The sequence below is a fragment of the Hansschlegelia quercus genome, assembly GCF_004310425.1.
GTDB lineage: Bacteria > Pseudomonadota > Alphaproteobacteria > Rhizobiales > Methylopilaceae > Methylopila > Methylopila quercus.
This window is the reverse complement of the sequence record NZ_SIUB01000008.1, coordinates 55267-112455: the sequence shown is the minus strand read 5'-3', so window position 1 is coordinate 112455 and position 57189 is coordinate 55267. Positions and strand designations below refer to the sequence as shown.

Here is a 57189-nt window from a genome sequence, read left to right as displayed (position 1 = left end):
TGAGGAAGCAGACCGGAATCGTCGCGCCTTCTTCGAAGCTGATCGAATCCGGCAGCGGCGCGACCGCGATCTCGGAGGTCACGACGCGCGAGGCAAAGGCGCCGGACGCGAAGGCCACCACGCGGTCGCCTTCCTTGTAGCGGGTGACGCCAGGGCCGACCGCGCTGACCACGCCGGCGCATTCGATGCCGAGGCCGGGGCCGGCGAAGCCGTCCTCCAGCGCCTCTTCGGGCAGCAGGCCGAGCGCCCACATCACGTCGCGGAAGTTGAGGCCGACGGCGGAGACGTCGATCGCGACTTCGCCCGCGCCCGGCTCCAAAGCCGGCGCGGCGCGCCAGCCGAGGTCGTCGAGCCCGCCTTCCTTGCCAATCTCCAGCACCGCCGCCAGCGGGCCTGACTCGGCCCCGTCGTCGAGCGAGAACTCGGGCAGTCCCGGCCGCAGGCGCGGCGCGATGATCCCATCGGCGGTCACCGCGATCTCCAGATCCGGCCGCGCGGCCGCGATCTCGGCCGCGATGGCGGCGCCGGCGGCGTCTTCGCCGAGGTCGACGGAGACATCGACGAGACGGATGTCGACGCCGCGAAGCTCGTTGCGCACGACGCGCAGGAAGCCGGCGAGCGCCGCCTGCTCAGGGCGGTCGACGCCCTTGTCGAACGTGCCGGCGAGGCTGCCGGGCGCGATCACCCAAAGCCGGGCCGAGAAGTCATGCGCCGCGCGGGCGAGCGAGAGCAGGCGGCCGGAGCGCTCGGTGGTGATCGAGGACAGCGCGCCAACGCCCTGGTCGAACACGGCGACGATGTCGGCGGACGGCGCGGTCGCGTTCTTCGCGGGAGCGACAAGGCCGAGATCGACCGCGCCGCCCCATTCGATGGCGTGGCCGTTACGCGCCGGCGTCTCCTTCACAGTGACCTTGCGGCCGAGCGCTTCGATCGCATGCAGCGCCGAAAGGGCCAGGCCTTCAGACGCGCCGACCGCTTCGCTGACGAACACGACGGGGCGCGCTTCGGCGTGCGCCTCCTCCGCCGACGTGCGGCGGCGTTTGGCTGCGAGCACGAGGTTCGCGGGCGACCGGGCGCCGGCGAGCGGGGCGACGACATGGTCTGATAGGCGGGCCTCGCCCAGATCGGCGGCCCAGTCCGACGCAGACCGCGCGCCCCCGATCGGAAACTCCTCCGAGGCCGAGCGCTCGAACCAGTCGGCCTGCGCGCCGAACACGACGTCGAGGAATGGGGTCGGCGCGAGCGCGCCGAGCGCCAGGACGCCGCCGTCCGCGACGCGAGCCGCAAGCCGGCGTACCGCGTCATGCGAGGCGAGCGCGGAACCCCAGGCGAGGGAGCCGACCACGAGATCGAAGCGGCTCTCGTCCGGCGCGTCGACGCGCGGGTCGAACTGCTCGACCGAGAGGTTCGGCAGCGAGGCGAACGCGAAGCGCAGGCGCTCTGCGACCGTCGCATCCGGATCGGACACGGCGAGCGTGACGCGCGCATCCTCGGCGAGTGCGACGAGGCGGCGTGTCAGCGCGCCGGAGCCCGCCGCGATCTCAAGAATGCGGATCGGCCGATCGGTGGGAGCGGCGGCGACGATGTCCGCGGCGATCGCCGCGATGGCGTCGGCGCTGGAGGCGGTGAGCGGCGAGGCGCCCCCGGCATGCGAGAGGGTCGCCGAGCCATAAGCCTTTGGCAGCGGACCGTCCTTCAGCACGCGCGGCAGCAGCGTGATGCTTCGCGTCGCGAGCACGCATTCCGCGCCGCGATCCGGATAATCGGCGATCACCGTGCGCAGGATCTCGGCCGGCGAGGGCAGGCCGGTCTTGGCCGCCAGCGTCCAGGTCTCGCCCGCAAGCGTCGCATGCCCCTGATGTTCGAGCAGCGACAGCAGGCTGTTCGCGAGCGGAACGGCTTCGGCGTGGAGCCTGCCCTTGTTCACGAGCGCGCCGAGCACGGCCTCGCGCTTGCGGCCGAACAGGCCGGCCAGCGCTTGGTGAGCGAGCGCCACGGAAAAGGCTTCGAGCAGCAGATCGTCTTCGGGCCGCTCGCTCTCGCCGGTGAGCTCGAGTTCGGCTGCGCGGGCCGAGAGCGTCTGGGCTGTGAAGGGATCCGCGTCCTCGGCCCCGACGCCTTGGCCGACTAGCGCCGGCTCGTAATAATAGGACAGGCGCTCGAGCGGGGTGCGGCGGGTAAGCGTCACGGCGCGGAAGCGCGCGTCGGCGAGCACGGCGATGACCGCGCCGGCGTCGTCGACCAGCGTGAAGGTCGCGTCGATCGAGCGCGGCGACAGGCGGCGCACCACGATCTCGGCGCCGGCGATGGTCGCGCCGGGCTTCAGAAGCCGGAGCGAGCCGAAGCGCATCGGCAGATAGGTGACGTCAGGCCGATCGCCATGCGCGCCGAACAGCGTCAGCAGCGAGTGGAAGCACGAGTCGAAATCCGCGGGATGCAGGCCGTAGCGCGCGTCGCGGGCGCCCTTGCGGTCGGCCTCGGGACGGAGGCGCACCGACAGACGGTCCGGGCCGTAGCGCACGACGTGGTCGACGACCTGGAAGCCTGGGCCGAAGTCCAGCCCGTGGGTCAGCGCCTGGGCGTAGAGGCCGGCGGCCTCAAAGATCTCGCCTTCCTTGGCGGGCGTCGCGGGAACAGAGGTAACGATGGTCGGCGGGGCCGAGATGCGGCCGCTCGCATGAACGATCCAGCCGTCATCCCGCAGGCGCGGGCGGCTGAGAATCTCGACCGTGCGGCTCTCCGGCGAAATCCGCGTCTTGACCTCGGTGACCTGGTCCGGGTCGAGCGTCAGCGCGTGCGGGATCTCGAAGTCCGAAAGCTCGACGACTTCGGCGCCCAGCCAGGCGCGACCCGCGGCGAGCGCCATTTCGGCGAGCGCAGCGCCCGGCACGATGACGCGGCCGGAAACGCGGTGGTCGGCGATCAGCGGCGATAGTTCGGGATCGAGATGGACGGTCCACTCGTCGGAATCGGCGCGCAGGCGCGCCCCGATCAGCGGGTGGAGGTCGTGGCCGCGGTAGAAGGACTGCGCTTCGGCCGAAGCGCCGACCCGGAAGGTCGCGTTCTGCCAGGGGTAGGTCGGCAGCCGCAGCGCCGCGCCGTCGAGCTTGCCGAAGGCGAGATCGCGGTCGACCTTACCGCCCTTGGCGACAACGCGCGCAATGGCGCGGCGGACGGGATCGTGCTCGCCTGCACCGTGGTCGTCGCAGGACAGCACGCCGCCGGTGACTTCCGCCGCGGCGACGCAGTCGGACAAATAGGTCTGAAGAACCGGCCTCGGCCCGATTTCGACGAAGACGCGCGCGCCTTCCTTGATCGCGGCGGCGACGGCGTCCGAGAACGCCACCGGACGGCGCACGTTCTCCCACCAATAGTCGGCGTCGAGCCGCGTTCCGTCGATTGGCGCGCCATGCACGCTAGAGACGAAGGTCCGCGCGGCGACCCCAGGCTGAAGCGTCGCGAGGTCGGCGAGCAGCGGACCCCGCACGGCGTCGATCAGGCCGGTGTGGAACGGATAGTCGATGTCGAGCACCCGTACCGGCACGCGGCGCGTGCGGGCGAAACGGCTCATCTCCTTGATTTCGGTCTCGGAGCCCGAAATCGTCACCGAGCGCTCGCTGTTGATGGCGGCGATCTCGATGGTCTCGTGCCCGCCGTCGCGGATCAGCGCGCGCACCTCGTCAGGCGACTGCAGGACGGCGGCCATGATGCCGGCCTTCCACGCGACTTCCTGATGGATCGAGCGGGAATGAACGACCTGCACGGCCTGCTCGAGCGACAGCGCGCCCGAGGCGGCTGCGGCGGCGACTTCGCCGACGGAATGGCCGAGCACCATATCGGGCACGAGGCCTTCGGCCGCGAGCGCCGCCGTGGTGGCGACCTGCACCGCGAACATCAGCGGCTGCGCCGTCTCGGCGCGGCGCATGAGATCGGCGAGATCGTCGGCGAACAGCCGCTCGACGATCGACCAACCGGCGATCGCCTGGAAATACCTGTCGACTTCCTCGATCTTGGCGCGGAATGCGGCGTTGGTGGCGTGCAGACGCCGGCCCATGCCGGGCCATTGCGAGCCGTTGCCGGAGAAGGCGAAGGCGACCGGAACGTCGCGGCCGACCGCCTGGTCGATCGCCGCGTCCTGGGCGTCGCCGCCCTGGGCGACCGCCGCGAGCGTCGCGGCCCAGGTGGAGGGATCGTCGCTCTCGAGCACGACGCGGCGCGCGAGCAGGTCGCGGGTCGCGGCGACGCTCTTCGCGATATGCCGGGCGCCGGCGGCGTCGCGGCCCTCGAGCAGCTTTGAATAGGTCCCGGCGAGCTGGGACAGCGCCTCGCGGGAGCGCGCCGAGAGCGCGAGGATCGGCGTGCGGCGTTCCGCCTCCACGACGCGCGGGGCGGCGCGGCCGGCGCGATCCTCCGAGGTCGGGTCGCAGACGATGACGTGCGCGTTGGTGCCGCCGAAGCCGAACGAGTTCACGCCGGCGTAGCGGGGCTTGGCGCCGCGCGGCAGCTTCACGGCCTCGGTCGCAACGTGCAGCTTCAGCTCGTCGAAGGCGATGTCCGGGTTGAGCTCGGTGACGTGCAGGGTCGCCGGGAACAGATCGTGCTCGAGCGCAAGGTCCGCCTTCAGCAGGCCGACGAGGCCGGAGGCGGGCTCGAGATGGCCGACATTGGTCTTCACCGAGCCGATCGGCAGCGGGCCGACCGTGCGACGCTTGATGGCGGCGCCGATCGCGCTCGCTTCCGCCGGATCGCCGACGCGGGTGCCTGTGCCGTGCGCCTCGATGAAGGCGAGGCTGTCGGGGTCGATCCCGGCGTCGGCATAGACGCGCTCGAGCAGGCCGAGCTGCGCGTCGGAGGAGGGCAGCGACATGCCGACGGTGCGGCCGTCCGAGTTGACTCCGGAGGCGGCGATCATCAGGCGCATTGGGCGCTTCGCGGCGCGCGCGATGTCGGCGCGCTCCAGCACGATCGCGACGCCGCCCTCGGCGCGGACATAGCCGTCGCCGCTGGCGTCGAAGGCGTGGCAGCGGCCGCGCGGCGACAGCATGGTCGCCTGCGCGAACATGACGAAAGGCATCGGGCTGGCGAGGATCGAAACGCCGACCACGATAGCGCGGTCAATGCGGCCGGCCTTGAGCGCCGCGACCGCCTCGTTGAGGGCGACCAGCGAGGACGAGCAGGCGGTGTCGACCGTGTAGCTGGGCCCATGCAGATCGTAAATGTACGAAATACGATTTGATACGATCGAGAGCGTGTTTCCGGTCGCGAAGTAGGCGTCGGCGGACGCCGGATCGAAAACGATGCGGTTGCCGTAGTCGAGGGACGAGGTGCCGACATAGACGCCGGTTTCCGATCCCGCGATCGAGGAGGGCGGAATGCCGGCGTCCTCGAGAGCCTCCCAGACGAGCTGCAGCGACAGGCGCTGCTGCGGGTCCATCTGTTCGGCCTCGCGCGGGCTGATGCCGAACGCTGCGGGATCGAAGCCCCAGATGTCGTCCAGCACGCCGGCTGCGAAGGTGTAGGTCTTGCCGAGCTCGCCCTTGCGCGGATGCAAATAACGCGCGTGACCCCAACGGTCTTCAGGAACTTCGGTGACCGCGCAGCGCCCGTCGGCGAGCAATCGCCAGAATGCGTCGACGTCGTTCGCGCCGGGGAGCCGGCATGAACGACCGACGATCGCGAGAGATGCGGATTTCATCATGAGCTCGAACTGCGACGGTTAGCGCGCGCCACGGCGTCAGGAGCACGGAACGCGCTGGCTTCGTATCGGTCGGGGCGGCGGTACGCCGCCAACGCGAGACGAGTCATGAACCCGGGGCTCCGGGGCGCGGCCCGGCTGCCGGGCGGGACCAAGGTCGTGAGGGCTTTGGCCGTCTATCGTGGCTTTACTAAAATGTGTCAAGCACGTCCGGGCTCATCGCGGGGGGCTTCCGTGACGGCTGCAAGACAGATTTCAGCGGTATCCTGGAACCGCCATCGTTCAGGATCGCGGGGCGGATCGGCGGGGGCTTCGCCTCAGCTCTTGCGCGAAAGCCTGCGGGCGTTTGCGCGAACGGCCCGGCTCACCGGGCGCAAAGCCGCCTCGCCTGCGGCCACCATAACCCCGGCGGCGGCGACAGGGCTGCGCGCGCCGGCCAATCCGCCGAGCACCCGGCCGGCGGCCGCTCCGCTTTCAGACACTGCGGCGACCTTCTCCGAGACCATGCGCTCCGCCTCCAGAAGGCCGGCAGGGGATGGCCGGCCGAACTCGGTCGCGATCTGCGTCATGCGGTTCGCGAACACGAAACCGGCGAACGGCGCCATGGCGGCGACGCCGCCGGCGAGCGCAGCCTGCCGCTTCCAGAGATCGAGGATGTCGAGGAATTCGCCGGTCACGAGGAGCTTTCTGAAGCGCGGGAGGACGGGTGCGCTGCAGCAAGACATAGTGGCTTTCCGTCCGAAGTCTCGGAGCGCTTTCGTCGCAGGACTTTAGACGCGGGCGCAACGCTCCTTTGCGCGGCTCGCGATTGACCGGCGGATGCGACGCCTGCGATGACCCGCGCATGTCCGACGCGACGACCTCCGGCGGCGTCCGCCTGTTCGACCGACCCTACGTGCTGCTGACGCTGACCTCGCTGTTCTGGGCGGGCAACCTCGTCCTCGGCCGTCTTGTCGCGGGCCAGGTTCCACCGATCGCGCTGGCCTTCGGCCGCTGGACCGGCGCCTTCCTGCTGCTGATTGGCTTCGCCTGGCCGCATGTGAAGCGGGACTGGCCGCAGATCCGCGCCCATCCCTTCCTGCTGTCGCTGCTCTCGCTGACGGGGGTCGGCCTTTACAACACGCTGGCCTACTGGGGGCTGCAGTACACCGAGGCCCTGAACGTCCTGCTGATCCAGTCCACCGGGCCGCTGCTGATCGGCGTGTGGACTGCGCTGCTGTTCCGCGACGTCATGACCCGCGCGCAGCTCGGCGGCGTGGCGCTCTCGCTGCTGGGCGTGGCGGCGATCGTCACGCGCGGCGACCCCGCGGCGATCCTCCACATCCGGCTGAACGTCGGCGACGCCTGCGTCCTGGTGGCGATGGTCCTCTATGCGCTCTACTCGGCGCTGCTCAGGATGAAGCCCGCCATGCACTGGCTGTCCTTCCTGACGTCGACCGTCGCGCTGGGCGTCATCTTCCTGATCCCGGCGGTGGCCTTCGAGATGGCTTCAGGCCGCGTGATCGCCTTCAACGCGCCGACGGCGGCGGCGATCGCCTACACGGCGGCGTTTCCCGCAGCGCTCGCCTCGATCTTCTATATTCGCGGCGTCGAACTGATCGGCGCCAATCGCGCCGGGCCGTTCTTCCATCTCATGCCCGTGTTCGGCGCGGCCATGGCGATCTTGCTGCTCGGCGAGCGCCCGCAGCCTTACCACGCCGTGGGCTTCGCGCTGGTGATCGCGGGCGTGGTGGTCGCGGCGCGGAGCCGGAAGGCGCCGCGGGAAGAGCCGGACGCGCCCAAGCCGCTGTGAGCTGAAGGCGCGGGCGGCGTATCGCCCGCGTCCAAACCTTACGCGATGCCGTCGATCGTCCCGTCCGGCAGCAGCTTGATGTTCGCCGAGGCCGGCACCTTGGGCAGGCCCGGCATCGTCATCAGGTCGCCGCAGATCACCACGATGAAGCCGGCGCCTGCGGAGAGCCGCACTTCACGGATCGGCAGCACGTGGCCGGTCGGGGCGCCGATCGCGTTCGGGTCGGATGAGAACGAGTTCTGGGTCTTGGCGATGCAGACCGGGAACTTGGCGTAGCCGGCCTCTTCCCACTCCTTCAGCTGCTTCTTGATCGCGGGCGAGGCCGTCACCTTGTCGGCGCGGTAGATCTCGGTGGCGATCGTCTCGACCTTCTGCAGCAGGCCCATCTCGTCGGGGTAAAGCGGCTTGAAGTCGGCCGTCTGCTCGGTCGCGGCCATGACCACGGCGCGCGCCAGTCCTTCGGCGCCGGCCGCGCCGTCCGCCCAGTGCTTGCAGACCACGGCCTCGACGCCGAAATCGTTCCGGACGGCGTTCTGCAGCGTCTCGATCTCTGCGTCGGTGTCGGCGAAGAAGTGGTTGATCCCCACGACGACCGGCACGCCGAATTTCTTGGTGTTCTCGATGTGGCGGCCGAGATTGACGAGGCCCTTCTTCAGCGCCTCGACATTCTCGGTGCGCAGGTCGTTCTTCGCCATGCCGCCATGCATTTTCAGCGCGCGGACGGTGGCGACGATCACCACCACGTCGGGCGCGAGGCCCGACGAGCGGCACTTGATGTCCATGAACTTCTCGGCGCCGAGATCGGCGCCGAAGCCGGCCTCCGTCACGGTCCAGTCCGCGAGCTTCATCGCGGTCGTGGTGGCGATCACCGAATTGCAGCCATGGGCGATGTTCGCGAACGGGCCGCCATGGATGAACACCGGCGAGCCGTCGATCGACTGCACCATGTTCGGCCGCAGCGCGTCGCGCAGCAGCACGCCGAGCGAGCCTTGCGCGTCGACGTCCTTGGCCGTGATCGGCTTCTTGTCGGGCGTGTAGGCCACGACGATGCGGCTGATGCGGTCCTCGAGGTCGTGCAGGTCGTTGGCGAGGCAGAAGATCGCCATGATCTCGGAGGCGACGGTGATGTCGAAGCCGGCCTCGCGCGTGTAGCCGTTGGTCGGCGCGCCAACGCCCGAGATGATCGAGCGCAGCGTGCGGTCGTTCATGTCGAGCACGCGGCGGAACACGATTCTCCGAGGGTCGATGTTGAGCGGGTTGCCCCAATAGAGCGAGTTGTCGACGAGCGCCGCCAGCAGATTGTTCGCCGAGGTGATGGCGTGGAAGTCGCCGGTGAAGTGCAGGTTGATCTGCTCCATCGGGATGACCTGGGCCTTGCCGCCGCCGGCGGCCCCGCCCTTTACGCCGAACACCGGCCCGAGCGAGGGCTCACGCAGGCACATGATGGCCTTCTCGCCGATGTGGTTGAGCGCGTCGCCGAGGCCGACCGTCGTGGTGGTCTTGCCTTCGCCCGCAGGCGTCGGCGAGATCGCGGTGACGAGCACGAGCTTCGCGTTCTCCCTCTTCGGGAGGTCCGCGATGAAGCGGTCGTCGACCTTGCTGATGTATTTGCCGTGAAGATGCAGCGCATCCTCCGGAATGCCGGCCTTCGCCGCGATCTCCACGATCGGTCTCAAAGTGGCCGCGCGGGCGATCTCGATGTCGGTCGGCATTCGGGGGCGCCCCTCACAAAACACAGGAAAACGTGGCCGGATCGGGCCGGCCGCTGTTTTGCCGTGACGAGGCTGGCGCCGCAAGCCGAGGGCGGCGTTCGGACGCGGGCGCGCGACGAAGGTATGAGGAAAAGCGGCTTAAGCGCCCGTCGCGTCAGCCGAAGAAGCTGATGAGCGCGATCAGGCCGCCGGCCCCGATGATGGCGAACTGGTCGAGGGCCGCGAAGGCGATCGCGGCGACCGGAAGTGCCGCAACGCGCGCGGGACGCTTCTGACGATGGCGAGGATGCATGGCGCCGTCTCCCGCAGAGGCGCCAAGGACGCCGTCGAAGACGAGTGTGCGCCGCAGAGGTTAACGAGAGGTGACCGGCTCGGGCGTCGGGCTGCCGGCCGACATGCCGTTGCGCGTCGTGATCTGGCCGGCCGTCGCGGAGAAGCTGTCAGCACTGTCACCAAGGGACAGGACCGGCTCGCAACGCGGATTGCAGGCAAAACTTTCGCGCTTCGCTCCTCGCTGCACCACCACCGTGTTGTCGGCCGCGCGGCGGACATTGACCGTGGTGTCGCTCAGCACCGTTCCCGCGCCGTCGAGCAGCATGATGTTGGTTGAGCCGAAGCTCTTGCCTGTGATCACGAGCACTCCGGCCTTCTGCGACGTGGCGTCGGCGATAAGCGGATTGCCGATGATGACCGTCGAGGTCCCCGCCGGCGCCTTGATGATGCTGGCGCGGTCGACCGCGACCTCGATCGGCGCGTCCGAGGCGAAAGCCGGCGCAGCGCTCAGAAGCGCCGTCGGCAGAAGGCTGAAAGCGAGAAGACGGACGAAGTCGGTCATTGGGGCGTTCCCCTCAGTGCGATGGCGGCACTCAACAGCATTGAGGTGAACGAACCCCTAAGGGCCGGCAGCCTTAGGTCTCGCCAGCCGTCGTTCGCGCTCTCCAGAGGGGGCCGGGTTTACTTGGAGTGTCACGGTTAGAGACAGCTGTCCAATTGACAAGAAAACAAGAACATCAAGTAAGGATGTCTTAACCGTGATGTATTAGAGGTTTAATCACATAATAATCGCTTTGCGCATTAACTCAATCGCAACGGGCGCCGCTTATGGTCCGGCTATTCCCAGCCGACGACGGCTCGGGACAGGAGCTGTCGCAACCTTCGCACGTCAGGAGCATTCCCATGAACGTCCTCAAGAGCTTCATCAAGAACGAGTCCGGCGCCACCGCGATCGAGTACGGCCTGATCGCCGTCGGCATCGCCGTCGCCATCATCAGCATCGTCAAGGCCGTCGGCACCAATCTCACCACGGCCTTCACCAAGGTCAACACGGGCCTCGTCACCCCGTAACCGACTAAAACGACGATCGAAGGATCGTCTGACGCTCCTGTTCCGGGGTCGCGCTCGACGCGACCCCGGGCAAGCGCCGCGCGCCGCGGACCTTTTTTTGGCGACGGAAGGAGGCCGACCCAATGCTCGAAACGCTGGTCGTCGTGTTCCTGCCGGCGCTGGTCGTCGTGGCCGCCGTGTCCGACCTCCTCACCATGACGATCCCGAACCGGCTGGTCCTCGGGCTGGCCGCCGGCTTCGCGCTGGCCGCGCCGCTCGCAGGACTGACCGTCGACGACATTCTCTGGCACCTTGCCGCCTGCGGAATCGTGCTCGCGGCAGGTTTTGCGATGTTCGCGCCGGGCTGGATCGGCGGCGGAGACGCCAAGCTCGCCGCCGCGCTCGCGCTTTGGCTCGGCATGGAGCCGCTGCTCACCTGGTTCACGCTGTTCGCACTGTTCGGCGGCGCGCTGACCTTCGCCATCCTGTACTATCGAAAGGCGACGCCGCCGGTCGCCGTCATGCGCCTCGGCTGGGCGGCCAGGCTGCATGATCCGAGCGTCGGCGTACCCTATGGGATCGCGCTCGCGGCCGGCACCCTGCTGCTCTGGCCGCAGACGAACTGGTTCGCCAGTCTCACCTGAGTGACGTCAAAGGTTTCCGGATCCGCAACGAACGCGCGATCTGTCGACGACCTGTTAACCACGAATTGACGTTTGGCTGACAACTCTCTCCCGAAGCATTCGAGGCCGGTCCGGTCTCTTTCGTTCGGGGGACCACATGAAAGCGGCACGTCTTGTCGTTCTCGGCATCGCCGTCGCAGCCGGTCTCGGCGCAGCGATGCTTGCCGGCGGCTCGAACGACCCCGCGCCGGCTCCCGTCGCGCAGGACGTCAAGCCCCTCGAAACAGTCGAAGTTTTGGTTGCGAACGCCGACATCCCCATGGGTTCCGCGATCGCAGCCGATGATCTGCGGTGGCAGGTCTGGCCGAAGGAGGCCGCGAACGCCGTCTATGTGGAGCGCGCTTCCGCCCCGACCGCTGCGCAGGACTGGACCGGAGCGATCGCCCGCTCGCCCTTCGTCAAGGGCGAACCCATTCGCCCGGACAAGCTGATCAAGGGACCGGGCTCCGGCTACATGGCGGCCATCCTGCCCGCCGGAATGCGCGCCATCTCGATCGAGATCTCTCCCGAAACAGGCGCGGGCGGCTTCATCCTGCCGAACGACCGGGTGGACGTGATCCTCACGCGCAAGGTGAGCGGCGTCGCGGGCCGCGACGAATCCTTTTCCGAGACGCTCACGAACAACACGCGCGTTCTGGCCATCGACCAGGCCGTCGAGGACAAGGACGGCCAGAAGGTCGTCGTCGGCAAGACCGCGACGCTCGAGCTCTCGCCTTCCCAGGCCGAGAAGATCGCCCTCAGCCGCCAGCAAGGCGTCGTCTCGCTCGCGCTTCGCTCGCTCGTCGACAGCGGGCCGACGGCCGGCGTCGAGGATGCGCCCGTCGTCCCCAAGGCCGACGCGCTCACCATCGTGCGCTACGGCGTCTCGACGGGCCACTGACCATGTCCATTCCGATGCAGCCCAGTTCACGGACGAACGCCATGCGCCGCGCCGATCGCATCAAGCCTGGCGAAAGCCTGATCGCCGTACGCCTGGCTTCGTCGCTTAGAAGCAGCCTTAAGGCGGCGCTAGTGTCCGTAAGCGTGCTGTCGCTGGTCGCCGCGCCTCATGCGGCGCTTGCGGCGGACCCCGCCTATCTCTCGGCAGACTATGGCGCATCCGGCGATTCCAGCATTTCCCTGGGCATCGGCAAGTCCTACGTCGTCAGCTTGCCGCGCGACGCCAAGGAAGTCTTCGTCGCCGATCCCGCGATCGCGAACGCCGTCGTGCGCTCGGCCCGCAAAGCCTACCTGATCGGCGCCGCGCCGGGGCAGACGGACGTCAAGTTCATCGACTCCGAAGGCCGCGAGATCGCCTCCTACGAGGTCTCCGTCTCGCGGGATGTCGGCTCGATCCGCTCCTCGATCGGCCGCTCGATCAACGGTGGGAACGTCCGGGTCGAGGGCGTCGGCGACGGCGTCGTCGTCACCGGCTCGGTCAAGTCGGCGCAAGAAGCGCAGACCGCGATCGACATCGCCGGCGGTTACATGGCCGATCCTAAGAAGGTCGTGAACGCCTTGAGGATCGAGGGCCAGGACCAGGTCATGCTCAAGGTCAAGATCGTCGAGATGCAGCGCGAAGTGCTGAAGCAGCTCGGCGTCGACTATGCGGCGAACGGGCTCGATGTTCTCGGCACGAAAGTGATCGGCGCAACGCTTTTCCCGTTCTCCGCCACCGGCACTACCCCGAGCGACATCGTTCGACCGATCTTGCAGGGCGAGACCGGCACCGTGGCCAATCCCGTGATTGGCGCCGTCAACAGCAAAGGCACGTTCGGTGCCCAAATCCAGGCTCTTGAACGCAACGGGGTGGCGCGCACGCTTGCTGAGCCGACTCTGACCGCGATCTCCGGCGAAAACGCCAAGTTCCTGGTTGGCGGCGAGTTTCCGATCATCACCGGCGTCGACGCCGACACCCGCACGGCGACAGTCAGCTTCAAGCAGTTCGGCGTCGGCCTGAACTTCACGCCGGTCGTGCTGAGCGGCGGCCGCATCAGCCTGCGCCTCTCGACGGAGGTCAGCGAGATCGACAACAACTCGTCGGTCACGCTGAGCGGCACCACCATTCCTGGCCTCAAGACCCGGCGCGCGGATTCGACTGTTGAGATCCCGTCTGGCGGCTCCCTGGTGATGGCCGGCCTCATCCAGCAGCAGACCAAGCGCGCGGTAAACGGGCTGCCCGGCCTGATGAACCTTCCGGTGCTCGGACAGCTGTTCCGGTCGAATGACTACCAGCGCAACGAAACCGAACTCGCGATCTTCGTCACGCCCTACATCGCCAAGGCCGTCGCCCCGCAGAAGCTCGCCAGCCCGGACGACGGCTTCGCCGAGCCGAGCGACCCCTCGAATCTGCTGTTTGGCCGCCTGAACCGCATCTACGGCCTTCCCGAGGGACGCGCCGAACGCACCATCGTCAGCAAAAGCCAAGGCGGCTTCATCCTCGACTGAGCCCGGCTGAACGGAGTCAATGACATGACCGCTCCCCGTCCGTTCCGCCTCAGCGCCGGCTTCGCCGCGCTGGTCGCGGGCTCGGCGCTCCTGCTCGGCGGCTGCGACGCCGACGGACTTGCCCCTTATCCGCAGACCTATGCGCAGCGGCATCCGATCGTGCTGTCGGAAGGCGCGGAGCGTCTCGACTTGCCCGTCGGCGCGGGCGCCCGTGGGCTCACCGAGCGGCAAAAGGTGGACATTCGCGCCTTCGCGGCGAACTGGCGTCAGAACGGCCGCGGGCCGATCGGCATCGTGACTCCTGCAGGCGGGCCGAGCGCAAACTCGGCGAGATATGCGGCTCCCGAAATCCGGCACACGCTCGCCGCGGCCGGCGTCCCGGCGACCGCGATCATCGTCTCTCGGTACCGCTCCGAGGAGGCCGGGATCGCGCCCGTCAAGCTCGGTTTCGTGAAGCTCAAGGCGCAGGTTCCGCACCCGTGCGGCGAGTGGCCGGAGGATCTCGGCGGCGCCGACTTCATCGGCGCGACCCAGAACCGCGAGTACTGGAACTTCGGCTGCGCTAGCCAGCAGAACCTCGCGGCGCAGGTCGCCGATCCCGAGGATCTTGCGCGGCCGCGGGCTGAATCGCCCGTCTACGCCGCGCGTCGGCAGACCGTGATCGAGAAGTATCGCGAAGGCCAGGACACTGCGGTCCAGGTCCAGGATGCGGCGAAGATCAGCAGCGTTGGCAGCGGGAATTGAGCGGGACCTGGCGATGACAGACAACAGCAACGACAGGCCGAACGATCTCGCGGCCAAGTCCCTTGCGGTGATCGCGCCGCTTCCGCGCATCTCCATCCAGGCCTTCTGCGAAACGCAGGAGATCGCCCGCCTCGTCGAGCAGGCGACCGCCGACCGGCGCATGGAGAAGGCGCACGTCAAGGTTCAGATGGGCGGCGGCGCTGCGGCGGCGGAGGCCTACCGCAACGCGCCCACGCCCAACGTCGTCCTGATCGAGGGCGACGCGCACCGCGAGCGCCTGCTCGAGACGCTCGATCGGCTTTCGCAGGTCTGCGACAACGACACCAAGGTCATGGTGATCGGACAGGTCAACGACGTCCTGCTCTATCGCGAACTGATGCGCCTCGGCGTCAGCGACTATCTCGTCCCGCCTTTCGGCGTGGTGGATCTCGTCCGCTCGCTCTCCGAGATCTTCCGCGCGCCGGGCGCCGAGCCCGTCGGCCGCGTCGTCGCCTTCGTCGGCGCCAAGGGCGGCGTCGGCTCCTCCACCATCGCGCACAATGTCGCCTGGGCGATGGCGCGCCAGCTGAAGCTCGACAGCGTGGTGGTCGACCTCGACCTCGCTTTCGGCACCGCCGGCCTCAACTTCAATCAGGATCCGCCGCAAGGCGTCGCCGAAGTCGTGTTCGCGCCCGATCGCCTGGACGCAGCGGTTGTCGATCGGCTGCTGTCCAAATGCGCCGAGCAGCTCAATCTGCTTGCCGCGCCGGCGACGCTCGACCGAGTCTACGACTTCCACGAAGACGTCTTCGATCCGCTGCTTGAGATCATGCGCGCGAACGTGCCTTGCGCCGTGCTCGATATGCCGCATGTCTGGACCGCGTGGTCCAAACGCGCGTTGATCGCCGCCGACGAGGTCGTCATCGTTGCGAGCCCTGATCTCGCAAACCTCCGCAACGCCAAGAACCTGATTGATCTGCTGAAGGCCGCGCGTCCGAACGACGCCGCGCCCCGGCTCATCCTGAACCAGGTAGGCGTTCCGAAGCGCGCGGAGATCAAGCCCGGCGACTTCGCGAAGGCGCTCGACCTAGAGCCCGCGGCCGTCATCGCGTTCGATCCGGGCCTGTTCGGCGCGGCCGCGAACAACGGTCAGATGATCGCCGAAACCGCGCCGTCGAACAAGGTCAACGAAGTCTTCACGGATCTCGCCAAGCGGGTCACGGGCAAGGCCGAGACGCGGCGCTCCAAGCGGCCCGCGATCTTCGAGCCGTTGATGGCGGTGATCAACAGAAAGAAGGCCGGCTAAGGCCGGCCGGTCGGAGGCGCGAGATGTTCGGTAAGCGCGGCACTGCGGTCACTCCCGGAACGGGCGGGTTCGGCCGCACGACGGCCAATGGCGACTATGGAGCGCCGGTGATCGCCGTGGCTCCTATCGCGCCGTCGCCGGCGACGCCCGCGGAGGTCCGACCGCAACCGTCTTCGGTTCCGACTCCGGCGGCGCAGGAGCACAGGCGCAGCGACGACTATTTCCAAACCAAGAGCCGCATCTTCGGCGCGCTGATCGAGGCGATCGATCTCGCTCAGCTCGCGCGCCTCGACATCGAGAGCGCCCGCGAGGAAATCCGCGATATCGTCAACGAGATCATCGCGATCCGGAACGTCGTGATGTCGATCGCCGAGCAGGAGGAGCTGCTCGAGGACATCTGCAACGACGTGCTGGGCTATGGCCCGCTCGAGCCTCTGCTCGCCCGCGACGACATCGCCGACATCATGGTCAACGGCGCCGACCGGACCTACATCGAAGTCTCCGGCAAGGTGCTCACCACCCATGTCCGGTTCCGCGACAACGCGCAGCTCCTGAACATCTGCCAGCGCATCGTCAGCCAGGTCGGCCGCCGCGTCGACGAAAGCTCGCCGATCTGCGACGCGCGCCTGCCGGACGGCTCCCGCGTCAACGTCATCGTCGCGCCGCTTGCGCTCGACGGGCCGACGCTCACCATCCGCAAGTTCAAGAAGGACAAGCTGACGCTCGATCAGCTGGTCCGCTTCGGCTCGATCAGCCCCGAGGGCGCCGAGATCCTCAAGATCATCGGCCGTGTCCGCTGCAACGTCTTGATCTCGGGCGGCACGGGCTCGGGCAAGACGACCCTGCTCAACTGCCTCACCCGCTATATCGACGAGGACGAGCGCATCATCACCTGCGAAGACGCCGCCGAGCTGCAGCTCCAGCAGCCGCATGTGGTGCGTCTCGAGACCCGTCCCGCGAACCTCGAGGGCGAGGGCATGGTCAACATGCGCGACCTCGTGAAGAACTGCCTGCGTATGCGTCCCGAACGGATCATCGTCGGCGAGGTGCGCGGACCGGAGGCGTTCGACCTCCTGCAGGCGATGAACACCGGCCATGATGGCTCGATGGGCACGCTCCACGCCAACTCGCCGCGCGAGGCCCTGTCGCGTCTCGAAAGCATGATCACGATGGGCGGCTTCACGCTGCCCTCGAAGACCATCAAGGAGATGATCTGCACCTCCGTCGACGTCATCGTGCAGGCGTCCCGCCTGCGCGACGGCTCGCGCCGCATCACCCACGTCACGGAAGTGATGGGCATGGAAGGCGACGTGATCATCACGCAGGACATCATGCTCTACGACATCCTCGGCGAGGACGCGAACAAGAAGCTGATCGGCCGCCACCGCTCGACCGGCATCGGGCGTCCCCGCTTCTGGGAGCGCGCCCGCTATTTCGGCGAGGAGAACCGGCTCGCCGCCGCGATCGACGCGATGGAAGGCGACGCGCCTTCGCGCGTCGCCTGAGCGATCTAGGACCGGGATCGTCATGGACCTGAAAGGCAATCTTCCCGTCATCGCCCTTGCGACGTTCGCCGCGGGCGGCGCGGCTTACGCGCTGGTCTATCCCTATCTCTCGGGCGCGCTCCGGGTCGAGAAGCGCCAGAAGATGATCGGGCTCGACCGGCGTCGCGCCGCTGCCGCCCTAACGGTCGAAAGCCTTCGCCGCGGGCAGGTCGCCGACAGCCTCAAGGAGCTCGACGAGCGGCAGAAGCGCATCAACCGGCCATCGCTGAAGATGCGCCTCGCCCACGCCGGGCTCGATTGGGAGCCGCAGCGCTTCTACCTGATGAGCGCCGCCATCGCGATCGCGCTCGCTTTCGCCGGCTTCATGGCGACGGGCGGAGACCTGAGGGTCGCGGGCTTCTGCGCGGTGGTCGGCGGCCTCGGCCTTCCGCGCTGGATTCTGACCTACATGAAGAAGAAGCGCGCCGCCCGCTTCCTGAACTTTCTGCCTGACGGCGTCGAGGTGATCCTGCGCGGGCTTAAGTCCGGCCTGCCGCTCGGCGACTGCATCCGCATTGTCGCAAACGAGGCGCAGGAGCCGGTGAAATCCGAATTCCGCAAGATCGTCGAGGAAACGACCATCGGCATCCCGCTCGCGGACGCGGTCGGCAAGCTCTATGAGAGGATGCCGGTCTCAGAGGCGAACTTCTTCGCGCTGGTCATCGCCATCCAGTCCAAGGCCGGCGGCAGTCTGTCGGATGCGCTTGGCAATCTGGCGCGCGTTCTGCGCGACCGTAAGAAGATGAAGGCCAAGATCCAGGCCATGAGCATGGAGGCGAAGGCCTCGGCCACCATCATCGGCTCGCTGCCGCTGATCACCATCGGCGTCATCTCGATGACGAACCCGGCCTACATAGGCCTCATGTGGACCACCGATATCGGCCGCGTGATGCTCATCATCTCGGGCGCATGGATGCTCACCGGCATCCTCGTCATGAGGAAGATGATCAACTTCGACTTCTGAACGCGAAGGACCGTCCGCGTGGCCAACCTCATCTTCAACACGCTGATCGACCCGAAGGCGCTGGCGGCGCTGCTTGCCGCCGTGGCGGCGATGGCGACCGTGATCACGCTCGCGATGCCGCTGCTCGCCGGCGACGCCTTGGGCAAGCGGATGAAGGCGGTCGCGCTGGAGCGGAACAAGATCCGCGCCCGCGAGCGCGAGCGGATGGCGAAGGGCAAGGGTCTGAAGCGCGAGCCGAAGGCCTACATGCAGAGCATCGTCAGCCAGTTCAATCTGGCGAAGCACCTCGGGACCGAGGACGCCAAGGAGCGTCTGCAGATGGCCGGGCATCGCGGCGGCGGCGCGATGGTGACCTTCCTGTTCTTCCGGCTGGTCGCGCCGATCGTCTTCATGGTCGTCGCGCTGTTCTACCTGTTCGTCGTCAACGATTTCGGCCTCGACCCGCTGTGGCGGATCGGAATCGTCGTCTTCGCCGTCTACGCTGGCGTGAAGGCGCCTGAACTTTACCTCAAGAATCAGAGGCAGAAGCGCCAGGCGCAGATGCAGCGCGCCTTTCCCGACGCGCTCGACCTGATGCTGATCTGCGTTGAATCCGGCATGTCGATCGAGGCGGCCTTCCGCAAGGTCGCCGACGAAATCGGTGGTCAGTCCGTCGCGCTCGCGGAAGAGCTTACGCTCACCATGGCCGAGATGTCCTATCTGCAGGACCGGCGTCAGGCGTACGAGAACTTCGGCGCGCGCACGGGCCTCGAATCCGTGAAATCGGTCGGCACGGCGCTGATCCAGGCCGACAAATACGGCACGCCTGTCGGCCAGGCGTTGCGCGTCCTCGGACAGGACAGCCGCGACACGCGCATGGCGGAAGCCGAGAAGCGCGCCGCCAGCCTGCCCCCGAAGCTGACCGTCCCGATGATCGTGTTCTTCCTGCCCGTGATCTTCATCGTCATTCTCGGGCCGGCCTACATCACGGTGATGGCGCAGCCCTGAGGCGGACGAGCGCTGTCACTCCCGTGGCGGCAGTTCCTCCGCCGGCTCGATGTCCGGCTCCGCCGGCGCGGTCGGCTGGTGCGGGAAGCCCTCGATCGAGCCGAGCGGCTTGGCGTCGCGCTTGATCTCGATTGGGCTTGTCACATAGGCCGTCATCAGCTCGGCGAGCGAGCGCAGCGCATGCATGTGGATGCGCTCGTAGCCGTGGCTGGCGTCGACGCCGAAGGTCGTGAGCGCGGTTCGCACGTCGGCGCCCGCCTCGATCGCGGAGGCGCTGTCGGAGCGGTAGTAGCGGAAGACATCGCGCTGGTGGCGGATGTCGTTCTCGCGGCACAGCCGGATGAGTTCGTGCGTCAGGTGGTAGTCGAACGGCCCCGTTTGGTCGGCCATTGCGATCGTGACGCCGAACTCGTCGGAGGCCTGGCCGGGCGCGGTGGTGCCGTTGTCGATCGTCACCATGGCGGCCACGTCGTGCGGCAGGACCGCCGCGGCGCCGACGCCGACTTCCTCGGCGATCGACAGCACGAACCAAGTATCGACCGGCAGCCTCTCGCCGGACTCGACGATGGCCTTCAGCGCCGCGAGCAGGATCGCGACACCCGCTTTGTCGTCGAGATGACGGGAGACGATGAAGCCGTTGTCCAGGAACTCGGCCTGCGTGTCGATCGCGACCATGTCGCCGACATGAAAGCCCAGCCGGTGCAGATCGGCGGCGTCGCGCACCAGCGCGTCGACCCGGACCTCGACATAGGGCCAGCCGGTCGGCTGGGTGTCGACTTCGTCGGCGTAGGTGTGGCCCGACGCCTTGAGCGGCAGGATGGAGCCGCGATAGGCGCCCTGCTCGGTGAAGATCGTGACGCGCGCGCCTTCCGCAAAGCGCGCCGACCAGTTGCCGATCGGGACGAGCTCAAGCCGTCCGTTCGGCTTCAGATACTTCACCTGCGCGCCGAGCGTATCGAGATGGGCGATCAGGGCGCGTGAGGGATCCTTGGCCTTGCCCTTGATCTTGGCGCGGATCGCGCCCCGCCGCGTAACCTCGGGCTCGACGCCGAGACGGACAAGCTCGTCCACCACCGCATGCGTGATGGAATCCGTAAAACCGGTGGGGCTTGGGATCTTCAGCAGCCCTCGGAGCTGCTCGGCCAGATAATCGATGTCGACGTCGAGACGCGGCATGGAACCTCAAGGCGAGGATGATTCGTGCGGCCGCTGACGTAGCACAAACCCGGCGAGCGATCCCAGATGACGCCGCCGCAGTGAGTTAGCCCAGCCCCACTCGGCGGATCGCGGCCGGCATGGAGAGCGGGAACAGGAGGTCGACGAAACGCTCCGCGGTCGGCTGCGGCTCGTGGTTTGCGAGGCCCGGACGCTCGTTTGCTTCAATGAACGCGTAGTCCGGCTCGTGCGGCGCCTTGATCATGAAGTCGACGCCAACGACCGGGATGTCGATCGCGCGGGCGACCTTGACCGCCGCATCGACCAGGCGGGGATGCACCGAGCCCGTGACGTCGTGGATGGTGCCGCCGGTGTGGAGGTTCGCGGTCTTCCGGACGACGATGGTCTCGTTCTCGGGTGCGACGTCGTCGAGGCTGTAGCCCGCGGCTTTCACCGCCTTCTCAGTCTGGCCGTCGAGCGGGATCGAGCTCTCGCCGCCGGTCGCGGCCGCGCGGCGCTTGCTCTGCTTTTCGATCAGCTCGCGGATCGTGCTCTTGCCGTCGCCAACGACGCGGGCCGGCTTGCGCATCGCGGCCGCGACGAGGCGGAAGTCGATGACGATAAGGCGGAGATCGTCGCCCTCGACCATCTGCTCCACGATCACGCGGTCGCAGAACGCCTTGGCGTGCTCGACCGCGGCCTCGATCTCCTCGATCGTCTCGAGTCCGACCGAGATGCCGCGGCCCTGCTCGCCGCGGGCTGGCTTCACGACCACTGCGCCATGCTCTTCCAGGAATGCTTCGAGGCCTTCGCGGTCGCCGGCTTCGATCTGCGCAGGCACGACGACGCCGGCCCGCTCGACAGCGCGGCGCGTGACCGCCTTGTCGTCGCAGATCGACATAGCGACGCCGGACGTGAGCTCGCTCAAGCTCTCCCGGCACAGGATCGAGCGTCCGCCATGGGTCAGGCGGAAGAACCCGCCCTCGGCGTCCACCACGTCGACGCCGATGCCGCGTCGCCGCGCCTCGTCGACGATGATCTTGGCGTAGGGGTTCAACCCCTCGACGCCGGGCTCGCCCACGAACAGACGTTCGTTGATCGAGTTGCGGCGCTTGATCGAGAAGGTCGGCACGCGCGCGAAGCCGAGCTTCTCGTAGAGCCCGATGGCGAGGTCGTTGTCGTGCATGACCGACAGGTCCATCGTCCGCGCGCCGCGCTCCTTGAGGAACTCGGCGAGCCGGCGCACCAGCGTCTCGCCAACGCCCGGATGGCGCGACTGCGGGTCGACCGCAAGGCACCAAAGCGACGAGCCGCGCTCGGGATCATCGAACGCCGCCACGTGGTCGACGCCCGTCACCGTGCCGATCACCTCGTCCGAGCGGGCGTCGACCGCAACGAGATGGATCACCGTCTCGCTGTCGCGCGCCCGCTCGTAGAAGTCCGGAGGACCGGAGACCATGTGCCGCGAGGCATAGATGCGGTTCACCGCGTCGATGTCGCCGCCGTTTTCGAGCCGCCGCACCGCGAAGGCCCGCTGGCCTCGTCGCGACGGCTGATAGGCATCGAGATCAAGCCGGAACATATGGCTGGGGTCGAGGAACAGCTCGAGCGGAGCCTGCGCCAGCAGCACGTGCGGATCGTCGACATAGACCGCGATGTCGCGCCGGTCCGGCCCTTCGCCACGAAGCGCCTGGGCGAGCGCGGCGGGGTCCGTGAAGGTCTGTCCGAACAGCAGTCGGCCCCAGCCGCAATCGACGATGGCGTTCGCCCGCCTCTCCGTAAGAGCGGCGGAAATCGGCGCCGCGGGCGTCTCGGTATGCTCGACGGCAAGCGCCATGATGGTGGCCTTCCTCTTCCAGTCCAGTTCAGTTCGCGGGTTCAGACGCCATGCGTCTGCAGCCACACCTCGAGCAATGCGCACTGCCACAGCTCCGAGCCACGCAAGGGCGTGATGTGCTCGGCAGGGTTCTCGAACAGCGTCTCGAGATAGTCCGGACGGAACAGGCCGCGCTCGCGCGCAGCCCGGCTGCCCAGCGCGTCGCGCACCATCTCGAGCGTCTGGCCCTCCAGGTATTTCAGGCCCGGCACCGGGAAATAGCCTTTCGGCCGGTCGACGATCTCCTTCGGCACGATGTGGCGCGCGAGGTCCTTCAGGACGCCCTTGCCGCCATCCGCGAGCTTGTGCTTGCCGGGAATGCGCGCCGCGAGTTCGACCAACTCGTGGTCGAGGAACGGCACGCGCGCCTCTAGGGAGTGGGCCATCGTCATGTTGTCGACGCGCTTCACGGGGTCGTCGACCAGCATGACGGTTGAGTCGAGACGGAGCGCCTTGTCGACCGCGTCGTCGGCGCCCGGCATCGCGAAATGCTCCTCGACGAAGGCGCGGGCGGCGTCCGCCGTGGCGTACTCGTCGGTGACATGGGCGAGATAGCGGGCGTTGTCGCGATCGAAGAACGCCTTGGCGTAATCCGCGGCGGGGTCGTTCGAGGCGGCGACCGGCGGATACCAGTGATAGCCCGCGAAGATTTCGTCCGCGCCCTGGCCGGACTGCACCACGGTGACGTGCTTCCGCACCTCTTCCGAGAGCAGGTAGAACGCCACGCAATCGTGGCTCACCATCGGCTCGGACATCGCCTGGATCGCGCCGGGCAGCGCGTCCAGCATCCGGCGCTCCTCAATGGTGATCTTGTGGTGCTCGGTGCCGAACTTTTCGGCGATGATGTCGGAATACTTGAACTCGTCGCCCTCTTCGCCGCCGCGGGCTTCGAAGCCGATCGAGAAGGTCTCGATGTCCTGGTGGCCGAGTTCGGCGAGCAGCGCGACCACGACGCTGGAGTCGACCCCGCCCGACAGCAGCACGCCGACCGGCACGTCCGACACCATGCGGCGCTTCACCGCCGTGCGCAGCGAGTTATGGACCTCCTCGCGCCACTCGTCGAAGCTCCGCGCGACGTCGGCGGAGGAGCGCTCGTAGGAGACGGTCCAGTAGACCTCCTCCTTGGTGCGGCCGTCCGGCTCGTAGATGCGCAGCGTCGCCGGCGGCAGCTTGCGCACGCCCGACAGGATCGTGCGCGGCGCCGGCACGACCGAGTGGAACGACATGTAGGCGTTGAGCCCGAGCGGATCGATCGACGTGTCGACGCCGCCCGCCTTCAGCAGCGAGGGCAGCGACGACGAGAAGCGCAGCCTGCCGGCGCCTTCGGAGAGGTAGAGCGGCTTGATGCCGAGCCGGTCTCGAATGAGGATCACCCGGCCGCTCTCGCGCTCATGGATCGCGATCGCGAACATGCCGAACAGCTTCTTCGGCAGCTCCGTTCCCCAGGCGTGCCAGCCCTTGGCGATGACTTCCGTGTCGCCTTCGGAGAAGAACGTATAGCCTTTCGCCTGGAGCTCGGCGCGCAACTCCTTGTGGTTGTAGATGCAGCCGTTGAAGACCAGCGTGACCCCGAGCGCGGGGTCGACCATCGGCTGTTCGGCCTTTTCGCTGAGGTCGATGATCTTCAGCCTGCGGTGCCCGAATGCGACGCGTCCGCGCGAGACGATGCCGTCGCCGTCCGGTCCGCGCTGCGTCATGCAGCCCGACATGGCCGTGACGGCCTCCACCGAGGCCGGCTGACCGAGGAAGGTCACCTCACCACAAATTCCGCACATTCTTCAGACGTCCGCACTTCTGGGGTTTGCGTGCGGAGGTATGGCGATGCGGGGAAAAGGCGAGTCCGAAGCGGGGGCGGAGGCGGCCCAAAGAGTGGGCGCCTCCTGTCCCTCCCCAGGCCTTCGGCGCGAGGAGGGTTAAGAGCGTCTACTTCCCCGTCGTCAGCAGGATCTTTCCCATGTGGGAGCTTTCCTCCATCAGCCGGTGGGCCTCCGCCGCCTGCTCCAGCGGAAACGTCTTGTGGATGATCGGCTTCGCCTTGCCCGCAGCGATGATCGGCCAGACCTCCTTCTTCAGCGCCGCCGCAATCATTCCCTTCTGAAGATTGGTCCGCGAACGCAGCGTCGAGCCGGTGAGGTTGAGGCGCTTCAGCATGATCGGCGTGAGGTCGATCTGCACCTTCGGCCCCTGCATGAAGGCGATCTGGACCAGCACGCCCTCGACCGCGAGCGACTTCAGGTTCTTGTCGGTGTATTCGCCGCCGACCATGTCGAGGATGACGTTGACGCCCTTGCCCCCGGTCTCCTCCTTCAGCACGGCGCGAAAGTCCTCCGAGCGGTAGTCGATGCCGCGCTTGGCACCGAGCTTTTCGCAGAACGCGGCCTTCTCCGCCCCGCCGGCGGTGGCGTAGACCGTCGCGCCGCGCGCGACCGCGAGCTGGATCGCGGTGGTGCCGATGCCGGACGTGCCGCCATGGACGAGGAAGGACTGGCCCTCGGCGAGCCCAGCGCGCTCGAACACGTTGGTCCAGACGGTGAAGAAGGTTTCGGGCAGGCCGCCGGCGTCAACGAGCGAGACGCCGTCCGGCGCAGGCAGGCAGGTCACGGCCGGGGCGCAGACATATTCGGCGTAGCCGCCGCCGGAGAACAGCGCGCAGACCTCGTCGCCAACCTTCAGCGTCGAAACGCCGGCGCCGAGCGCCACGACCCGGCCCGAGGCCTCCATCCCGAGCGTCTCCGGCGCGCCGGGAGGCGGGGGATACATGCCCTTGCGCTGCATGACGTCGGGGCGGTTCACGCCGGCGGCGACCACCTCGATCAGCACCTCGCCTTCCGCGGGCTGCGGGAGCGGACCCCTGGCGGCTTTCAGCACCTCGGGGCCTCCGTCGCCGTCGGCGCGGATAAAGGTCATCTCGCTTGGCAGATCGGCCATCGGCTGCTCACCCTGAGTGCTTCAAATCATGCGACGTCACGGTTTGGCGCGGCCGGACGCCCGCGGCAAGCGCCGGGACGTTTCCTTCCTGAGCCGGAGGGGCTATGGCTCGCGGCCGTCCCCAAGCCGCCGACCTGCGATGACCCCGACCTCGCCGCTGTGGCGGCCCTTCACCCAACATGCTCTGGAACCCGCGCCGCCGAAGATCGTGCGGGCCGAAAACGCGTGGCTGGAAACCGAGAGCGGCGAGAAGATCCTCGACGCGATCTCGTCCTGGTGGGTGACGACGCATGGTCATCGCCAGCCCAAGATTATGGCTGCGATCGCGGAGGCCGCGGGAACGCTCGACCAGATCATCTTCGCAGGGCTGACCCACGAGCCGGCGGAGCGGCTGGCGCGCGAGCTTGTCGCGCTCGCGCCGGAGGGACTGGCGCACGTCTTCCTGTCGGATTCCGGATCGACCGCGGTCGAGGTCGGGCTGAAGATGGCGCTGGGCTTCTTCGCCAACCGCGGCGAGGAGCGCACGCGCGTCGCCGTGCTCGAAGGCGGCTATCACGGCGACACGATCGGCGCGATGAGCGTCGGCGAGCGCGGCGTGTTCAACGCGCCTTACGCGCCGCTGCTGTTCGAGGTCGAGCGCATCCCGTTTCCGGCGCCCGGCGCCGAGCAGGCGACGCTCGACGCGCTGGAGGCCGCCGGCGGGCGCGGAGACCTCGCGGCCTTCATCGTCGAGCCGCTCATCCTCGGCGCCGGGGGCATGAAGATGTACGGCCCGGAGACGCTCGCCGAGATGAGGCGCATCGTCCGTGACACAGGCGCGTTGTTCGTCGCCGACGAGGTGATGACCGGCTGGGGCCGCACGGGAACCCTGTTCGCCTGCGAGCAGGCCGGCGTCACGCCGGACATCCTCTGCACCTCGAAGGGCCTCACCGGCGGCGCGGTGCCGCTCGCGGCGACGCTCGCCACCGCCGAAATCTTCGAGGCGCACTACTCGCCCGACCGGACAAAGACCTTCTTCCACTCTTCCTCGTTCACCGCGAACCCGATCGCCTGCGCCGCGGCGGTCGCAAATGTCGGCGTGTGGCGCGACGAGCCGGTCGCGGAGCGGGTCGCTGCGCTGTCCAGCGCCCAGGCCGCGCGCATCGCGCGTTTCGAGGGCGACCCGCGGTTCCGCAACGCGCGGACGTCCGGAACGATCGCCGCCGTCGATCTCGCCGTTCCGGACGCAGGCTATCTCGCGGAAGTCGGCCCGCGCTTGCGCGCCTTCTTCCTGTCGCACGGCCTGCTGGTCCGTCCGCTCGGCGACGTCATCTACCTCATGCCGCCTTACTGCGTGACGGATGCGGAGCTCGACAGTCTTTACGACGCCATCGCCGAAGCGCCGGACGTGCTCGGGATCGCGCGATGAAGGCCGCGGGAACACAGATCCTCGGCCTTGGTCATGCCGCGCCTGCGCTCCGTGTGCTGAACGCCGAGATCGAGCAGCGGCTCGGCCTCGATCCCGGCTGGATCGAGCGCCGCACCGGCGTGCGCGAACGGCGCTGGGCGGTCGACGGCGAGACGCTGTCCGGCCTTGCTGCGGAGGCTGGCGAACGCGCGCTGAGCGCCGCCGGGATCGACCGAAGCGAGGTCTGCCTGCTGCTGCTCGCGACCTCGACCCCAGACCAGCCGTTGCCGCCCTCCGGTCCGTTGGTCGCGCATAGGCTTCGGCTGACGAAGGCCGGCGCCATCGACATGGCCGGGGCCTGTGCGGGCTTCCTCTATGCGCTGACGCTGGCCGATGCGCAGGTCCGCGCGACGGGCAGACCGGTCCTAGTCATCGCCGCGAATTTATTGAGCCGGCGCATCAATCCGGCGGAGCGGGCGAGTTCGGTCCTATTCGCTGACGCCGCGGGCGCCGTTCTGCTCGGACCGGCTCAGGAAGGCCGCGGCGTCATCGGCCAGTCGCTCGCGTCCGACGGCGCCGGCTACGGCCTCGTCGGCATCTCTGTGGGCGGCAGCAGCCGGCCATTTGGCGCGGACGTGGAGACCGCCGAAACGCTGATGACGATCGCGGACGGCCGCGGCCTGTTCACGGAGGCCGTCCGGCTGATGGCCGATTGCTCGCTCGAAGCGCTCGGCGAGGCTGGCGTGGCGCCCGAGGCGATCGACCGCTTCGTGCCGCATCAGGCCAACGCGCGCATCTTCGCAGCGGTCGGTCGCAAGGTCGGCGTGCGGGAGGAGGCGACGGTCTCGACGGTCGCCGATTACGGCAACTCCTCCGCAGCCACGATCCCGCTGAGCCTGAGCATCAGCCATGAGGCGCGTCCGATAGCCCGGGGCGAAACTCTGCTGCTCGCGGCGGCGGGCGCAGGCCTCGTCGGCGGGGCCGTGGTGTTCCGGACTTGAGCGGCGAGGGCTTACGCGCTTCGAGACGCCGTCGTGCGGCCTCCTCAGCATGAGGAGGGTTTGAGGCGCTCCACGGTCCTCATGCTGAGGAGCCTCGCTTTGCGAGGCGTCTCGAAGCACGCAGCACTGCGACGCTTCACTCCTCCGAAACGATCGCGATCCCCGTCAGGAAGCCCGTGAGGTCGTCGGTCATGTGGTCGACATGCGGGGCAGGGGAGGCGTCGTCGAGCGCCGTGAGGCGGTCGAGCGCGTCGGGTGAACCTTCCGGCGGCACGATCAGCACGGTGCGCATCCCGAGCGCATGAGGGACAACGAGGTTCTTGCCCAAATCCTCGAACATCGCGGCCTTTCCCGGCTCGATGTCGTGCAGCTTGAGGAAGGCGTCGTAGGCCGCAGCCTCGGGCTTGGGCACGAACTTCGAGGCCGCGATGTCGAAGATGTCCTCGAACAGCGCGCTTGCGCCGAGCCGCGCGATGACGTTTTCGGCGTGCCGGCGCGACCCGTTCGTCAGCACGAAGCGCCGGCCGGGCAGCCGCGCGATCGCCGCCACAAGGTCCGGCGCGGGCGCCAGCACTGAGTGGTCGATGTCGTGCACGAAGGCGAGGAACTCGTCGGGGTCGAGCCCGTCCTCCGCCATCAGGCCTTTCAGTGTCGTGCCGTAGCGCCTGTAGTAATATTTCTGCAGCGCCCGCGCGCTGAGTCCGTCCGTGCCGTAGCGGTGCGCGACATAGGTGGTGATGCGGTCGTCGATCTGGTCGAACAGGCGCGACGACGCCGGATAAAGCGTGTTGTCGAGATCGAACACCCAGGTGTCGACATGGTCGAACCCTTTCGCCTCCGCGATCCGCGCATGTTCTTTCAGGACGGCGAACGACTGGGGATCTGGAATGCGGTTCATCTCGTCTTGTCGCGCGTCGATCGCTGAAACGGGTCTACGGCGGAGTCTAATCCTCAGGTTATGACGGATAAGTTGTTGCGCGCTCCGGTGGCGTTTCCAAGGCCGATAACGCCGCAGCCTCCAACGCCGCCGAGGCTTGCGCCTCGGCCAAGCCTGACTAGAGTGCGCCGCGCCTCTCAGACCGCCGGACAAAGCCCCAGATGACCGAACAGAAATCGCCCAAGAAGGTCGTGCTCGCCTATTCCGGCGGCCTCGACACCTCGGTCATCCTGAAGTGGCTGCAGACGACCTACCGCTGCGAGGTCGTGACCTTCACCGCCGATCTCGGCCAGGGCGAGGAGCTGGAGCCCGCGCGCAAGAAGGCGGAGCTGCTGGGCGTCAAGCCGGACAACATCTTCGTCGACGACCTGCGCGAGGAGTTCGTCCGCGACTTCGTCTTCCCGATGTTCCGCGCGAACGCGGTCTATGAGGGCCAATACCTGCTCGGCACCTCGATCGCCCGGCCGCTGATCGCCAAGCGCCAGATCGAGATTCTTCGCGCGACCGGCGCTGACGCCGTGTGTCACGGCGCGACCGGCAAGGGCAACGACCAGGTCCGCTTCGAACTCGCTTATTACGCGCTCGAGCCCGACGTCACCGTCATCGCGCCATGGCGCGAGTGGGACCTGACCTCGCGCACAAAGCTCATCGAATTCGCCGAGATGCACCAGATCCCGATCTCGAAGGACAAGCGCGGCGAGGCGCCGTTCTCGGTCGACGCCAACCTGTTGCACTCCTCCTCGGAAGGGAAAGTGCTCGAGGATCCGAGCCTGGCGGCGCCGGAAGACGTCCACATGCGCACCATCGCGCCGGAGGACGCGCCCGATACGCCGACGCTGATGTCGATCGACTTCGAAAAGGGCGACGCGGTCGCGATCGACGGCGAGGCGATGTCGCCGGCCACGATCCTGACCAGGCTCAACGAACTCGGCCGCGCCAACGGCATCGGCCGCCTCGACCTCGTCGAGAACCGCTTCGTCGGCATGAAGTCGCGCGGCGTGTACGAGACGCCCGGCGGCACGATTCTGCTCGCAGCGCACCGCGCAATCGAATCCATCACCCTCGACCGCGGTGCAGCGCACCTCAAGGACGAGCTGATGCCGCGCTACGCGGAGCTCATCTACAACGGCTTCTGGTTCGCGCCGGAGCGCGAGATGCTGCAGGCTGCGATCGACTTTTCGCAGAGCGAGGTCTCCGGCCGCGTGCGGCTGAAGCTCTACAAGGGCAACGTGATCGTCGTCGGGCGCGAGAGCCCGAACTCGCTCTACGACCAGGAGCTCGTGACCTTCGAGGACGGCGCGGTCGCCTACGACCACCGTGACGCCGCCGGCTTCATCAAGCTGAACGCGCTCCGGCTCAGAACGCTCGGGGCGCGCAGACGCCGGAACGGCTGACGCTCATCGCTCTGGCGAAGAACTTCGGAAGGGCGCGCGGGCGGCAACCCGCGCGCCCTTGCGTTTCGAGCGCTTTTCGCGCATGTGTGCGCCGCACACGAGAGATTTAAGCGACAGGCGGAGCCGCGCGCGCGGTTCTGAAGCGAGACCCTATGAAGCTCCACAATATCGCGATCATCGCGCACGTCGACCACGGCAAGACCACGCTCGTCGACAAGATGCTCTCCCAGTCCGGCTCGTTCCGTGACAACCAGCGCGTCGCCGAGCGCGTGATGGACTCGAACGACCTCGAGAAGGAGCGCGGGATCACGATCCTGGCGAAGGCCACGTCGATCGTGTGGAAGGACACCCGCATCAACATCGTCGACACGCCGGGCCACGCCGATTTCGGCGGCGAGGTCGAGCGCATCCTCTCGATGGTCGACGGCGTGATCGTGCTCGTGGACGCCGCCGAAGGCCCGATGCCGCAGACCAAGTTCGTGGTCTCCAAGGCGCTGAAGATCGGCCTCAAGCCGATCGTCGCCGTCAACAAGGTCGATCGGCCGGACGCTCGCGCCTCCGAAGTCATCAACGAGGTGTTCGACCTGTTCGCGGCGCTCGACGCCACCGACGAGCAGCTCGACTTCCCGATCCTCTACGGCTCCGGCCGCGACGGCTGGCTCGCCGCAACGCCGGAAGGCCCGAAGGATCAGGGCCTCGCCCCGCTGTTCGAGCTCGTCCTCAAGCATGTCCCGGAAGCGAAGACCGAAGAGGGTCCCTTCCGGATGCTGGGCACGCTGCTCGAGGCGAACCAGTTCCTCGGCCGCATCATCACCGGCCGCATCATCTCCGGCACCGTCAGGCCGAACCAGACCGTCAAGGTGCTGTCGCGCGACGGCCAGGTCGTCGAGAACGGCCGCGTCTCCAAGATCCTCGCCTTCCGCGGCATCGAGCGGCAGCCGATCGAGGTCGGCGAGGCCGGCGACATCGTGTCGATCGCGGGCCTCGTGAAGGCCTCGGTCGCCGATACGTTCTGCGATCCGCAGGTCACCGAGCCGATTCAGGCGCAGCCGATCGACCCGCCGACCGTCTCGATGAGCTTCCTCGTCAACGACAGCCCACTCGCCGGCACCGAAGGCGACAAGGTCACCAGCCGCGTCATCCGCGACCGCCTGCTCAAGGAGGCCGAGGGCAACGTCGCGTTGAAGGTCGAGGAGGCCGCCGACAAGGACAGCTTCATCGTCTCCGGCCGCGGCGAACTCCAGCTCGCGATCCTGATCGAGCAGATGCGTCGCGAAGGCTTCGAGCTCGGCGTCTCGCGTCCGCGCGTCGTGCTGCAGCGCGACCCCGAGACCGGCGACATCGTCGAGCCGATCGAAGAGGTGGTGATCGACGTCGACGAGGAGCATTCCGGCGTCGTCGTGCAGAAGATGTCGGAGCGCAAGGCCGACATGCTGGAGATGCGTCCCTCGGGCGGCAACCGCCTCCGCCTGTTGTTCCACGCTCCGACCCGTGGCCTGATCGGCTATCAGGGCGAGCTGCTGACGGACACCAAGGGCACGGCGATCATGAACCGCCTGTTCCACGCCTATGGCCCCTACAAGGGCGAGATCGCCGGCCGCAACAACGGCGTGCTGATCGCGAACGAACCGGGCGAGGCGGTGGCCTATGCGCTGTGGAACCTCGAGGACCGCGGCCCGATGATCATCGAGCCGGGCTGGAAGGTCTATCAGGGTATGCTGATCGGCATCCACAGCCGCGACAACGACCTCGAGGTCAACGTCCTCAAGGGCAAGAAGCTCACCAACATCCGCACCCAGTCCAAGGACGAGGCAGTCCGCCTGACGCCGCCGATCCGCATGACGCTGGAGCGATCCTTGGCGTGGATCCAGGACGACGAACTGGTCGAGGTGACCCCGAAGTCGATCCGCCTGCGCAAGCGCCTGCTCGACCCGAACGCCCGCAAGCGCGACAGCCGCAAGGCCGAAGTCGAAGTCGCTTGATTTGAGGCTGTGACGAGAGGCTCCGTTCCTCTCGGCCGCTGTTTTCCCTAAACCAGAAGGGACGCGCCAGCATGGCGCGTCCCTTCTTTGGTTTTGGGGGCTCCGATGGCCGGAAGACTTGCAGGCAAGGTCGCGATCGTCTCCGGCGGCGCGACGGGGATGGGCGGAGCGTCGAGCCGGCTGTTCGCGGCCGAGGGCGCGAATGTCGCGATCGTCGACGTCAACGGCACCGCGGCCGAGGAGACCGCAGCCCTCATTCGCAGCGAGGGCGGAATCGCTCAGGCTTTCGTCGCGGACGTTTCCGACGAAGCGGCGGTCGCCCGCGCGGTCGAAGGCGCCAACGCCGCCTTTGGCCCGGTGACGGTGCTGTTCAATCACGCAGGCACGCTGGTGGTGAAACCCTTCCTTGAGACCACCGTCGAGGAGTGGGACTGGCTGCACGCCGTCAATGTGCGCTCGATGTTCCTGATGACGAAGGCGGTGCTGCCGCAGATGATCGCCGCGGGCGGCGGCTCGATCGTCTGCACGTCTTCGATCTCGGCGGTCGCAGGCACGCCGATGGAGGTGCTTTACGACACCACCAAGGGCGCGTGCCACATGTTCGCCCGCGCGATCGCTGTCGAGTTCCGCGAGCGGAACATCCGCTGCAACGCGGTCTGCCCCGGCTTCATCCGCACGCCCCATGGCCTGCGCGAGGTCGATGACCTCATCCGCTATGGCGTCGATTGCTCGGACGCCGCGCTTGCCGTTCAGCAGGGCCGCATCGGCGAGCCGGAGGAGGTGGCGAAAGCGGCGCTGTTCCTCGCGAGCGACGAAGCGAGCTTCGTCAACGGCGCGCAACTCTTCGTCGACAACGGCTACACGGCGGCATGAGCCTCACGCCTTGATGCGCGCCATCGTTGGATCGTAAAGGGCTTTGAGGAACGGCGTCGCCGGGATGATCTCGCCGGCGACGTCGAGCTCATAGCTTCCGGACATCACATAGGCTGCGTCGACGCCGTCGGGATCACGGACATAGCCGTAGCCGATCGGCTTGCCGACGGTGTGGCCGAAGCCGCCGCTCGCGAGCCAGCCGACCCGCTTGCCGTCGCGGATGATGGTCTCGCGGCCGAGCAGCACGATCCCCGGATCGTCCACCGTGAAGCCGGTAAGCAGCCGGGGCAGCGGCTTCGCCGCCTTCTCGACAAGCGCCTCGCGGCCGAGGAAGGGCGTGTTGGACTTGAGCTTCACCGCCCAGCCGAGACCCGCCATCTGGGGCGTGTGATCGGGGCCGATCTCCGCTCCCCAGGCGCGGTAGCTTTTCTCGAGCCGAAGCGTCTCGATCGCGCGATAGCCGGCCGGCGCGATCCCGTGCGGCTCGCCGGCGGCCATCAGCGCGTCAAAGACGGTGGCTGCGAACTCCGTCGGCACATGCAGCTCCCAGCCGAGCTCGCCGACATAGGTGACGCGAAGCGCGAGGGTCGGCGCGCCGGCGACGCCGATGGTCTGCGCCGTCCCAAAGGGGAAGGCGTCGTTGCTTAGATCTGCCGAGGTGACCGCCGCCAGCACGTCGCGCGCCTTGGGGCCGAACAGCGAAAGCACGGCGCGCGACGAGGTGACGTCGACGAGATGGGCGTCGCAGTCCGCCGGGATGGCGCGGGAGATCCAGTCGAAATCGTGCGTCGCGAAACCGGTGCCGGTGATGATGGTGAATTGGTCTTCGGCGATCCGCACGACGGTGAGGTCGCATTCGATGCCGCCGCGCTCGTTCAGCATCTGCGTGTAGGTGAGCGAGCCGACGGGCTTGGCCACATCGTTCGCGCAGATCCATTGCAGCGCGCGCTCGGAATCCTTGCCCACCATCAGGAACTTGGCGAATGAGGTCTGGTCGAACAGCGCCCCCCGCTCGCGGCAGGCCTTGTGCTCGCGCGCGACTGCCGCGATCCAGTTCGGCTTCGTGAAGGAGTAGACGTCGTGCGGCTCGTCGCCTTCGCCGGCGAACCAGTTCGGCCGCTCCCAGCCGAGCTTCTCGCCGAACACGGCGCCGCGTGATTTCAGCCGGTCATACAGCGGTGAGCGGCGGAGCGGACGACCGCTCTCATGCTCCTCCGAAGGCCAGGCCATGGTGTAGTGCTTGGCGTAGGCCTCGAGCGTGCGTTCGCGGACCCAGCCGGTGTCGTGATGGTTCGCGCCGAAGCGGCGGATGTCGACTGGCCAGAGATCGTAAGGCGGCTCGCCTTTCGCGACCCATTCCGCGAGCGCCATCCCGGCGCCGCCGCCGGCCGCGATGCCGAAGGCGTTGAACCCGCAGCCGAGGAAGATGCCGCGCACTTCTGGCGCCTCGCCGAGGATGAAGTTGCCGTCCGGGGTGAAGCTCTCCGGCCCATTGATGAGTTGTTTTATGCCGGCGGTCTCGAGGGCGGGAACCCGACCGAGCGTCAGCTCCAGCGTCGGCGTGAAATGGTCCCAGTTTTCTTCGAGCAATTGGAAGGCGAAGTCCTTCGGCAGCCTGTCGGCCGTGCCCCAGGCGATCGGGTTCGGCTCGTAGCCGCCGACGACGAGGCCGCCGACCTCCTCCTTGTAATAGGTGAGCCGGTCGGGATCGCGCAGCGTCGGCAGGCCGCGGGTGACGCCCTCGATCTGCTCGGTGACGATGTACTGGTGCTGCACGGGGGCGAGCGGCACGTTCACGCCCGCCATCTTCGCGAGCTCGCGCGACCAGAGGCCGGCGCAGATCACCAGCTTCTCGCACTCCACGCGGCCGAGATTGGTGACGACGGCGCGGACCCTGCCGTTCTCGACCTCGATGTCCTGGACCGCGACCTCCTCGCGGATCGTCACGCCGTTCTGGCGGGCGCCTTTGGCCAGCGCCTGCGCGATGTCGGAGGGGTTGGCCTGCCCGTCGGTCGGCAGGAAGGCCGCCCCGATGACGTCGTCGATGGTCATCAGAGGCCAGAGGCCTTGCGCCTCCTTCGGCGTCAGCAGCTGCATCTCCAGCCCGAAGGAGCGCGCCGTCGTCGCCTGCCGCTTCACCTCGATCCAGCGATCGGGCGTGCAGGCGAGGCGCAGGCCGCCGTTCATCTTCCAGCCGGTGGCGAGCCCGGTCTCCGCTTCCAGCTCCTTGTAGAGCTTCACGCTCTCACCCAGCAGCTGCGTGATGTTGGCGCTGGTGCGGAGCTGCCCAACGAGGCCGGCCGCATGCCATGTCGAGCCGGAGGTCAGCTTGTCGCGCTCGAGCAGCAGGACGTCCGTCCAGCCCATCTTGCCGAGATGATAGGCGGTCGAGCAGCCGACGATGCCGCCGCCGATCACGACGACCTTGGCGGACGAGGGAAGCTCGGTCATTGCGTCATCTCATCGAAGCGTAGAAGCGCCCGCTCAAAGCGGCTGAGGTTTTCCGCGGTGTAGGCGCGGTAGTCGAAATCGAGCGGGGAATGCAGTTCTGAGACCATGCTCCACAGCGCCTCGCGCAGCAGCGAAGCGACGAGCATCGCCTGCACCCGCGCGCGTAAGGCGTCGTCGGGCGCGCGGCGGTAATAGATTGCGACCAGTTGGTCGGTCTCGTCCGGGCTGAAACCGTTGTTCGAGGCCACGCCACCAAGATCGAATAATGGGGTGTTGAAGCCGGCGTAATCCCAGTCGATCAGCCAGAGCTTCTCGCCGTCGTCGATGAAATTGCCGGGCAACAGATCGTTGTGCGCGAACACCACCTCGGTTGGCCCGACGAAGGCCTCGATGCGGTCGGCGATCGCCTCCAGCCGGGGCAAGTCGCTGACCATCCGGTGCCCGCCGTCGCGCAGGGTGTGGCCGTAGTTCCGCAACACGTGGAACGTCCAGAAGGCGAGCGCCGGACCTTTGAGGTGTTTTCCGAGATCGCGGTGCGTGCGGCGGATGAGTTCGGCGACCCGCGGCAGTTCGGCCCGCACGTCGGCCTCACCGAAGGTACGGCCTTCGATGTGGTCGATGACGATCACGCCCGGCTCGAAGTGGCGGAGCGCGGGCGAGACGCCCGCCGCTTCCGCCGCCATCGCCGCCGCCCGCTCGTTGAAGCGCATGACATTGTGAAGCGGGATGTCTTCGCCGAGCCGCACGACATATTTGCGGCCCTGGTCGCGGACCAGGAAGTTGCGGTTGGTGATCCCGCCGGTCAGCGGCTCCGGGTCGACTGGTCCCTTCCAGAAGGCGAGCCCGCAGACCCGCGCCACCGGGTCGATGGTCACGCCTCGACCCCCATCCGCGCCCTCATGCGGCCGGCGGCGGCGGAGATCAGGCGGTCGGCGACCATGCCGATGAAGGCGACGCACAGTCCAGCCACGAGGCCGCGGCCGACATCGGCCTTGGCGAGCGCGGAGTAGGTCTCCTGGCCGAGGTCGCGCGTGCCGACCAGCGCGGTGATCACCAGCATCGACAGCGCGAGCATGATCGTCTGGTTCACGCCGAGCAGGATTTCGGGCAGCGCCAGCGGCAGGCGGATGCGCTTGAGGATTTGCCCGCGCGTGCAGCCGTTCATCGCGCCGGCTTCGACGAGATGCGGCGAGACGCGCGCGACGCCGTGGGCGGTGTAGCGGATCGCCGGCGCGACGGCGTAGAGCACGATCGCGATCAGCGCCGTGAAGTCGCCGACCCGGAACAGCATGACGATCGGGATGAGATAGACGAACGAGGGCAGCGTCTGCAGCGTGTCGACCACGGCCTCAACCACGCGCCAAAGCTTCGGGCGCTGCGCCGAGGCGATGCCGATTGGGATGCCGATCAGCGCCGAGAGGACGACCGACACCACGGTCAGATAGACCGTGATCATCGTCGTCGGCCACAAGCCCACGACGACCGGGAACAGCGCCATCAGGCCGACGGTGAGCGCGAGGCGCCAGCCCCCGAGCCGATAGCCGGCGAGCGCGATCACCGCGACGACCCATGGCCAGGGCAGCGCCAGCATGAAGCGCTTGACAGGGATGAGCACGTTGAGCAGGACGCCGGTGCGGATCGCCTCCAGCGTCGAGAAGAAGTTGACGTTGATCCAGCTCACGATGTCGCTGAAGAACGCGCCGGTCGAGAGCTTCCAAGCCTCGGGATAGACCGCCAGAGGCTGGCTGATCGCGGCCGCGGCCCACAGCGCCAGGCCAAGGCCGAGGCCGCCGATCAGGATGTTTCGCCGCCCTGTCGACTGACCCTGAACCGCCGCCCCCGAACGGACGGCGAGGGCTTGCGCGAAACGGTCGAGCAGCACCGCGAGCACGGTGATGGCGAGGCCGGCCTCCAGACCCTTGCCGATGTTGAGCGAGCGCAGCGCCGTCAGCACGTCCCATCCGAGGCCGCCGGCGCCGATCATGGAGGCGATGATCACGACGTTGAGCGAGAGCATGATGACCTGGTTGACGCCCACCATCAGCGCGGGCAGCGCGCTCGGCACCAGCATCTTCCACGTGATCTGCCGCCGCGTGCAGCCCGTCATCAGTCCAAGGGAGCGGATCTCCTCCGGCACCGCGCGGATCGCGACGATCGTCACGCGCACCATCGGCGGCAGGGCGTAGATCACGGTCGCGACCATCGCCGAGACCGGGCCGAAGCCGAACAGGATGAGCATCGGCAGCAGATAGGCGAAGACCGGCATGGTCTGGGCGACGTCTAGCAGCGGCGAGACGATCCGCTCCAGCCAGCGCCAGCGCACGCAGGCGAGGCCCACGAGAAGCCCGCCCGCTGCGCCAAAAAGGCTCGCGACCAGCACGGAGGCGAGCGTGACCATCGCGCTGTCCCACTGGCCGAAGACCGCGAGATAGGCGAGGCCGAACCCCATCTGGAGTCCGAGCGCGAGGCCGCCGACCGCGTAGCCCGCGGCCACGCTGAGAACGATCATCGCGAACCAAGGGATCGCAGGCAGGATCACGACGGCGTCCGACCCCTGACCCTGGATGAAGCCGGTCGCGAACACCGATTTCGCGAACTGGAGCGGGAGGTCGAGGGTCCAGGCGATCGCGCGGGTGAAGTCGTGGACCGTGAAGAACCCGAAGCTCGCGCTCTCCATCAGCCACTTCATGAAGGCAGAGATCCAGCTCCCGAACGGGACCTGCCAGGCGAGCGGATACTTCCACGCCCAGGCCGGCAGCGCGTTCGCGGGCAGCATGACGAGGACGATCGTCGCGATCAGCACGGCGATCCACATCAGCCGGCCCGGCGCGATCCGCGAAAAAACCGCCGGCGAGGCGGGTCGCGCTTCGGCGAGGCTCATGCCGCCTGGTCCGCGCTTTCGCGGCCGATCAGCACGTCGATCACGGCGCGGCGATCGACCTTGCCGACCACCTCCCCCTCGTCGACCACGGCGAAGGGCTTCTCCGCCTCCTCGATCTTCCGCGCGAACGCCGCGATCCGCGCGGAGGCGCCGACCACGCCCGCATAGTCGGCGGCGGGGTCCGGCGGGCTCATGATGGAGCGGGCGGTCAGGATCTTGGCGCGCGGCGCGTCGCGCGTGAAGGCGCGGACGTAGTCGGTCGCGGGTCTGAGAACGAGCTCTTCGGCGGAGCCGATCTGCTCGATCCGTCCATCCTTCATGATCGCGATCCGGTCGGCGATCCTCACCGCCTCGTCGAAATCGTGGGTGATGAAGACGATCGTCTTCTTCAGCATGTCCTGCAGCCGCAGCACCTCGTCCTGCATCTCCCGACGGATCAGCGGGTCGAGCGCGGAGAACGGCTCGTCGAGGAACCAGAGGTCCGGCCCGACCGCGAGCGAACGGGCGATGCCGACGCGCTGCTGCTGGCCGCCGGACAGCTCGCGCGGGAAGCGGCTTTCCCGTCCCGACAGCCCAACGAGTTTTATCATCTCGAGCGCCTTGGCCTCGCGCTCGGGCTTCTTCATGCCCTGCACGTCGAGGGGGAAGGCGACGTTGCCGAGCACGGTGAGGTGCGGCAGCAGCGCGAAGTGCTGGAACACCATGCCCATCTGGTGGCGGCGGATCTGGATGAGGTCGCCCTCGGCCATCCTGTTGAGGTCCTTGTCCTCGAACAGGATTTCGCCCGCGCTCGGCGGCGTGAGCGCCGCAAGGCACCGCACCAAGGTGGATTTGCCGGAGCCGGAGAGGCCCATGATGACGAAGGTCTCGCCGCGCTCGATCGTGATGTCGACGTCGCGGACCGCGGCGGTCACGCCGGCCTGGGCGAGCTCTTCGCTCGTTCCGGAAAAGCGCCCGTCGCGCACGAAGCGCGCGGCGTTCGCGCCATAGAGCTTGGCGACGCCCCGGGCGGCGAGGATCGGATGGGCCATTCGTCTTCCGCGTGGAGTTCGGGGATTAGCGAGCTCCGCCGGCGATGCGCCGCCGGCGGAGCCTTCGCGAACGCGCCGCTTACTTCTTGCCCCAGCTCTTCCAGGTCGCGTCGTTCTTCGCGATCCAGTCGGCCGCGACGTCCTCGACTTTCTCGCCGTCGATGTCGACGCGAGCGGCGAGCGCGCCGATCGTCGCGTTGTCCATCTTGTAGTCCTTGAGGATCGCGTAGGCGCCCGGCCACTTATCCTTCATGCCGGCCCAGGCGGCCTTGTAGATCGGGCCCGTCGGCTTGGCGCAGTCGTACTTCGCGTCTTTGTTGATGCCCCAGGCCGGATCGTCGTAGCACTCCTTCGTGTACTTCGGGAATTCGACGAACTCGCCCTTATACTTGATGGGCGCCCAGTGCGGCACGTAGATCCACAGCAGGATCGGCGCCTTGCGCTCGTAAGCGCTCTTCAGCTCGGCGAACATCGCGGCGTCCGTGCCGGCGCGCACGACTTCGAAGGGAAGGTCGAGCGCCTGAACCCGCTCCTCGTCCCAGCCGCCCCAGGTCACGGGGCCGGAGAGATAGCGGCCCTTCGGCGCGGTCTCGGGCGTGGAGAACGCCTCGGCGCAGTCCTTCAGCGCCTTCCAGTCCGGCAGACCGGGGCACTTCTCCTTCATGTATTCGGGATACCACCAGTCTTCGCGAGCCTCGAGACCGCTCGGGCCGAGGTTCTCGACCTTGCCCGTCGCGACCGCGGCGTCCATGGCCTCGCCCGCGGTGGTCGCCCAGACCTCGATCACGACGTGGAGGTCGCCAGATCCGACGCCGGTGAACTGCGCCAGCATGTCGGCCGGCGCGTATTCGACGTTGTAGCCGGCCTTCTGCAGAATGCCGCCGATCAGGTGGGCGCTGATGAGCTCCCCGGTCCAGTCGTTCAGCGTGATCTTGATCGGGTCCTTCGATTCCGGCGCGGCGGTCGCGGCGCCGGTGCCCAATGCGAGGGCGACAGCGCCCGTCGCTAGCATGCGCGTCACAGTACGAAGCATGGCTTGTCTCCCGGATCGGGTCGCCCTCGCGCGAGGGCCCCGAACTGCAATGCACCTCCGGCGCCAACTCGCAGGAAAACCAAGTTCCTCAGAAGAAAACCACATCAGGTGTGGGATTCGGCTTGTTCGCCGTGTCCCAACCTCACATTCTGCCCAGAAGAGCAGCGGGGCCAGCCTCATGGTGGACCAGACTCGCCGCCAGCAGGCGATCATGGACCTCGTCCGCGACGAGGACGTCACGCGCGTCGCCGAGCTTGCCCGCAGGCTCGGCGTCTCGGACGAGACAATCCGCCGAAACCTGAAGGGGCTCGTGGAAGAAGGCCTGCTTATCCGACGGCATGGCGCAGTCGGTCTCGCGGAGGCCGCGGTCGAGGCGCCGTTCCGACGCCGCATGCGCGCCAACGCCCAGGCCAAGCGCGCGATCGCCGCCCTCGTCGCGTCCAAGGTGCGCGACGGCCAGTCGCTGATGATCGACACCGGCTCGACCACCGCTTACGTCGCGCAGGCCCTCGCCATCCGGCGCCGGCTAACCGTGGTGACCAATTCGCTCGAAATCGCGCGCCATCTCGTCGGCCGCAACGACAATTGCGTCTACATGGCGGGCGGCGAACTGCGGGCGGATCTCGCCGCGGCGGTCGGGCAGGAGGCGGCGGCCTTCATCCGACGGTTCCAGGCGGATGTCGCCATCCTGTCGGTCGCGGGCGCGGATCCCGACGGGCACTTCGCCGATTTCGATCTCGACGAAGCCCGGATCGCGCGCGCGATGATCGAGGGTTCGGCGAGCCGGCTGATCGTGGCGGATCACAGCAAGCTCGGCCGCCGTGCGCCGGTCACCATCTGCGATCCGGCCGAGATCAACGAACTCGTGACCGACCAGGAGCCGCCCGCGGATGTCGCGCGCTGGCTCGACCGCTGCGGACTGACGGTCTCGTGGCCCGGCGTCGATCAGTAGAGATAGGGACCATACGGGCCGTAGGGTCCGATGCGGCTTGCGAAATAGGCGTCGTCGAGCGCGCGGCGGTTCTCTCGGCGACGCTCCACATCGAGCGTCATGCGGCAGTTCGCGAACGTCTCGGTGCCGGGCTTCATGCCGTAGCTCCGGCATTTCTCACGGTCCATCTCGGCTAATCTTGCGGGATCGGCGGCGCATGCCGAGAGCGTGAGCAGCGCCATGAGCGCCAAGAGCGGCTTCATCTCGTGCGTTCCTTCCATCCACGCCAGCCCACAGAACCGGAGCGAGCCTGCAAGGTTCCATAGCACCTTTTCTGAAGCGTGAACGCCCATTCATAGTTGCGACGCAACACAACGCTTAACCATTTCATGAATGCGCCCCGCTCGACTGGAGGAACCCTTGGGGGAGTGCCGCGTTGTTTGGCGGGGCATATAAGAGAGAGACACACACCATGCGCAACACCGCCACAGCACTCGCGCTCGTCGTGACGCTCGCCGTTCCGACCGCCGCCTTTGCGCAGGAAGGCACCGTTAGCGGCGCCGCCGGCGGCGCGGTCACCGGCGCTGTCGTCGGCGGTCCTGTCGGCGCCGCGGTCGGCGGCGTAGCCGGCGCCGTGATCGGCACGGCCGTCGCGCCGCCCAAGAAGGTCCGCACCTATGTCGTCGAGGACCGCAGCCGTCCGTCCGTTACCTATAGCGGCGACGTCGTCGTCGGCGAGCGCCTGCCCGAGACCGTCCAGGTCTATTCGGTGCCGGACAGCGACTACAGCTACACCGTCGTCAACGATCGCCGCTACATCGTCTCGTCGGACCGCAAGGTCGTCGAAGTCGTCGAGTAATCGATCGGTCGACAGCATTGCATGAAGAGGCCCCGCCGCGTTGGCGGGGCCTTTTTCGTGTTGGCGGTTGAGAAGCGGTTAAGCGTGGCGCCGCAGGCTTTGCCCATGAGCGACCGATCGATCGTCCTGCTGCCGGCGGAAGCCGACGTCGAAGCCGCCTATCGCGACTGGCTGAGCGGGCTGGCTCATGAGCGCCGCCTGTCGCCGAACACCGTCGAATCTTACGCGCGCGACGTCCGCATCTTCCTCGCCTTTCTCCAGAACCATCTCGGCAAGCCGGCCTCGCTCGCCGATCTTGCGGGCCTCACGCCACGCGATGTGCGCGCCTTCCTGGCCTTCCGTCGCGCCGACGGGCTCGTCAGCCGCTCGCTGATGCGCGGGCTCGCCGCCATGCGCTCGTTCGCGCGCCGTCTCGCCCGCACCGGCCGCGGAGAGGCTTCGGCCTTCGCCGCCGTGCGCTCGCCCAAGATCCCGCGCAGCCTGCCCAAGCCGATCGCCGCGCCCGCCGCCAAGCGCCTGCTCGACGTCGAGACGCGCGACGGAGAGGAGCGCGAGGCCTGGGTGCTGGCGCGCGACGCCGCGGTGCTCGCATTGCTCTACGGCTGCGGCCTGCGCATTTCGGAAGCGCTGTCGCTGACCCGCGCCGAAGCGCCGGTTCCCGGCGTCGATCTGATCGAGGTCACCGGCAAGGGCGGCAAGCGCCGCCAGCTGCCGGCGATTCCGGCCGTGCAAGCGGCGGTCGCGGATTATCTCCAGCAGTGTCCCTACGCGCTGAAGGATAGCGGGCCGCTATTCGTCGGCGCCAAAGGCGGGCCGCTCAATCCGCGGATCGTCCAGGCGGCGGTCGCCCGCATGCGCGGCGGGCTTGGCCTGCCTGACAGCGCGACCCCGCATGCGCTTCGCCACTCCTTCGCGACGCATCTGCTGTCGCGCGGCGGCGATCTCCGAACCATCCAGGAACTGCTCGGCCACGCCAGCCTCTCGACCACGCAGATCTACACCGAGGTCGACGCGGCGCGGCTCGCGGCGATCCACCAGGCGTTTCATCCGCGGGCGCGCGCGGCGTCGGGATAGTCGGCATAAACGGTGGAGGGGCATGCGCGGTCCGCAAATGACTGCGCAAGCCGCCGCGTGCTAGGCCGCGGACATGAGTGACATGCCCCCCGCCGCAGATCCGGACGTCGTCCCTGACGTCGCCGCCGCGCGCATGCCCGCGCCGCTCTCCGGCTACGCCCTCGCGGCGCTCGGCGCGATCTTCTTCTCAAGCAAGGGGATCATCATCAAGTTCGCCTATGCCGAGGGCGTTGACGCCGAGACTCTGCTCGCTCTGCGCATGGGCCTTTCGGTCCCGATCTATGTCGCGATCGGTCTCCTGAGCGTCTGGCGCGAAGGCCGGCCGGCGGCGCTCGACGGGCGCATGGTCGCCGCCTCGCTCGCCATCGGCCTGCTCGGCTACTGGTTCGCGAGCTACGCGGACTTCCTCGGGCTGGTCTACATCTCCGCCCCGTTCGAGCGGCTGATCCTGTTCACCTATCCGCTGTTCACCGTTCTGCTCGGCGCGGCCTTTTTTCGCCAGCCCTTCCGCCTGAAGGCGCTCGGCGCCTTTGCGGTCGCTTATTGCGGATTGGCGCTCGTGTTCTCGAAGGACATGCGGGCCGCAGGGCTCGAAGCGACAAGCGCTGGGACAATGCTTGTGCTCGCCTCGGCGGTCGCTTTCGCGCTCTACCAACTGCTTGCGAAAGGCCGGATCGCCGCGATCGGCCCAAAGCTGTTCACCTGCCTCGCCATGTCGGCCGCGGCCTTCGGCGCGCTGCTGCAGTTCGCGCTGACGCGGGACGTCGGCTCGCTCGGCCAGCTGTCGGAACGCGTCTGGATGCTCGCGATCCTGCTCGCGATCGTGGGCACGGTGCTGCCAAGCTTCCTGCTGTCGGCGGCGCTCCATCGCATCTCCGCGCAGGCGAACGCGGCGATCGGCACGGTCAGCCCGATCGCGACGCTCGTCCTCGCGGCGCTGTTCCTCGGCGAACGCGTGACGGCGGTCGACTTCGTGGGGGCGGCGCTGGTGCTCGCGGGGGTCGGCTGGTTCACCGTCAGCGAGCAGCGGCGGGTCAGCCCTCGCGCCGCTCCAGCGACCGCGCGGTCCTGAGGCCGGGAAACCACCACGCCCACAGCGCGGAGACGGCGGTCGCCCCAAGGCCGCCGACCACGATCGCCGGCATCACGCCGATCGCGGCGGCCATCGCGCCTGCCCGGAACTCGCCGAGTTCGTTCGACGCGCCGACGAACATCATGTTCACGGCGTTGACCCGGCCGCGGACCTCGTCCGGCGTCCAGAGCTGCAGCAGGGTCTCGCGGATGGTGACGCTCACCATATCGGCGGCGCCCATCACCATCAGCGCGCCGATCGACAGCGCGACCGAGGTCGACAGACCGAAGACCGCGCTTGCGAGCCCGAACAAGCCGACGCAGGCGAACATGATCCGCCCCGCATGATCGCGCACCGGGAATGCGGAGAGCGCGAAGGCGGTGAGGATCGCGCCGATTCCGGGCGCTGCGCGCAGCAGGCCGAGACCCCACGGGCCGACGTCCAGCACGTCGCGCGCGACCGCCGGCATCAACCCGACCGCGCCGCCGAGCAGCACGGCGAACAGGTCGAGCGTGATCGCGCCGAGCACGATCTTCTCCTTGAAGACGTAAGCGAAGCCCGCGACGAGCGTCGACCAGCTCGCCTCCATCGCCCGCCGGAGCTGGACGACGCGGATGAGCAGCGCGAGCACGGTCGCCACGCCAAGCATCGCGGCGGCCGTGCCGTAGGCGACTGCGGGGCCAAGGCCGTAGAGCAGGCCGCCGGCGACCGGCCCGACGATCGAGGCGAACTGCCAAGCGGAGGACGCCCAGGTCACCGCGTTCGACAGCGCGGCCGGCGGCACGGTGCTCGGTACGATCGCCGAGCTCGCCGCGCCGAAGAAGGCGCGCGCCACGCCGAACAGGACGAGCACCGCGAAGATCGGCGCTGTCGAGCGCTCCCCGGACAGCGCAAGCGCGACCAGGGCGAGCGCGCCGATCGCCTCGGTCGCGCAGCAGACCGCCATAATGAGCCGGCGGGGGAAACGGTCTGCGGCCGGACCCGTGATCAGCACGAGCGCAAACGCCGGCAGGAACTGGGCGAGGCCGACGAGGCCCAGATCCCACGGGTCGCGCGTCATGTCGTAGACCTGCCAGCCGACCGCGACCGACACGATCTGCACCGCGAAGGTCGAGCAGACCCGCGCCGTCCAGAACAGCACGAAGTTGCGGTGGCGGAAGGCGAGCGGCGAGTCGGGCACGCCGCTCGCCTGCTCCGGCGCGTCAGGGCCGATTGTGGTCACGAACGCCTCAGAATGCGGTGCGGCTGCGGATCGCGGCGGCGAGCGTGCCGTCGTCGAGATAGTCGAGCTCCCCGCCCACCGGCACGCCATGCGCGAGGCGCGTCACCTTCACGTCCGAATCGCCGAGGAGGTCGGTGACGTAATGCGCCGTGGTCTGGCCCTCGACGGTTGCGTTGACCGCGACGATGACCTCCTTCACCTCCGGCGCGGCGGCGCGTGTCGCAAGGGTGCCGAGGTTGAGGTCCTCCGGCCCGCGGCCGTCGAGCGCTGAGAGCGTGCCCCCGAGCACGTGGTAGCGCGCGTTGACCGCCCCCGAGCGCTCCAGCGCCCAGAGGTCCGAGACGTCCTCCACGACGACGATGGTGGATGCGTCCCGGCGGGGATCGCGGCACACGGAGCAGGGGTCCTGGGTGTCGACGTTGGCGCAGGTCTCGCACACCACGACCCGCTCGCAGGCGATCCGCATCGCGTCCGACAGCGGCTCCAGCAGCCGGTCCTTGCGGGTCAGAAGATGCAGCGCCGCGCGCCGCGCCGAACGCGGGCCCAGGCCCGGCAGCTTCGCGAGAAGCTGGATTAGGCGTTCGATCTCGGGGCCGGCGGGGTTGCGGGACATGGGATGTCACAAAGCGTCATCCCGGCCGCAGAATTGCGGCGGGGCAGAACCGTCATCCCGGACGGCGCGTAGCGCCGAGCGGGATCGTGCGCAGAAAGGAGCCTTTTCCTGAAGACGATCCCGGCTCCCGCTTACGCTCGGCCGGGATGAGGACTGGAATTCAAAACAGCTTCATCCCCGGAGGGATCGGCAATCCCGCGGTGACGCCCTGCATCTTCTCCTGCATGGCGGCCTCGGCCTTGGCCTTTGCGTCGGCATGGGCCGCGACGATGAGGTCCTCGACGATCTCTGCGTCTTCCGGCTTCAGCAGCGAAGGGTCGATCTTCAGGGCGCGAAGCTCGCCCTTGGCGGAGAGCGTGACCTTGACCGCGCCGCCGCCCGACGCGCCCTCGACGATCACCTGCTCGAGCTCCGCCTGAGCGTCCTGCATCTTCTGCTGGAGCTCCTTGGCTTTCGCCATCATGCCCATGATGTCGCGCATCGCAGTCCTTCCGGAAGTGTCAGAAATCGTCGTCGTCTTCGGCCGGAGGTAGGGCGTCGCCCGCCGCAGCGTCAAGCTCCGGCTCCTCCGAGACCTGGGCGCGCGGGCGGACGTCGACGATCACCGCACCGGGGGCCTTGTCGAGGATGGCGCGAACGGACGGGTGCGCTCGGACCCCCGCCATCGTCGCCGCGGCCTCGGCCTCGCGCGTCTCGTGCAGCGTCGGCGCGCCTTCGCCGCTCGCGACCGCGACCATCCAGCGCTGGCCGGTCCATTCCTGAAGCTTCTTCGCGATCTCGGCGGCGAGCCCCGGAGAGGCGTCCGGCGTCGGCTGGAACTCGAGCTGGCCGTCCTCGAAGCGCACCACGCGGACCTGCCGCTCGAGCGCCCGGCTCATCAGGATGTCGCGGTGCTTCGCCGCCATCGCCGCGACGTCCTCGAAACGCTGCAGGCGGATATGCGGCTGCGCCTCCGCCCGCGGCGGGGCCTGCGCCGCTTCGGGGGCTGCGGCGAAATCGCGGGCGTGGGCGATCGCGGGGCTGGGGCGCGCCGGCGCCATCGCCTGGGCCGGGCTCGGGCCGCCGGACGGGCCGTTCAGGGCTGGAGGGCGCGGAGGCGACGGGGACGAGCCGTCGGAAAGCTTGCGGACGAGCTCGTCCGGGGTCGGCAGGTCGCTGGCGTAGGCGAGCCGGACCAGCGCCATGTCGGCGGCCTGCGCCGGCTTCGGCGCGGCCTGCGTCTCGGCGATCGCCTTCAGCAGCATCTGCCAGGCGCGCGACAGGGCGCGCATCGACAGCCGCCCGGCGAACTCCGCGCCGCGGACACGCTCGCTCTCGGTGAGCGCCGGGTCCTCGGCGGCCTGCGGCGCGAGCTTGATCCGCGTGACGAGATGGACCGCCTCGGCGAGATCCGCGAGCACGGAGGCGGGGTCGGCGCCGGATTGGTGGGCCGAGCGGAAGATCTCGATCGCGCCCGCGGCGTCGCCGCGCATCACGGCGTCGAACAGGTCGAGCACGCCGATGCGGTCGGCAAGACCCAGCATGCCGCGCACGGCGGAGGCTTCCACGCGGCCTTCGCCATGGGCGATCGCCTGGTCGAGCAGCGAGAGCGCGTCGCGCACCGAGCCCTCGGATGCGCGCGCGACGACGGCGAGCGCCTCGTCGTCGATCTCGACCTCTTCGGCCTTCGCGATCTTGGCCAGATGCGCCGTCATCTCGTCGGCCGCGACGCGGCGCAGCGAAAACGACTGGCAGCGCGACAGTACCGTGACCGGGACCTTGCGGATCTCGGTCGTCGCGAACACGAACTTCACATGCGGCGGCGGCTCCTCAAGCGTCTTCAGGAACGCGTTGAACGCGCTCGTCGAGAGCATGTGGACTTCGTCGATGATGAAGACCTTGTAGCGCGCCATGACCGGCGCGTAGTGCACGGTCTCGAGGATCGCGCGGACGTCCGCGACGCCGGTGTGCGACGCTGCGTCCATCTCGATCACGTCGACATGGCGCGATTCCATGATGGCCTGGCAGTGCACGCCGAGTTCGGTAAGGTCGACCGTCGGCGCGCCCGTTCCGTCCTCGCGCTCGTAGTTCAGCGCGCGGGCGAGGATGCGGGCGGTGGTGGTCTTGCCGACGCCGCGCACGCCCGTGAGGATCCAGGCCTGCGCGATCCGCCCTGAGGAGAACGAGTTCCGCAGCGTCCGGACCATCGGCTCCTGGCCGATGAGGTCCTCGAAGCGCTGCGGCCGGTACTTTCGGGCGAGAACGCGGTAGGGGGTCGCGCTCATCGGCCGCTCCGCCTCGCCGCGAATGAAGGGATGGGTGGGAGGTCGGACGACGACCCGTATCGGTCTCGTTGGGGCTGCTTCCTTTCGGACCTGACCCGGTTGGCGAGGAACACGCCCATCGCCAACCTCCCGGCGGCTATATGGCCTGCGGAGGGGGATGGGTGCAAGAGGCGCCGGCGCATGGCAAACCGTGATCGATGTCCGATCCGACCACTCCGCCCGATCTAGGCTATGCCGGCCTCGCCCTCGATCGCTGCGGCGATGCGCGCGGCGACCCCGGCTTCATCGCGGCGCAGGAGGCCGACGTCGCACGACGCTACGCTCTGTTCTTCGGCGACGACGTCGCGCTGCGGGAAGAGGGTGGGCTGCTGTTTTCGGCCGACGAGGCCGATGCGATGGGCGCCGAGACGCCGGCCATCTTCCTCGGACGCTCGCTGGAAGGCCCGGTGTTCGCGGCGACCCTCTCTGTCACGCCCCCTCACGCCGACGATCTTCGCGCGCTCGCGACCGACGGGCGGCTCACCGGAGAAGCGCTGGCGCTCGCGGGCTGCGCGAAAAGCCTGCTGTCCTGGCACGCGCGCCATGGCTTCTGCTCGAATTGCGGGTCGCGGACCGAGTTCGCCTCCGGCGGGTGGCGGCGGGAGTGCCCTGCTTGCGGAACGCATCATTTTCCCCGCGTCGACCCGGTCGTGATCATGCTGGTGACGCATGAGGGGCGCTGCCTGCTCGGCCGCCAGCCGCGCTTCAGGCCCGGCATGTGGTCGTGCCTCGCCGGCTTTATCGAGCCCGGCGAGACTCTGGAGGAGGCCGCGCGTCGCGAGATCTTCGAGGAGGCGGGGGTCAGGCTGGGCGCGGTCGGATACGCCTTCTCCCAGCCATGGCCGTTCCCGGCGCAGCTGATGATCGGCGTCACCGCCGAGGCGTTCGACGACCGGCTGACGATCGACGAGGTCGAGCTCGAGGAGGCGCGCTGGTTCTCCCGCGAGGAGGTCGCGGCGATGCTCGAAGGCCGCCACGAGGCGGGCGCCTTCGCGCCGCCGCCGGCCGCGATCGCCCATCACCTGTTGAAGCTTTTCGTCGCTGGCGGTTAGGCCGCCGCAGCGTCGAGCGCTCGCGTCTCCGCCTCGGTGAACAGGCGAGAACGGATATGAAAGCGCACCTCGCGGCCGTTCTCCAGGCTGAACATGCCGCCGCGGCCGGACACGACGTCGAGCGTAAGGTGCGTGTGACGCCAGTATTCGAACTGCGACGGGCTCATGTAGAACGGCGCGCCGCCGACCTCGCCGAGCTTCACGTCGTCGTCGCCGACGATGTAGTCGGTCCGCGCGAAACACATCGGGCTCGACCCGTCGCAGCAGCCGCCGGACTGGTGGAACAGGATCTCCCCGTTCTCCGCGGTCAGCGTCGCGATCAGCTCCAGCGCGCGCGTCGTCGCGACCACCCTCTCCGGGGCTTCGCCGATTTCGGACTTTGCTTCCGTGCTCATGGCGTCTCCTCCACGCCCTTCATATAAAGCATCTGACGCGCGTACGAAGGCTTGGGCCTGCATTGGCGCGTCGTCGAAGGAGAGGGCCGTGACCGACCAGATCTGCATCTCGCCCATCGACGGACAGGAATTCGCGCGCCGCTCGAGCTGGCCGATGGAGCAGCTCGAACAGGCGATCGCCGACGCGCGGGCGGCGCAGGCCGAATGGACGCGGGTTCCGCTCAGCGTCCGCTCGGCCAAGATGCTCGAATTCATGAACGCGCTGCTCGGCCTCAACCAGCAGATCGTGCCGGAGCTTGCGCTGCAGATGGGCCGCCCGGTGCGCTATGGCGGCGAGATGCGCCCCGTGGAGGAGCGCGTCCGCCACTGCATCGCGACGGCGGAGGCTTCGCTCAGCCCGGTCACGCCCCAGCCAAAGCCCGGCTTCCGGCGCATGATCAAGCGCGATCCGCTCGGCCTCGTGCTGGTCATCGCGCCGTGGAACTACCCCTACCTTACCGCGGTCAACACGATCGTCCCCGCGCTGCTCGCGGGCAATGCCGTGATCCTCAAGCATGCCGCGCAGACGATCCTCGCCGGCGAGCGGTTCCAGGAGGCGATGGACAAGGTCGACCTGCCGAAGGGCCTGTTTCGGAACGTGGTGATGGACCACGACCAGGCCGGCCAGCTGATCTCCGCCGGTCGCTTCGACCACATCAACTTCACGGGCTCGGTCGCGGGCGGAAGGACGGTGGAGCGCGCGGCGGGCGGGACGTTCACCTCGATGGGGCTGGAGCTCGGGGGCAAGGACCCGGCCTATGTTCGCGCCGACGCCGACCTAGACTTCGCGGTCGAAAATCTCGTCGACGGCGCCTTCTACAATTCGGGCCAGTGCTGCTGCGGCATCGAGCGCGTTTACGTCCACGAAAGCCACTACGACCGCTTCGTCGCGGGTGCGGTGGAGGCAGCGTCAAAATACGTGCTGGGCAACCCGCTCGACGAGACCACGACGCTCGGGCCCATGGCGCATGTGCGCTTCGCCGCCACCGTGCGCGCCCATATCGCCGACGCCTTGGAGCGCGGCGCGACCGCGCATCTCGATCCCGCGTCCTTTCCGGCGGACAAGGCCGGCACGGCCTATCTCGGCCCGCAGGTGCTGACCGGCGTCGATCATTCCATGCGGGTCATGGTGGAGGAGAGTTTTGGGCCGGTCGTCGGGATCATGAAGGTCAGGGATGACGAGGAGGCCATCCGGCTGATGAACGACAGCGCCTATGGACTCACCGCCTCGATCTGGACCGCGGACATCGAGGCGGCCGAGGCGATCGGCGACCTCGTCGAGACCGGCACCGTCTTCATGAACCGCTGCGACTATCTCGACCCTGCACTCGCCTGGACAGGGGTGAAAGACACCGGCCGCGGGGCCTCGCTTTCCGAGATCGGCTTCCACCAGCTGACCCGGCCGAAGAGCTTCCACCTGCGCGAGCGTTCATGACACGGCCCCTACGCATCCTCGTCGCCGAAGGCGGCACGGTCGAGCTTCGCGAGCGGCACGCCGCGCAGTCCGGCCGCACGCCAAGCGCGTTCTACGCCGATATCCTCACGACCCTCGGAAAAGACCTCGGCGCTGAGATCGAAACCGAGATCTGCTTCCCGGCCGACGAGGGCGCGGTCCTGCCTGACGCGGCGGGGCTCGAAGGCTATGACGGCGTGGCGATCACGGGCTCCGGGCTCAACCTCTGGAAGGGCGAGCGCTCCTCCTTGGCGCAGGTCGATTTCGCCCGAGCCGTGTTCGACGCGGGCGTGCCGATCTTCGGCTCGTGCTGGGGCCTGCAGGTGGCGGCGGCGGCGGCCGGCGGCGCGGTGACGCGCAACCCTCAAGGCCGCGAGGTCGGCATCGCCCGGTCGATCCGCGTGACCGAGGCCGGGCGGGCGGCGGGGCTGCACCAGGGCCGACGCGAGGTGTTCGACGCCCCGGCGATCCATTCCGACGAGGTCTCCGTGCTCCCCGAAGGCGCGACCGTGACGGCGACCAACGAGCTCTGCGCGGTTCAGGCGGCCGAGATCCGGCACGGCAAGGGCGTGTTCTGGGGCGTCCAGTTCCACCCGGAATACACTTTCGCCGAACTCGGCGGCATCCTCACCCGCATCACGCCGATCATGGTCGAGGAAGGCTTTTTCCGCGCGCCGGAGGAGGCGGGCAAATATGTCGCCGACCTCGTCGCGCTCGACGAAGATCCCGGCCGCAAGGACGTCGCCTGGCGCCTCGGCGTCGCGCCCTCGGTGCTCGATCCCAAGGTCAGGCGGACCGAGCTCATCAACTGGCTCGGCCGCGTGACGGCCGAGGCGAGCGCGCGGGGGCGGGCTTGAGCCATCATCTCGGACGGCCTTCCGGCCGATCCGGGATCTAGCGCAAGAAAGAGCGCTTGTTCCTGAGGACGATCCCGGCTCTCGCTGCCGCTCTGCCGGGATGACGGCCGAGAAATCTCAAGGCGCGAGCAGCCGCTCGAGGTAGTCGAGCTCGTCGCGCGAACGCTCGGATTCGCCCAGCCTCCTCCGAAGCTCGTCCAGCACCTTCCGCGCGCGCTCGGCCTCGATCTGGCCGGGCACCTTGGTGGTGTTGCCCTCGCTCTCGCGGCGGCGGGTCGGGCGGCCGAGCGGGTCGTCGTCGCGGCCCTCCTCGCCATTCTCCGCGCCCTGTTCGCCCTGCTGGCCGCCCTGTCCAGGCTGGCCCTGGCCTTGGCTCTCGGCCATCGCCTGCGCGCCCTTGCGCATGCTTTCGAGCGCCTTCTGTTGCTGGTCGAGCGCCTCGCCGGTCTGGCCCTGGCCGAGCGCGCCCTTGGCGTCGCCCATGCTCTTTCCTGCCTGGCCAAGCTCGTTCTGGCCGGGCTGCTGGCCTTCGCCCTGGTTCCCCTGACCCTGCTTTCCGGGGTGCTGGCCTTTCTGCTGACCCTCGCCTTGCTGTTCGCCGGGCTGCTGCTCGCCTTGCTTCTGACCCTCGCCCATCTCCTTCATCATCTGGTCGAGTTTTTCGCGAAGCTGCTGTTGCTGCTTCTCGAGGTCGCGCATCGCCTGCTCGCCCTGGTCCCCTTGCTTCTGACGGCCCTGCTGGCGCTGATTGCGGTCGGCGCGGTCGTTCTGGCGATATTGTTGGAACGTCTTGTCGCGCAGCTTCTGCTGCTCGCGGATCATGTCCTGCAGTTTGTCCATCTGCTGCTGCTGGGCCTGGGCGTTCGGGTCGGCCTGCTGGCTCTGCGCGTTCTTCAGATTGTCGAGCATGTTCTTGAGGTCGGCGAGCGCCTGCTTGGCGGCGTCCTTGGAGCCCTGCTTCGAGAGCTGCTCCATGCGGTCGACCATGTCGCGCAGGTCCTTGGGCGTGACCGCCTGCGCGCCCTTCTGACCGGGTTGAGCTGGCTGCTGAGGCTGCTTCTGCGCCTGCTGCGCCATCTCGCGCATGAATTTTTCCAGCGCCTGACGCAGATCCTGCGTGAGCTTGGCGACCTCCTGCTCGGACGCGCCCTCCTCGAGCGCCTTGCGCAACGCCTGTTCGGCGGTCTTCAGGTCGCGCTCGGCGTCCGGCAAATCGCCGTCCTCGATACGAAGCGCCACCTCCCAGATGTAGTCGGCCGCGCCGCGGAGCTCGTCGTCGGAGACCGCGATCTCCAGCCGGCGATAGGCGGTGGTGAGCCCTAGATAGACGCCGGCCTGCGGGGTGAACTGCTCCGGATAGAGCGCGAGCGCGCGAAGCGCCTGCAGCACGCGCGGCTTGGAATCGCCGTCGGAGGCCAGCACGCGGCGCTGCTCGACGAGCGCGCGCGCGAGCGGGTTGGTGAAGCTGCGGGCGGGAAGCCGCAAGGCGACCGGGGCGGAGGCGCCCTCCTGGCCGGCTTCGTCGCGGGCGTAGAGCGTCATGGTCGCTTCCGCGCCGGCGAAGGGGTGCTCCATCGTGTCGAGCGGGGTCTGCGCGCGCCCCTCGCGCGCTTTCGCGCGCGGCAGGCCGAGCGCGATCTTCGGCGCCTCGTAGAGCGGGCGCGGCTTTGCGGGCGGCGCGTCGCCGCGGTCGCCCGTCGTGCGACGGGGGGCCGCCGCCGGGTCCGGCTTCAGCACGAAGCGCGCCTCGGCGGCGGCGACGCCATAATCGTCCTTCACCTCGTAGCCGACGGTCGCCGTCCCGCGGGCGTTCTGCTTGGGCGCGCCCTCGATCGTGATCGACGGCGGAACGTCCGGGATGGCGGCGAAGCGCCAGGCGCGTTCGGGCGATCCGGCGGCCGCGATCTTGAGGCCGGCGTCGCCGGTAAGCTTGAAGCGGCGTTCGGTGAGTCCTTCCGGAGGACGATTTTCGGTTTCGACCGGCTCGACGCCGCCCTCGGGCGTAACAGCGACGGCGCCCCCCGACCCGCGCACCACCACCATCGAGCCGACGGGCGCACGCACAGTTTCGGCGGCGTCGGGCGTCACCGCCGCGGCGTCCGCGCTTGCGCGAGCGGTGAGGAAGATCGGCGGTCGCCCGGTATAGGCCGGCGGCGCGACCCAGGCGTCGACGCGCGCCGGCGCGCTCTCGGGCGCGGGCGTCGTCCAGTCGAAGGCGGCGCGCAACCGACCGCCGCGGTCCGCGCCCGCATAGGCGAAGGCCGCGACGGCGACGAGGCCGAGCAGGAAGCGCAGCGCGTAAGGGTCGCGCGCCGCGAGTCTTGGCGCCGGCGCGCCGGCCCTGAGCCGCCTGGCGTCGGCCGCCAGCTTTTCGGCATGCGCCTTCCAGAGCGCGCGCGTCAGGGGATCGTCGGAGGTCGCTGAAAGCCTGTCGTCGAGGCTAGTCGCAGGGCGATGGGCGACGCCGCTTTCGCGGTCGAGCCGTGCGAGCGCGGCCTGGCGGCTCGGAAGGCCGGCCCTGACGATCGGCGCGAGAATGCCGAGAAAGGCGAGGGCGAACAGGACGACGCCGGCCATGCGGCCGAGCGGAGGGAGCGCGTCCCAAAGGCCGAACCAGGAGACTGCGAGGAACAGCGTCGCGACGCCGAGCGCGGCTGCGGCCCAGGGCCACGCGTTCTCCCAGAAGAGCGCGAGCCGCGCCCTGAGGAGAAGGGCGCCCAGATTGGGTCCGTCTCGTCTATCGCTCGCCAACCGCCGGTCTCCGGCCCCCGCCTAAGGATGCTGTTTGTGGCACGCTAGCATGGCGGCCGCAGGGCGCACAGACGCGACGCCAGCGGCGAGGACGTTACGCCAGCCAGTCCGGCACGGCGTCGAGCGCGATCAGCTCCTCGACGCTTGGCCGGGCGCGGACGATCGCGAGACGGTCCCCGTCGACCAGCGTCTCCGCCACCAGCGGGCGCGAATTGTAGGTCGAAGCCTGCACCGCGCCATAGGCCCCGGCGGTCATCACCGCGAGCAGGTCGCCCGGCTTTGGGATCGGCATCTCGCGGTTGAGCGCAAGGTAATCGCCGGTCTCGCAGACCGGGCCGACCACGTCGACCCGCCCGCGCGGCGCCTCGGGAGCCGGCTCGCTCACCGGCCAGACTTCGTGATGCGCCTCGTAGAGCGTCGGGCGGATCAGGTCGTTCATCCCGGCGTCGACGATCACGAAGGTCTTGTCGGCGCCCTGCTTCACGTAAATCACGCGCGTGAGCAGGATCCCGGCGTTGCCGACGATCAGACGGCCCGGCTCGAAGATCAGCTTGGCGTCGATGCCCCTGGTGAGCCGCTTCACCATCTCGGCATAGGCCGCGGGCAACGGCGGCGGCTCGTTCGAGAGGCGGTAGGGGATGCCGAGGCCGCCGCCGAGGTCGACGTGGTCGATGGCGTGGCCGTCGGCCCTGAGCTCGGCCACGAAGGGCAGCAGCCGGGTGATCGCGCTCTCGAACGGCGCGAGCTCGGTGATCTGGCTGCCGATATGCATGTCGACGCCGGCGACCTTGATCCCCGGCATCTTTGCGGCTTCGGCGTAGACCGCGCGGGCGCGGCCGATCGGCACGCCGAACTTGGTCTCGGACGACCCGGTCGAGATCTTGGCATGGCTCTTGGCGTCGACGTCGGGATTCACCCGGAGCGCGACATGGGCCTCGACTTGTTTTTCGGAAGCGATCTGCGAGATCGCCTCGAGCTCCGGCTCGCTCTCGACGTTGAAGCTGAGGATCCTGGCGTCGAGCGCGGCGGCGATCTCCTCCTCCGTCTTGCCGACGCCCGAAAAGGTGATCTTTTCGCCCGGCGTCCCGGCCTTCAGCGCGCGCTGGAGTTCGCCCGCGGAGACCACGTCCATGCCGCAGCCGAGCCGGGCGATGGTCGTCAGCACGGCCTGGTTTGAGTTCGCCTTGACGGCGTAGCAGACGAGGTGATCGACGCCGGAAAAAGCCTCGTCGAATACGCGGACGTGCCGGGTCAGCGTCGCGGTCGAGTAGACGTAAGCGGGGGTGCCGGCCTCCTCCGCGATCCGCGAAAGCGCGACCCCCTCGGCGTGAAGCGCGCCGCCGCGATAGTCGAAATGGTGCATGGCCTAAGAGCGCCCGTCGGCAGAGGTCAGTTCAGCAGGCCGTCCAGCACGAACGGCCGCGTCGACTTCTTTGGCCGCTTGTCGCTCGTGCCGTCGGGCTTCTTGACCGTCTCGACTTGCGTGCCCGCGGGATATTCGGGGTCGCCCTTTTTGCCGCAGGCGGCGAGGCCGAGGCTGAGCGCGAGCAGGGCGGCGATGGCGGCGATGCGGCTCACGGGCGGTTCCGTTGGATGGCTGGCGGTGACGGACTGGGTGCTTCGCGACGCCTGCATTCGCAGGCTCCTCAGCATGAGGACGGTAGAGGATGGCATACACCAACCTCCTCATGCTGAGGAGCGCCAAAGGCGCGTCTCGAAGCACGCAGGAGCGTTCGTCCAGAACTTCTATCCCGCAAGGGAAGCAAGCTCCTTCGCGAGCCGCTTGCGCCAGCGCGCAGCCTGAGCGCGCACGTTCGAGGGCGCGGCGCCGCCATAGCTCGTGCGGCTCTTCACGGAATTTGAGACGCCAAGCACCGCAAACACCGCGTCCGTGATGCGGGGCTCCACCTCCTGCATGGCCGCAAGCGGCAGCTTCTCCAGCGGCACCTTGGCCTCGGACGCCTTCGCGACAATGCGGCCGGTGACGTGATGCGCCTCGCGGAACGGCATGCCGAGGGTCCTGACCAGCCAATCCGCGAGGTCGGTCGCCGTGGCGTATCCCGCGCCCGCCGATTTCTTCATCGCGGGCAGATTCGGGACCATGTCGTCGACCATGCCCGTGGTGGCGGCGACGCAGAGGTCGAGCGTGTCGAGCGCGTCGAACAGGCCTTCCTTGTCCTCCTGCATGTCTTTGGAATAGGCGAGCGGCAGGCCCTTCATCACGGTGAGCAACCCGACCAGCGCGCCGACCACCCGGCCGGCCTTGCCGCGCACCAGCTCGGCCGCGTCCGGGTTGCGCTTCTGCGGCATGATCGACGAGCCGGTCGAGAACCGGTCGGAGAGCGTGACGAAGCCGAATTGCGGCGTCGACCACAGCACGATTTCTTCCGCGAAGCGCGACAGATGGCCGGCGCAGATCGAGGCTGCGGAAAGCGTCTCGAGCGCGAAGTCGCGGTCGGCGACGCTGTCGAGCGAGTTCGCGG

47 protein-coding genes and 1 other RNA gene (2 of these 48 cut by a window edge) are annotated in these 57189 nt (G+C 68.3%); 22 read left to right on the top strand and 26 right to left on the bottom strand.

The window, feature by feature from the left end:
- Both EYR15_RS14780 and EYR15_RS14775 read right to left on the bottom strand, forming a co-directional pair.
- Positions 1–5695: the 5' portion of a type I polyketide synthase gene (locus EYR15_RS14780; protein ID WP_245498339.1), read on the bottom strand. Its footprint begins 1874 nt before the window's first position; 5695 of the gene's 7569 nt are visible here — the first part of the coding sequence; it begins with the start codon at positions 5693–5695; its stop codon lies beyond the left edge, outside the window.
- Positions 5696–6012: 317 nt separating this feature from the next.
- On the bottom strand, positions 6013–6372 hold the full coding sequence (locus EYR15_RS14775; RefSeq protein WP_131004339.1) for a hypothetical protein: 360 nt from the start codon (positions 6370–6372) through the stop codon (positions 6013–6015).
- A 167-nt stretch (positions 6373–6539) separates the two neighbouring features.
- Here EYR15_RS14775 and EYR15_RS14770 point away from each other — a divergent pair, with 167 nt between their 5' ends.
- Positions 6540–7487, top strand: a complete 948-nt coding sequence (locus tag EYR15_RS14770) for a DMT family transporter (RefSeq protein WP_131004338.1) — start codon at positions 6540–6542, stop codon at positions 7485–7487.
- A 38-nt stretch (positions 7488–7525) separates the two neighbouring features.
- On the opposite strand, the gene EYR15_RS14765 is transcribed toward EYR15_RS14770, so the two are convergent.
- The 3 genes from EYR15_RS14765 to EYR15_RS14760 form a co-directional block, all read right to left on the bottom strand.
- Positions 7526–9199 carry a formate--tetrahydrofolate ligase gene (locus tag EYR15_RS14765; protein WP_131004337.1) on the bottom strand — a complete coding sequence of 558 codons (1674 nt, stop codon included), beginning with the start codon at positions 9197–9199 and terminating at the stop codon, positions 7526–7528.
- Positions 9200–9353: 154 nt separating this feature from the next.
- Positions 9354–9491, bottom strand: coding sequence for a hypothetical protein (locus tag EYR15_RS17020; protein WP_165455514.1), 138 nt, complete (start codon positions 9489–9491; stop codon positions 9354–9356).
- Positions 9492–9551: 60 nt separating this feature from the next.
- Entirely contained in the window at positions 9552–10034 is a 483-nt protein-coding gene (locus EYR15_RS14760; RefSeq protein ID WP_131004336.1) for a pilus assembly protein N-terminal domain-containing protein, read from the bottom strand.
- Positions 10035–10375: 341 nt separating this feature from the next.
- On the opposite strand from EYR15_RS14760, the gene EYR15_RS14755 reads away from it, so the two are divergent.
- From EYR15_RS14755 to EYR15_RS14715, 9 genes are all read left to right on the top strand, one after another.
- Positions 10376–10543 carry a Flp family type IVb pilin gene (locus EYR15_RS14755; RefSeq protein ID WP_131004335.1) on the top strand — a complete coding sequence of 56 codons (168 nt, stop codon included), beginning with the start codon at positions 10376–10378 and terminating at the stop codon, positions 10541–10543.
- 122 nt (positions 10544–10665) lie between these two features.
- Positions 10666–11166, top strand: coding sequence for an A24 family peptidase (locus tag EYR15_RS14750; protein ID WP_131004334.1), 501 nt, complete (start codon positions 10666–10668; stop codon positions 11164–11166).
- Positions 11167–11302: 136 nt separating this feature from the next.
- Positions 11303–12085, top strand: a complete 783-nt coding sequence (gene cpaB / locus EYR15_RS14745) for a Flp pilus assembly protein CpaB (RefSeq protein ID WP_131004333.1) — start codon at positions 11303–11305, stop codon at positions 12083–12085.
- 41 nt (positions 12086–12126) lie between these two features.
- A complete protein-coding gene (locus EYR15_RS14740) occupies positions 12127–13632 on the top strand; it encodes a type II and III secretion system protein family protein (protein WP_131004332.1) in 1506 nt (501 codons plus the stop codon).
- Positions 13633–13656: 24 nt separating this feature from the next.
- Positions 13657–14376 (top strand): CpaD family pilus assembly protein, encoded by a 720-nt coding sequence (locus EYR15_RS14735; protein WP_131004331.1) that lies wholly within the window; start codon positions 13657–13659, stop codon positions 14374–14376.
- A 13-nt stretch (positions 14377–14389) separates the two neighbouring features.
- Positions 14390–15661 (top strand): CpaE/TadZ family protein, encoded by a 1272-nt coding sequence (locus EYR15_RS14730; protein ID WP_131004330.1) that lies wholly within the window; start codon positions 14390–14392, stop codon positions 15659–15661.
- 23 nt (positions 15662–15684) lie between these two features.
- A complete protein-coding gene (locus tag EYR15_RS14725) occupies positions 15685–17166 on the top strand; it encodes a TadA family conjugal transfer-associated ATPase (RefSeq protein ID WP_131004329.1) in 1482 nt (493 codons plus the stop codon).
- A gap of 22 nt (positions 17167–17188) precedes the next feature.
- Positions 17189–18169 (top strand): type II secretion system F family protein, encoded by a 981-nt coding sequence (locus tag EYR15_RS14720; protein WP_131004328.1) that lies wholly within the window; start codon positions 17189–17191, stop codon positions 18167–18169.
- 18 nt (positions 18170–18187) lie between these two features.
- A complete protein-coding gene (locus EYR15_RS14715) occupies positions 18188–19156 on the top strand; it encodes a type II secretion system F family protein (RefSeq protein ID WP_245498338.1) in 969 nt (322 codons plus the stop codon).
- A 15-nt stretch (positions 19157–19171) separates the two neighbouring features.
- On the opposite strand, the gene EYR15_RS14710 is transcribed toward EYR15_RS14715, so the two are convergent.
- The 4 genes from EYR15_RS14710 to EYR15_RS14695 all read right to left on the bottom strand — a co-directional run bounded on the left by EYR15_RS14710 (position 19172) and on the right by EYR15_RS14695 (position 25115).
- Entirely contained in the window at positions 19172–20332 is a 1161-nt protein-coding gene (locus tag EYR15_RS14710; protein WP_131004327.1) for an osmoprotectant NAGGN system M42 family peptidase, read from the bottom strand.
- Between the two features lie 85 nt (positions 20333–20417).
- On the bottom strand, positions 20418–22148 hold the full coding sequence (gene ngg / locus EYR15_RS14705; RefSeq protein ID WP_131004326.1) for an N-acetylglutaminylglutamine synthetase: 1731 nt from the start codon (positions 22146–22148) through the stop codon (positions 20418–20420).
- 41 nt (positions 22149–22189) lie between these two features.
- Positions 22190–23962: an N-acetylglutaminylglutamine amidotransferase gene (locus EYR15_RS14700; protein ID WP_131004325.1), complete on the bottom strand. Its 1773-nt coding sequence runs from the start codon at positions 23960–23962 to the stop codon at positions 22190–22192.
- A 148-nt stretch (positions 23963–24110) separates the two neighbouring features.
- The gene (locus EYR15_RS14695) at positions 24111–25115 is read right to left on the bottom strand and encodes an NAD(P)H-quinone oxidoreductase (protein WP_131004324.1); all 1005 of its coding nucleotides are present in this window, start codon (positions 25113–25115) and stop codon (positions 24111–24113) included.
- A gap of 139 nt (positions 25116–25254) precedes the next feature.
- Here EYR15_RS14695 and EYR15_RS14690 point away from each other — a divergent pair, with 139 nt between their 5' ends.
- Together EYR15_RS14690 and EYR15_RS14685 are read left to right on the top strand one after the other, a co-directional pair.
- A complete protein-coding gene (locus tag EYR15_RS14690; RefSeq protein ID WP_131004323.1) occupies positions 25255–26523 on the top strand; it encodes an adenosylmethionine--8-amino-7-oxononanoate transaminase in 1269 nt (422 codons plus the stop codon).
- Complete coding sequence (locus tag EYR15_RS14685) at positions 26520–27503, top strand: beta-ketoacyl-ACP synthase III (RefSeq protein WP_131004322.1); 984 nt, start codon at positions 26520–26522, stop codon at positions 27501–27503. Before EYR15_RS14690 ends, EYR15_RS14685 begins: the two co-directional genes overlap by 4 nt.
- 136 nt (positions 27504–27639) lie before the next feature.
- On the opposite strand, the gene EYR15_RS14680 is transcribed toward EYR15_RS14685, so the two are convergent.
- Complete coding sequence (locus EYR15_RS14680; protein WP_131004321.1) at positions 27640–28401, bottom strand: pyrimidine 5'-nucleotidase; 762 nt, start codon at positions 28399–28401, stop codon at positions 27640–27642.
- Between the two features lie 200 nt (positions 28402–28601).
- On the opposite strand from EYR15_RS14680, the gene EYR15_RS14675 reads away from it, so the two are divergent.
- From EYR15_RS14675 to EYR15_RS14665, 3 genes are all read left to right on the top strand, one after another.
- A complete protein-coding gene (locus EYR15_RS14675) occupies positions 28602–29834 on the top strand; it encodes an argininosuccinate synthase (protein ID WP_131004320.1) in 1233 nt (410 codons plus the stop codon).
- A 152-nt stretch (positions 29835–29986) separates the two neighbouring features.
- Positions 29987–31816, top strand: coding sequence for a translational GTPase TypA (gene typA, locus EYR15_RS14670; protein ID WP_131004319.1), 1830 nt, complete (start codon positions 29987–29989; stop codon positions 31814–31816).
- 105 nt (positions 31817–31921) lie between these two features.
- Positions 31922–32689 carry an SDR family NAD(P)-dependent oxidoreductase gene (locus EYR15_RS14665; protein ID WP_131004318.1) on the top strand — a complete coding sequence of 256 codons (768 nt, stop codon included), beginning with the start codon at positions 31922–31924 and terminating at the stop codon, positions 32687–32689.
- A 3-nt stretch (positions 32690–32692) separates the two neighbouring features.
- Here EYR15_RS14665 and EYR15_RS14660 read toward each other — a convergent pair whose 3' ends face one another.
- From EYR15_RS14660 to EYR15_RS14640, 5 genes are all read right to left on the bottom strand, one after another.
- A complete protein-coding gene (locus EYR15_RS14660; RefSeq protein ID WP_131004317.1) occupies positions 32693–35140 on the bottom strand; it encodes a GcvT family protein in 2448 nt (815 codons plus the stop codon).
- Complete coding sequence (locus EYR15_RS14655; protein ID WP_131004316.1) at positions 35137–36015, bottom strand: choline kinase family protein; 879 nt, start codon at positions 36013–36015, stop codon at positions 35137–35139. Before EYR15_RS14655 ends, EYR15_RS14660 begins: the two co-directional genes overlap by 4 nt.
- Positions 36012–38021 (bottom strand): ABC transporter permease, encoded by a 2010-nt coding sequence (locus EYR15_RS14650; RefSeq protein WP_131004315.1) that lies wholly within the window; start codon positions 38019–38021, stop codon positions 36012–36014. Before EYR15_RS14650 ends, EYR15_RS14655 begins: the two co-directional genes overlap by 4 nt.
- Positions 38018–39052, bottom strand: coding sequence for a quaternary amine ABC transporter ATP-binding protein (locus EYR15_RS14645; RefSeq protein ID WP_131004314.1), 1035 nt, complete (start codon positions 39050–39052; stop codon positions 38018–38020). Before EYR15_RS14645 ends, EYR15_RS14650 begins: the two co-directional genes overlap by 4 nt.
- Before the next feature lie 79 nt (positions 39053–39131).
- Positions 39132–40085, bottom strand: coding sequence for an ABC transporter substrate-binding protein (locus EYR15_RS14640; protein ID WP_131004313.1), 954 nt, complete (start codon positions 40083–40085; stop codon positions 39132–39134).
- A 178-nt stretch (positions 40086–40263) separates the two neighbouring features.
- Here EYR15_RS14640 and EYR15_RS14635 point away from each other — a divergent pair, with 178 nt between their 5' ends.
- Positions 40264–41037 (top strand): DeoR/GlpR family DNA-binding transcription regulator, encoded by a 774-nt coding sequence (locus EYR15_RS14635; protein ID WP_131004312.1) that lies wholly within the window; start codon positions 40264–40266, stop codon positions 41035–41037.
- On the opposite strand, the gene EYR15_RS14630 is transcribed toward EYR15_RS14635, so the two are convergent.
- On the bottom strand, positions 41031–41279 hold the full coding sequence (locus tag EYR15_RS14630; protein ID WP_131004311.1) for a hypothetical protein: 249 nt from the start codon (positions 41277–41279) through the stop codon (positions 41031–41033). The genes EYR15_RS14635 and EYR15_RS14630 overlap by 7 nt on opposite strands.
- 209 nt (positions 41280–41488) lie before the next feature.
- On the opposite strand from EYR15_RS14630, the gene EYR15_RS14625 reads away from it, so the two are divergent.
- The 3 genes from EYR15_RS14625 (at position 41489) to EYR15_RS14615 (ending at position 44021) form a co-directional block, all read left to right on the top strand.
- The gene (locus EYR15_RS14625) at positions 41489–41875 is read left to right on the top strand and encodes a DUF1236 domain-containing protein (protein ID WP_131004310.1); all 387 of its coding nucleotides are present in this window, start codon (positions 41489–41491) and stop codon (positions 41873–41875) included.
- 105 nt (positions 41876–41980) lie between these two features.
- Positions 41981–42949 (top strand): tyrosine recombinase XerC, encoded by a 969-nt coding sequence (locus EYR15_RS14620; protein ID WP_131004309.1) that lies wholly within the window; start codon positions 41981–41983, stop codon positions 42947–42949.
- Between the two features lie 82 nt (positions 42950–43031).
- Complete coding sequence (locus EYR15_RS14615) at positions 43032–44021, top strand: DMT family transporter (RefSeq protein ID WP_131004308.1); 990 nt, start codon at positions 43032–43034, stop codon at positions 44019–44021.
- On the opposite strand, the gene EYR15_RS14610 is transcribed toward EYR15_RS14615, so the two are convergent.
- From EYR15_RS14610 to ffs, 5 genes are all read right to left on the bottom strand, one after another.
- Positions 43984–45243, bottom strand: a complete 1260-nt coding sequence (locus EYR15_RS14610; RefSeq protein ID WP_131004307.1) for an MFS transporter — start codon at positions 45241–45243, stop codon at positions 43984–43986. The two genes, EYR15_RS14615 and EYR15_RS14610, sit on opposite strands and share 38 nt — an antisense overlap.
- Positions 45244–45250: 7 nt before the next feature.
- On the bottom strand, positions 45251–45856 hold the full coding sequence (gene recR, locus EYR15_RS14605; RefSeq protein ID WP_131004306.1) for a recombination mediator RecR: 606 nt from the start codon (positions 45854–45856) through the stop codon (positions 45251–45253).
- 160 nt (positions 45857–46016) lie between these two features.
- The gene (locus EYR15_RS14600) at positions 46017–46337 is read right to left on the bottom strand and encodes a YbaB/EbfC family nucleoid-associated protein (RefSeq protein ID WP_131004305.1); all 321 of its coding nucleotides are present in this window, start codon (positions 46335–46337) and stop codon (positions 46017–46019) included.
- 19 nt (positions 46338–46356) lie between these two features.
- Entirely contained in the window at positions 46357–48120 is a 1764-nt protein-coding gene (locus EYR15_RS14595) for a DNA polymerase III subunit gamma/tau (protein ID WP_131004304.1), read from the bottom strand.
- 33 nt (positions 48121–48153) lie between these two features.
- Positions 48154–48251: signal recognition particle sRNA small type (gene ffs / locus EYR15_RS14590), an RNA gene on the bottom strand.
- 66 nt (positions 48252–48317) lie between these two features.
- Here ffs and nudC point away from each other — a divergent pair.
- Positions 48318–49211, top strand: a complete 894-nt coding sequence (gene nudC / locus EYR15_RS14585; protein WP_131004303.1) for an NAD(+) diphosphatase — start codon at positions 48318–48320, stop codon at positions 49209–49211.
- On the opposite strand, the gene EYR15_RS14580 is transcribed toward nudC, so the two are convergent.
- Positions 49208–49606, bottom strand: a complete 399-nt coding sequence (locus EYR15_RS14580) for a DUF779 domain-containing protein (protein ID WP_131004302.1) — start codon at positions 49604–49606, stop codon at positions 49208–49210. The genes nudC and EYR15_RS14580 overlap by 4 nt on opposite strands.
- An 88-nt stretch (positions 49607–49694) precedes the next feature.
- On the opposite strand from EYR15_RS14580, the gene EYR15_RS14575 reads away from it, so the two are divergent.
- Together EYR15_RS14575 and EYR15_RS14570 are read left to right on the top strand one after the other, a co-directional pair.
- Positions 49695–51080, top strand: a complete 1386-nt coding sequence (locus EYR15_RS14575; RefSeq protein WP_131004301.1) for an aldehyde dehydrogenase family protein — start codon at positions 49695–49697, stop codon at positions 51078–51080.
- Entirely contained in the window at positions 51077–51955 is an 879-nt protein-coding gene (locus EYR15_RS14570) for a type 1 glutamine amidotransferase (RefSeq protein WP_131004300.1), read from the top strand. Before EYR15_RS14575 ends, EYR15_RS14570 begins: the two co-directional genes overlap by 4 nt.
- A gap of 117 nt (positions 51956–52072) precedes the next feature.
- On the opposite strand, the gene EYR15_RS14565 is transcribed toward EYR15_RS14570, so the two are convergent.
- The 4 genes from EYR15_RS14565 to argH all read right to left on the bottom strand — a co-directional run.
- Positions 52073–54706: a TIGR02302 family protein gene (locus EYR15_RS14565; RefSeq protein ID WP_131004299.1), complete on the bottom strand. Its 2634-nt coding sequence runs from the start codon at positions 54704–54706 to the stop codon at positions 52073–52075.
- Between the two features lie 94 nt (positions 54707–54800).
- A complete protein-coding gene (gene lysA, locus EYR15_RS14560; protein WP_131004298.1) occupies positions 54801–56069 on the bottom strand; it encodes a diaminopimelate decarboxylase in 1269 nt (422 codons plus the stop codon).
- 26 nt (positions 56070–56095) lie between these two features.
- On the bottom strand, positions 56096–56284 hold the full coding sequence (gene lptM, locus EYR15_RS14555; protein WP_131004297.1) for an LPS translocon maturation chaperone LptM: 189 nt from the start codon (positions 56282–56284) through the stop codon (positions 56096–56098).
- A 168-nt stretch (positions 56285–56452) separates the two neighbouring features.
- Positions 56453–57189 carry the 3' portion of an argininosuccinate lyase gene (gene argH, locus EYR15_RS14550; RefSeq protein ID WP_131004296.1) on the bottom strand. It continues 667 nt past the right edge of the window, so 737 of the gene's 1404 nt are visible here — the last part of the coding sequence; the start codon falls outside the window, past its right edge; the stop codon is at positions 56453–56455.

Excerpts from the sequence above, each read along its gene's own strand:
- EYR15_RS14680 (WP_131004321.1), bottom strand. The coding sequence starts at position 28,401 with ATGAACCGCATTCCAGATCCCCAGTCGTTCGCCGTCCTGAAAGAACAT.
- EYR15_RS14755 (WP_131004335.1), top strand. The coding sequence starts at position 10,376 with ATGAACGTCCTCAAGAGCTTCATCAAGAACGAGTCCGGCGCCACCGCG.
- EYR15_RS14620 (WP_131004309.1), top strand. The coding sequence starts at position 41,981 with ATGAGCGACCGATCGATCGTCCTGCTGCCGGCGGAAGCCGACGTCGAA.
- EYR15_RS14595 (WP_131004304.1), bottom strand. The coding sequence starts at position 48,120 with ATGAGCGCGACCCCCTACCGCGTTCTCGCCCGAAAGTACCGGCCGCAG.
- EYR15_RS14695 (WP_131004324.1), bottom strand. The coding sequence starts at position 25,115 with ATGGCCGATCTGCCAAGCGAGATGACCTTTATCCGCGCCGACGGCGAC.
- EYR15_RS14765 (WP_131004337.1), bottom strand. The coding sequence starts at position 9,199 with ATGCCGACCGACATCGAGATCGCCCGCGCGGCCACTTTGAGACCGATC.
- EYR15_RS14760 (WP_131004336.1), bottom strand. The coding sequence starts at position 10,034 with ATGACCGACTTCGTCCGTCTTCTCGCTTTCAGCCTTCTGCCGACGGCG.
- EYR15_RS14625 (WP_131004310.1), top strand. The coding sequence starts at position 41,489 with ATGCGCAACACCGCCACAGCACTCGCGCTCGTCGTGACGCTCGCCGTT.
- EYR15_RS14615 (WP_131004308.1), top strand. The coding sequence starts at position 43,032 with ATGCCCCCCGCCGCAGATCCGGACGTCGTCCCTGACGTCGCCGCCGCG.
- recR (WP_131004306.1), bottom strand. The coding sequence starts at position 45,856 with ATGTCCCGCAACCCCGCCGGCCCCGAGATCGAACGCCTAATCCAGCTT.
- EYR15_RS14635 (WP_131004312.1), top strand. The coding sequence starts at position 40,264 with ATGGTGGACCAGACTCGCCGCCAGCAGGCGATCATGGACCTCGTCCGC.
- EYR15_RS14690 (WP_131004323.1), top strand. The coding sequence starts at position 25,255 with ATGACCCCGACCTCGCCGCTGTGGCGGCCCTTCACCCAACATGCTCTG.
- EYR15_RS14770 (WP_131004338.1), top strand. The coding sequence starts at position 6,540 with ATGTCCGACGCGACGACCTCCGGCGGCGTCCGCCTGTTCGACCGACCC.
- EYR15_RS14700 (WP_131004325.1), bottom strand. The coding sequence starts at position 23,962 with ATGTGCGGAATTTGTGGTGAGGTGACCTTCCTCGGTCAGCCGGCCTCG.
- EYR15_RS14640 (WP_131004313.1), bottom strand. The coding sequence starts at position 40,085 with ATGCTTCGTACTGTGACGCGCATGCTAGCGACGGGCGCTGTCGCCCTC.
- EYR15_RS14665 (WP_131004318.1), top strand. The coding sequence starts at position 31,922 with ATGGCCGGAAGACTTGCAGGCAAGGTCGCGATCGTCTCCGGCGGCGCG.
- EYR15_RS14675 (WP_131004320.1), top strand. The coding sequence starts at position 28,602 with ATGACCGAACAGAAATCGCCCAAGAAGGTCGTGCTCGCCTATTCCGGC.
- lysA (WP_131004298.1), bottom strand. The coding sequence starts at position 56,069 with ATGCACCATTTCGACTATCGCGGCGGCGCGCTTCACGCCGAGGGGGTC.
- EYR15_RS14580 (WP_131004302.1), bottom strand. The coding sequence starts at position 49,606 with ATGAGCACGGAAGCAAAGTCCGAAATCGGCGAAGCCCCGGAGAGGGTG.
- EYR15_RS14735 (WP_131004331.1), top strand. The coding sequence starts at position 13,657 with ATGACCGCTCCCCGTCCGTTCCGCCTCAGCGCCGGCTTCGCCGCGCTG.
- ngg (WP_131004326.1), bottom strand. The coding sequence starts at position 22,148 with ATGGCGCTTGCCGTCGAGCATACCGAGACGCCCGCGGCGCCGATTTCC.
- EYR15_RS14660 (WP_131004317.1), bottom strand. The coding sequence starts at position 35,140 with ATGACCGAGCTTCCCTCGTCCGCCAAGGTCGTCGTGATCGGCGGCGGC.
- EYR15_RS14730 (WP_131004330.1), top strand. The coding sequence starts at position 14,390 with ATGACAGACAACAGCAACGACAGGCCGAACGATCTCGCGGCCAAGTCC.
- EYR15_RS14600 (WP_131004305.1), bottom strand. The coding sequence starts at position 46,337 with ATGCGCGACATCATGGGCATGATGGCGAAAGCCAAGGAGCTCCAGCAG.
- EYR15_RS14570 (WP_131004300.1), top strand. The coding sequence starts at position 51,077 with ATGACACGGCCCCTACGCATCCTCGTCGCCGAAGGCGGCACGGTCGAG.
- EYR15_RS17020 (WP_165455514.1), bottom strand. The coding sequence starts at position 9,491 with ATGCATCCTCGCCATCGTCAGAAGCGTCCCGCGCGCGTTGCGGCACTT.
- nudC (WP_131004303.1), top strand. The coding sequence starts at position 48,318 with ATGTCCGATCCGACCACTCCGCCCGATCTAGGCTATGCCGGCCTCGCC.
- EYR15_RS14710 (WP_131004327.1), bottom strand. The coding sequence starts at position 20,332 with ATGCCGCGTCTCGACGTCGACATCGATTATCTGGCCGAGCAGCTCCGA.
- EYR15_RS14650 (WP_131004315.1), bottom strand. The coding sequence starts at position 38,021 with ATGAGCCTCGCCGAAGCGCGACCCGCCTCGCCGGCGGTTTTTTCGCGG.
- EYR15_RS14740 (WP_131004332.1), top strand. The coding sequence starts at position 12,127 with ATGCGCCGCGCCGATCGCATCAAGCCTGGCGAAAGCCTGATCGCCGTA.
- EYR15_RS14750 (WP_131004334.1), top strand. The coding sequence starts at position 10,666 with ATGCTCGAAACGCTGGTCGTCGTGTTCCTGCCGGCGCTGGTCGTCGTG.
- EYR15_RS14685 (WP_131004322.1), top strand. The coding sequence starts at position 26,520 with ATGAAGGCCGCGGGAACACAGATCCTCGGCCTTGGTCATGCCGCGCCT.
- EYR15_RS14725 (WP_131004329.1), top strand. The coding sequence starts at position 15,685 with ATGTTCGGTAAGCGCGGCACTGCGGTCACTCCCGGAACGGGCGGGTTC.
- EYR15_RS14630 (WP_131004311.1), bottom strand. The coding sequence starts at position 41,279 with ATGAAGCCGCTCTTGGCGCTCATGGCGCTGCTCACGCTCTCGGCATGC.
- cpaB (WP_131004333.1), top strand. The coding sequence starts at position 11,303 with ATGAAAGCGGCACGTCTTGTCGTTCTCGGCATCGCCGTCGCAGCCGGT.
- typA (WP_131004319.1), top strand. The coding sequence starts at position 29,987 with ATGAAGCTCCACAATATCGCGATCATCGCGCACGTCGACCACGGCAAG.
- EYR15_RS14720 (WP_131004328.1), top strand. The coding sequence starts at position 17,189 with ATGGACCTGAAAGGCAATCTTCCCGTCATCGCCCTTGCGACGTTCGCC.
- EYR15_RS14645 (WP_131004314.1), bottom strand. The coding sequence starts at position 39,052 with ATGGCCCATCCGATCCTCGCCGCCCGGGGCGTCGCCAAGCTCTATGGC.